Raw genomic sequence first — 55,663 nt, forward strand, 5'->3', positions numbered from 1 at the left:
CATCCAAGATGCCCACTCGGCACTCCTTCCAACGTGTTCATTTCAAGCCCGGCGGTAAATATCCCACAGTAGTTTGACGCCGAGTATTTGTCACATGCAGTTACATTTTCTCATATCACACTGCTCAATACACGAAGCGCTTAGTCAGCCCGGAAATATGAGGGTAAGGAAAATGTCGATTGGCGTTAGAGGGCTAATTGTGTTTATACTATAGATCGTGCTTACAGCCGATGCTGTAAAAACATGTCACTCGCGCGAGTGGCGGAATTGGTAGACGCGCTGGCTTCAGGTGCCAGTGTCTTCACGGACGTGGGGGTTCAAGTCCCCCCTCGCGCACCGAGTAGAAACAGCCTCTGAACGGAAGAAATTCTGGTCAGAGGCTGTTTTATTTTATTGGTCCAGCATATTCATGACGAGCGTGATCATCAATTTCTTTTCTTCAGGCTTGCTGATGGACAGTAATAGCGTCAGAGCGGCGAGTGCGCTATTTGATATGCGTAGCTGCCCCTGCGATCCACGTAGTAGCTCATTTTTGTTGAGGAAAGTCACGAAGAGGGCCGCAGCTGATCGTTTATTGCCATCTGCCATCGGATGATCCTTAATCACCAAATACAGCAGATTTGCTGCCTTTTCCTCGGCGCTCGGATAAAGGTCTTGACCAGCAAAGGTTTGATAGATGGTACTCACGATGCCTGCAAGAGCATCTCCGCGTTCTCTGCCGAAAAGAGTGTTCTCAGGAAATTGAGTAGCGAGCTCGTCGATAATCGAGCGAGCTTCCTCATACGTAAGTTGCCACCTGGGGGCGGTACCTTCGGGTGGAAGGAGAGTCTGTTCATCGTAACGTTGAAGCAGTCGTAACCCCGGCAAATAGTGCGAAAGTACTTCGGCAACGCCATTGAGGACATCATCCTCAGAACGCTGGAGGATCTCGACGACCGACCCCAGCTGCTCAAGGCGTCTGTGATTAATGGCGACACCTTGAACCAAGTATTCTTTGATCCGTTTAGTGGCCCAAATGCGGAACTTCGTGGCGGTAGCAGATCTAACCCGGTAACCAACCGAAATGATCATGTCCAGGTTGTAGTGCGGGATCGAACGCCGGACCGTTCGGGACCCTTCCTGGCGAACCTGTAAGAAATCCTGACAGGTTGCTACCTCTTGCAATTCCCCTTCTCTGTATACGTTTCGGATGTGCTGAACGATATTTTCACGCGTGGTGCTAAAGAGTCCGGCGAGTTGCTGTTGGGTCAGCCATACAGTTTCGCCTTGCAACCGAACATCGACTTGTGCCAGGCCGTCTTCCGAGGTGTAGAACAGTATCTCACTGTCTGAAGTACCTGTTGTTGTCATCGTTGTGCTCGCTTTCTCGCGCTTGTTGGCCCAGTCTAACGACGGGTACCTCGGCCGAGATCACAGCCAGGTGCGAATGTGGATTACTTCATGAATCACGACGGACGAAGGCTGCCATTACGGTGTTTTACGGCGCAGGGTCAGGGACGCAAGTATTAGCGCAGCAAGTGCAAATGCGGCGACGATCGACAACGGTACGAAAAGATCAGCGCCTGCATCACCTGAGGTGACCGCATTAATCGCATCGATCGCATGACTTAGCGGTAGCCAGTCCGAAATGGCTTCGAGCACATCTGGCATATCCTCACGTGGCATGAATAGGCCACCCAGAATGATCTGCGGGAAAACCAATAGTGGCATAAATTGCACGGCCTGGAACTCGGTGCGGGCAAAGGCACTGGCTAATAGACCAAGGGCTGTGCCCAAAATGGCATCAACGACGGCGACGAGGCCAAGCTGCCAGACCGGGCCCTCAACGGAGAGCCCGCACACGACCACCGCGAACGTCACGGTAATGACGGCTTGCAGTGTGGCCATGAGTCCGAAGGCCAAACCGTAGCCGATGATGAAGTCTGGTTTGTTCATCGTCGTCGTCATTAATCGTTCGAGTGTGCCCGAGCGACGTTCCCGAAGTGTGGTGATTGAGGTGATGACAAACATCAAAATAAATGGGAACAGTGCCAGTAGTGGGCCGCCGTAGAGATCAAAGACTCCGGGTTGGGCGTCAAAGAGCCAGGCGAAGAGTCCGACCAGCAGGCTGGGTGCAACCAGCAGTAACACGATGGAACGTGGATCGTGGCTGAGCTGTTTGAGCACGCGCGCGGTGGTTGCCAGGGTGCGATTCGGACTCATGACGGCTCCTGCTGCGCGGCGTGTTTGCCATGAGGCTGATCTGATGGGCCCTCGGAACGCGTGATGAGTGCAAGAAATGCGGCATCGGGATTGTCTGTGCCGGTGTCTTCCAACAGACCGGTGGGGGTGGTGTCGGCGATGATTGATCCGTTGCGCAGCAGCAGCAGACGGTCACAGCGCGATGCTTCATCCATGACGTGGCTGGTGACCAAGACGGTGATGCCGCTCTCGGCGAGGCTACGAAACAACATCCAGAGTTCTTGACGCAGTGTTGGGTCGAGCCCGACAGTGGGTTCATCAAGCACGATGAGCTCGGGTTCGCCGAGTAGGGTCACCGCAAGGGAGACTCGACTGCGCTGTCCGCCGCTGAGATGCACCACTAAACTGCGCATATGCGAACTCAGCCCGACCTCTTGTGCCACCCGCTCGGTTTCCTCACGGTCGGCACCGACAATCCGGGCGAAGTATTCGAGATTCTGTCGCACCGTGAGATCGTCATACACGGATGCGGCCTGGGTGTCGTAGGAGACTAGACGTCGCAGTGCACGAGTGCCCGCCGGTTGTCCGAGAACCTCGACGGTGCCGCCTTGAATCTTTTGCACCCCGACGACGGCGCGCATCAACGTGGTTTTGCCGCAGCCAGAGGGCCCGAGTAATCCGGTGATCTGGCCACGAGGGATTTCTAGATTCAGGCCGTCGAAAACCACCGTGCGACCGCGTTTGATTCGAAGGTTGCGGATCGTGACCGCAGATGATGCATGAACCGACGAAGAGTCGGCCAACTTTGGTGGCATAGGATAATCATTCCACGCCCAACTCACATGCTCAATACCTTCAAATTTCGTGCGCACGATGCAATGAAAGTCGTTGTATGTCCCACGCTACGAAAAAAAGACGTTATGGCAATACTCGTCGTGGAGACATCTCAGGTCGAATCATGACAGAGCGTAGGGCGCACAATCCAGGCAAACGAAACTATAATGTGTACACAGAGAGTACATATTTAAGCAGGACGGGGTGGTCATGACCAAGAATGTTGGAGTGCGTGAGTTTCGTCAGGATCTTGCTGATTACATAGACGGAGACGAGCCTGTGACGGTTACCCGACATGGTCATCCAGTGGGTGTGTTCATTCCAACTCGTGGTGACCGAGCGGAAATTATTACAGCCTATGAAACGGCGACTAAGAGGCTGCATAAACTTATGGCTGAGTCTGGAGTCGGTGAAGACGAGATAATCGAAGAGTTCGACGCCGTTCGGAAAGGCAACGTCAGGTCGCAGCCAGAGGCGTCCTAAGCCTGATGATGGCTTCACGAATTTTCCTCGAGTGCCCGATCTGGACTGTTGATCAGGATTTCTTCGGCGTCGGCATAGCAACGTGGACGAGTCGGACTGTCGAACTCTATTTTCGTAGTTGAAATTTTGCAGCACAGGGATCCGTGGTTCGTTAAGTCCAGTTGCTGCGGATGAGTCGTTGAAACTGCTCTGAGCTATGGAGCCCATGCAATGGCACGGATGGGTGAACCATCAAGCCCTTGCAAGGAAAGAGGAAGAATGCTCATCTGCACCTGAAGGGGGAGTTTGGTGAGGTTGCGAAGGTTTTCAACGATGATGCCACCGCTGCCTAGCCAGAACTGGTGGACGGGGAAAGTGTCGGCCGCCTCGGCTGTGGGGTCGGGGCTCAGCGTGTCCACACCTAGAACTCGGGCGCCCCGCTGCCAGAGGAGTTCCGCCAGACCTACTTCTATATAGGGGTGGCGTTCTCGCTGCGGTGTATGAAAATACTGGTCCCAGCCGGTCACGATACACACAATATTTGGCAGCTGATTCGGGATCTGGGCCAGGTTGTCGCGGCCGATGGGTTGTTCGGCTGCTGCTTCGTGGCGCAGCTGGAGGACCGTGGCGGAACCGTGGAGAAGTGCGACATCTAATTGGTCAACAGTTTGCCCGTTTGGGATGCTGTGTGAGGGTGCATCTAAATGCGTCCCGGTGTGGGTGCCAAAGTGCAGTCCGGTGACTTCTGCACCATCGGCCGGGATAGTCAGCGCTGAGTCGAACTCAACCTGTGGATCTCCCGGATAGATCGGCATGCCCGGATAGATGGGGTGGCTGAGATCAAACATCGTCATTGTGGTGACTCCCAAATGAGCGAGGCTGCGGATCGTAAGGCGGCAACAAAGGCAGTCTCATGATCGGTGGCGTTGTCATAGGAGCCGGTAAGGCCTGCTAATTCCAAACTGACGAGACCGTGAATATAGGCCCACAGTCGATAGGCTCGCATATTCGCTTCGGAGGTTTCCAGCTGTGCGGCACGTTGCACAGCGGTCACGAGCATGCCAAATGTTTCATCAACGTGTTCGGTCGTGTCAGAACCGTAGACGTCGTTGAACATCACTCGATAATAATGCGGATTGTCCAGTGCGTTGGTTCGATAGGCTTTTCCCAGCTCCAACAGATCCGCTGCGGGGTCATCGGTGTGGGCTACGGATTGTAGATGCTCGGCAAATCGCGTAAAGCCTTCGATAACGACGGCTTCGATGAGGGCTTCGCGACTACCAAAGAGTGCATAGATGGCGGCGGTGGTGGTGCCAGCTGCTGTGGCAACTTTGCGCATCGATAGTGCCTCGGCGCCTTGCTGGGCGATGATCTCTGAAGAAACCTCAAGCAGTCGTCGTCGAACCGTTTCGTCGTGGATTCGTGGTCTAGCCATTTTCTGAGTCTATAGTATTGCGCGACGTTTTATTACAGTGTTATATTACACTGTAAGGAAACGTTACCCCGAGGGTGTCTGCAATGTTTGAACTCTCTGATCCAGCTCGTATCACCGCTGGCTTCGTGTTATTAGCAGCTATTACCGTGACCACCGGCGGCTACCTGCTGACCCGGATCTCGCAGGGAAAAATGGAAGCCACGGGCTTCCAGAAATCGTTTTACCGTGCGGGCCATGCCCATGCGGGTGTGCTCATTATTCTTGGACTGGTGTGCCTCATACTCACGGAAGCCTCGTCGCTGACCGGTGGTTGGCTCTGGCTGAGCCGAACCGGCGTGCTGATTTCCGCCATCTTGATGCCAGCGGGATTTTTCTTCTCGGCCATGGGCAAAGGACGAACACAACCCAGTGCGTGGATCACCTTACTGTGGATCGGCGCGGTATTTCTGATCTCGGGACTAGCAGCCTGTGGGATCGGGTTGCTCGTCAGCTAGGTTTAGATTCCAGCGAGATGACCACATAAGTCTCTGGTTCCTAGGGCTGGCCTGTTCAGGCAGCTAGGCTGCAGACAATGATTCTGCTGCCTTCAAGCAGCTTGGGCTATCGAAAGGAAACCGTCGACGTTGTCTGTACCGCTGAGCATTCTCGATCTTGTCTCCATCTCTGAAGGATCCACCGCCCGCGATGCGATTACTGCCTCGATGGCTTCGGCCAAACTCGCCGATGATCTCGGGTATCGACGTCTGTGGTTCGCAGAACACCACAACACTCCAAACCTAGCGGCCAGCTCCACCGCACTGCTGATTTCTCAGGCTGCAGCGGTCACTGAAAAGATTCGGGTCGGCTCCGGTGGCGTGATGTTGCCAAATCACGCACCGCTGATGGTTGCTGAACAATATGGCACCTTGGCGAATATGCACGGGGATCGCATTGACTTGGGACTGGGCAGAGCCCCCGGCACCGATATGATGACGGCGCAGGCCTTGAGTCGATCATCTGCTGAGCCCCAGGCATTTGCGCAGAATATTTATGACATGCAAGGGTGGTTTGGCGAAAACGGCACCGCGTATAGCGTGCCCATTGTCTCGGCAGTTTCAACAAATACCAATGTGCCCATCTGGGTCCTGGGATCAACCGTCAATGGTGCGTCAATTGCAGGACAATTAGGCCTACCGTTCTCGATTGCATCGCATTTTGCTCCCGATCAAATTGACCAAGCTATCCAGGTGTACCGCGAAGCATTTACTACCGAATCAGCCACAGCCCAGATTGAGGAACCATATGTCATGGCGGGCATCAATGTGATGGTCGCCGATACCGAGGAACAAGCCGAGCGCGAGTTCACTGTGGTCCAGCAAATGTTCCAGGATATCCACACCGGACAACGCCGACGGCTACAGCCACCGGTGGAGCCTCATCAGCTCACCGGCGTCGGCGCGGCGGAGCATTCAATGCTGCGTATTAAGGCTGTTGGCTCACCTCAGACGGTGAAAACTCAGCTTGATGACTTCGTGGCACGAACCGGGGCGGATGAGCTCATCACGGTCACTTACGCCTATGACCCAGCGGTCCGTGACCGGTCCTATGAATTATTGGCAGACGTCTGGTTCTAATCGCAGCTCGATGAACTAGAGTCTTGGGCAATCCAAGGTGAGCATGATGGCTGAGGCAGACGAATTTCTTGAATCCATATGGCAGTCGATGACCGATGCGGCGACACTGCCGGGTCACGGGTTGTCGCTGATGAATGTCGCGACCATCGGTCGCAATGGTGGGCCCCGGGCGCGATCCGTCATTTTGCGTGACTTTGCGCGCTCGCCGGAACGCCTTTGCTTTGCCACACACGCTTTATCAGAGAAAGTGGCAGAAATTCGAGCCAATTCAGCAGTCGCAGCGACCTGCTACGACCGCAAGCGGTCATTACAACTGCGCTTCGAAGGCACAGCTACGATTATTGCGGATGATGCTGAGCGCTGGCGCGCTTGGCAACGCCTGGCACCCCACAGTCAGCAACAGTACGTTTCGCTGGCCACCCCAGGTGCGCCATTGACAACTCATGAGCCCCTTGAAGATGATGCATCGACTGCGTTTCAACGTTTCGCCTGGATCAGTCTCGAGTTGCGAAGTCTGGAGTGGCTAGCCCTCAGTACTGCACCGCATACTCGCTGGCAGTTCGAGCTGTTAAGCAGCGGCTGGAACGGTCAGCGCGTCATCCCATAGGCACCTATTGTTTGAGGGCTTTGACGATGCGTGTTAGGACAAAACCGCCGACACACGCCAGCGGGATGCTTACGGCCAGTAATGCAACAGTATTGGGTTCAAAACGGGTGGTGCCGTTGCGGGTAATGTAGGCGCCCACCGGTACGGACATACCGCCACCACCGCCGCCACTTCCGGTATCACCGGTCTTTTCGGGGTCGTTACTGTCAGCCTCTCCGCCACCGAAACCAAAATTGACGAGCGCGACCGGAATGGTCGTGGCACCGTCCACTTCGATGGGTGTTCCATAAGAATTCTTGACACCGATGTTGGAGAGTTTTTCGGCCAATTGCGCTGTAAGTGGTTCCATGGCTTCAGTTTAACGGTCCCAAACCCAAAAATGCAGGAGATCGGGAGATGGTTTGTGTGAAGCAAGCTCGGATCATGACGTCAAACAATACAGACTGTCTGGGTGGCCGTAACATTTACGGTATCCGTTCGGAGCACAACCAGGCGATGAGCTGGCAGAATCATTGCAGAATATGAAAATCGCTGCAATGACAACAGTGCGATGCATCACTCAGGCGATAGGGTTGGTGAAGTTGTAACCATGTAGAGACCACGTGACAAGGGCGTCATATGAAAGACACGCTACGCATCGCCGGGGTATACGTCGGCACCATTATCGGAGCAGGGTATGCCTCTGGCCAGGAAATCCTGCAGTTTTTCACCGGCTACGGCTGGTGGGGCATCCTGGGCACCGTCGTCACCATGATCCTCTACCCGGTGCTGGGCTACTACCTGGTGGTGCTGGGCAAGCGGGTCAAGGCCTGGTCGCATAAAAGCGTGATTTACCACATCTGCGGGAAGTATCTGGGCGTCGTCGTCGATATTCTGCTGGCCTTTTTCCTCTTTGGCGTGGGCGTGATCATGATCGCCGGTTCCGGATCGCTGTTCCAACAGCAATTCGGGATTCCACCTGTTGCCGGATATGCACTCATGACGGCGTTGGTGATTGCCGCACTGTTGCTGAGTTTGCGCCGGGTGTTAGACATCATCAGTATTTTGGCACCGTTGGCCTTCGTGTTGATCATCGCGCTCGCAGCCTATGCCGCCGTAACTGCGGATACTTCGGGGGTGGATTTGGAGGCCGTGGCGGCCACACAGCAGGAATTGGCCTCCCCTCACTGGTTGCTGTCGGCATTTTTGCACGTGTCCTTTAACGTCGCGATTACGGTGAGCATCCTGGCGATCATAGGGGCCACCGAGCGGAACTATAAGGCAGCCAAACGCGGGGCGGTCCTGGGTGGTATTCTGCTGGGCCTCATCGCACTGGTGATCAATTTGGCCCTGTACCTGAATGTTGATGAACTCGTTGGCACCGATATGCCGATGCTGATCATCGCCACCGAATTACACCCCTTCATTGGGGTCGCGATGTCGCTGGTGCTGTTGGCCATGATCTTCAATACCGCAGTCCCGACGTTATATAGCTTTACCGCGCGGTTTTTCACCGTTGAGACCCGCAGCTTCCGCATTGCCGCGGTCCTCGTTGGTCTTGCAGCCTTTGGCCTTGGGTTCGTTGGGTTTACCACGCTGGTGGGCACGGTATATCCGCTGTTGGGCTACCTGGGATTCGTGATCTTTATTTCTATGGCGGTCAACCTAATCCGGACTCGACGAAAACCGGTGGAAGCCGAGCAATTTGTGTTTACCGACTAGCGGTTGTTCTGTGCAGGCCCCTGCCGCTGACAAGGCGGGTGGGGTAGTCTCGGTGATACAACACTGACGTGACGGAAAGGACATTCCGATGGTCGCAGTTGTTGAAACCCGCGCCCTGACGAAACTCTACGGTCGACATTTGGCGGTCCAAGATATCGACTTGCAGGTGCACCGCGGATCGGTCTTCGGTTTGATCGGACCCAACGGGGCTGGCAAAACCACGGTATTGCGCATGCTGGTGGATATTATTCGTCCTAGCGCCGGCGAATTGACGGTCCTGGGGGATTCGCCCCGCCGGGCGGGCGCTGGCATGCGGCGTCGCATCGGGTATCTGCCAGGCGATGTGAACCTCACCGCCCGGCTCTCCGGGCGCACATTTTTACACCACATTGCCCAGCTCAGTGGCACGGTTGCCGAACGCAAAATTGACCAGCTCGCCGAGCGACTCGAACTGGACATGACCCGTCCGGTCCGGGATCTGTCCAAGGGCAATAAACAAAAACTGGGCCTCATCCAGGCATTCATGCACGAACCCGAGCTGCTCATCTTGGATGAGCCGACCAGCGGTCTGGACCCGCTGATGCACGCGAATTCTTGGCCATGGTGCGTGAAGCCTCCAGTGCGGGCCAAACGGTTGTGCTCAGCTCGCATATCTTGAGCGAAATCCAACACGCCGCCGACGACGTTGCAGTGCTTGCCCAGGGCAGAGTGGTCGCCCACGGCGATGTCGCGTCACTGCGGCTGACCAGTGTGGCCCGGCTGGGCGCGGTGATCGCCGACGTCGATGCGGTCACACTGCACACACGCATGCACGCACTGGAGCAGCTGGAAGATCTTCATATCCAATCCACCGGAGACGAACACGTCCATCGGTTGACCGCAACCATTCGCGGCGACATTGATCCGGTGGTCAAAGCGCTTGCCGCATTCCGGGTTCGAGACTTGACCGTGGAAGAGCCCGATCTTGAAGAGTCCATCATCGATCTCTATTCTCGAACGGAGCAGGTCCAATGACGCATGCCACTCCACAAGCGAGTAGAACAACAACCTTTGGCCGGGTGTTCCTTCGTCTGGTCTTTGATGGCTGGCGAGGCATGCTCGGTTGGATCATCGGCATTGCCGCCGTGCTGGGACTGTACCTGCCGCTCTACCCCTCAATCGCTTCGCCGCAGATGACCGAACTGCTCAATAATCTGCCGACCGAACTCGTTGAGGTGCTTGGCTATGACGATATTGTCACCGGGGCAGGATATACCCAGGCCACGTTCTTTGGGCTGCTGGGCTATGTGCTCATGGTCATTGCCACAACAGCCTGGGGTGCAGCCTTCATTGCCGGCACCGAAGAAACCGGTCGGCTTGAACTCACACTGGCCCATGCGGTCGGGCGGGTGCAATACGCCGTGGAAAGTATCGCAGCACTATTAGCAAAAATCTTGGTCCTGGCGCTTGTGGTTTATGTGATGATCTGGGCGCTGAATGAACCATCTGAGCTCAACTTATCGGCGGTCAACCTGCTGGCCGGAACAATCGCCTGGGCAAGTTTGGGGCTACTATCCGGCACCGCCGCGTTAGCCATCGGTGCGCTGAGCGGCCGCAGAATGTGGGCGATTGCAGCCGGTGCCGGCATTGCGGTGATCAGTTACGTGTTCGACGCCGTAGGCAACACCAATAAAGACCTCCAGTGGCTCTACAATCTCTCGCCTTATCACTGGGCCTACGGCAATAGTCCACTGGCCGAAGGCTTCGACTGGCCCGGATTTGCTCTCGTGTGGGCACTATGTGCCATATTCATCGGGCTCACCATCGCTGGTCTGGCCCGGCGTGACATCCTGGGCTGATCCTGCGGGATAGTCAGGACGACGGCGGCCATGGTAGCAACCAGTGATGCGCTCATGATGACGCCGATCAGTCCCGGCATTCGGGACATGACAGTGAAAAAGCTTGTGGGCCCGTGATGATCACGGGCCCACAAGCCGGTGTGTTGATCCGGTTGTTCAGGCGGAAGGTCGGTCAATACTGAACAACCGAAGACTTATTGCACTTCAGACCATCATGGATGGCGCGTTGACTGAACTAGGCGTTTGCGACAACTGACTGCTGGGCGCGAACGCTCTGCATGGCGGCGCCCCAGACGATGAGCTGGTCAAACATTGGCCCAACTGAAGCAGCCTGGAGTTCGGTTGGTTTGAAAGTCGAGAAGTTTTCGAAGTCGGTGAACAGCGAGAACATGCCCTGTTTCTGGACGTGAGCGATCTGGAGTTCCGACAGAATACCGCGTAGGTGCTCAACAGCGCGAACACCGAAAGCCGATCCATAGCCGACAATGCCAGCGGCCTTGTTATTGAGCTCAGGGTTCAAGTACGACAGAGCATTTGCCAGGGCTGGAGTTACCGAGTGGTTGTATTCACCGGTCACGAAAACGTAGCCATCAAATTCGGCCATTTTGGCGGACCAAGCCTTGGAGTGTTCCTTGGTGTTTTATCCTGGGAAGGATTCGTCAAATACGGGCAGATTGTAATCAGCGACGTCGACCAATTCGTATTCTGCGTCGCCACGCTGTGCAGCGTAGTCGACCAACCAGTCGGCGACACCGCGGTTGATGCGGCCTGGGCGGGTGGAACCGGTAACGATAGCGATTTTCAGCACGGATATCTCCTGGGATCAAAACTCATGTAGTTCAAATTTGAATTATTTGACTTCTTGAGTATGCCATCCTGAGAAACTTGACGCAAATTTCGTTGCCCTGTGGGTGAAATTGCTAGGGTGGTTGTGGCTACACTCCCAGCTGACTACTTGTTATAAGGACCCTATGGCCCGGCCAAATTCAATAGAAGTCTTTCGCACCTTCCTCAAACTTGGTCTGACCTCCTTTGGTGGGCCGGTAGCTCACCTGGGGTATTTTCGTAATGAACTCGTGATCCGTCGCAAGTGGCTAACCGAAGAGCATTACGGCCAGCTGGTCGCGCTGTGTCAGTTTCTGCCCGGTCCTGCATCGAGTCAGGTAGGTTTCGCGCTGGGGCTGCTGCGAGGCGGATACCGGGGTGGCTTAGCCGCATGGGTCGCATTCACTGTGCCCTCGGCCCTGCTGTTGATTTTATTTGCCATCGGTGCAGTGAATCTGGACGGCGCTGTTGGCCAAGGCCTGATGGTCGGGCTGAAAGCCGTAGCGGTTGCTGTTGTCGCCCACGCAGTGTGGGGTATGGCCAAAGCTCTCACACCGGATGTCCGTAGGATCGTTATCGGACTCGCTGCCGTGGGACTTGCACTGTTCTTGCCAGGAAATTTGGGGCAAATCGTCGCCATCGTAGTCGGTCTAGTCCTGGGCATGCTGTGGTGCCGCAACATTTTGGGCTCCAGCCTGCCACCGTTGACCGTGGCGATTTCCAAGCGCGTAGGGATAATCTGTGCTGCGTTATTTGTCGTGCTCCTGGTCGGGTTACCCGTCCTGACGGCCATACTGGAAAACCCGTGGGTGAGTTTGACCGATGCGTTTTATCGCGCCGGAGCACTAGTTTTCGGCGGGGGACACGTGGTGCTACCGCTATTGCAAGGCGAGCCTGCGGTGGTGGAAGCGGTGACTCAAGATCAATTCCTGGCTGGTTATGGTGCCGCTCAAGCCGTCCCCGGACCATTATTTACCTTTGCCGCCTACTTAGGATTTGAGATGGGCACTGGATCGGCTCCCTGGCTCAGCGCTACAGTCGCACTGGTCGCAATTTTCCTGCCCGGCATCCTGTTGTTACTGGCGGTTCTACCGTTTTGGGGCCAACTCCAACAGAACAGTCTGGTCCGGGCTGGCGTGGCCGGTGCAAATGCTGCCGTGGTGGGCATCCTTGCTGCAGCACTGATCCATCCAATCATCACATCAGGCATCACTGGTATCGCACCATTGATCATTGCGGTCGGGTGTTTTGTGCTCCTGATGTTTGCAAAACTGCCCGCCTGGGCCGTGGTCCTGATTGGTGGGCTGGGTGGTGTGCTCGCTGCTGTGTCGGACATTGGGATGGGTTGGGGATAAGCCGAAGATTCGGCGCTGGGATGCTCGAATCGTTGATTCGGGGGTCTATGGCGTAGACTGCCAACAGCCAGCTGATCGGGAACTTCCCCATCGGTGCCGGCCAGTACCGCGTTGAGTGGCCTTTGTATAGTCGCTCCGCCTGTGCCAGGGCCGGGTCTTCCATTTACCCGGACGGATTCATTTTTCGTGACTTCTCTTGATTACGCCGCCAAAACTGGCGGTTCATCCACTATGCCTTCTTCTGCAATTGATAGTTCAGAAAACGGCTTTACCCAACTTGGTGTTCCTACCGAACTCGCCGCCGCCCTTGCGGCACAAGACATTACCTCTCCTACCCCAATTCAAGCCGCAACGCTGCCAGATTCACTGGCCGGTCGCGACGTGTTGGGCCGCGGGCGCACCGGATCGGGCAAATCGATTGCCTTCATGCTGCCCACTACCGCCCGGCTGAATAACGGCGGAACTGCAACGGCTCGACGTCCGCGCTCACTTGTGCTGGCACCGACCCGAGAGCTAGCGCTGCAACTTGCCGAAACCTTCGAACCGCTGGGCGCTGCAAGCGGCCTCAAATCCGCCACCGTATTCGGTGGCGTAGGACAAAACCCACAGGTCAGGGCATTACGCCGCGGCGTTGATGTGTTGGTCGCCTGCCCGGGGCGCCTGCTTGATCTGATCGGTCAAGGCCACGCCGATCTATCAGAGATCGAAGTACTCGTCATCGACGAAGCCGATCACATGGCGGATATGGGCTTTTTGCCGCTGGTCCGACGTATCCTGGATCAGGTGCCGGCCAGAGCTCAGAAGATGCTGTTCTCCGCCACGCTTGATGCCGGTGTCAACGGCCTGGTGAAGCGCTACCTGAAAAACCCGGTCGCGCATGAAGCGGATTCTGCGGTGTCACCGGTGGCCAAAATGGATCACCACGTCATCACGGTTGATTCGGATGAACGGCTTCGCACCCTGGCCAACCTGTGTGCAGCCGAAGGCCGCACCATCGTCTTTACCCGCACCAAACACGGCGCCAAACGCACGGCCAAACAACTGCGCCAACGCGGCGTGACCGCGCTGGAACTGCACGGCAACCTGTCGCAAAATGCGCGAACCCGCAACCTGCAGGCCTTCCATGACGGTGCTGCCGGAACCCTGGTGGCCACCGATATTGCGGCTCGTGGCATCCACGTTGACGACGTTGCTCTGGTGGTCCACGCTGATCCACCGGCTGAGCACAAAGCGTATTTGCATCGCTCTGGCCGAACTGCCCGCGCTGGCCAAGCTGGCACGGTCATCACTTTGGCGCTGCCAGATCTCACCGGGGAAGTCCACAAGCTGATGCGCGCGGCAAAGATTTCCCCGACCCTACACGATGATGGGGCTACCCGCGATCTGCTCGACGAATTAGTCCCCGGACCACGCCAATTCTTGGAACCCGTCGAGCTTGCTCGTCAACTGGATCTCGCCGTTCCCGCTGCACAACCTGCGCAACGCAACGGACGACCACGTCGTAGCCCTGACCGTGAAGACACCCCTCGTGGTGGCGGCGGCCAGCGCTCCCGGAATCGCCGCGGCCGTTCACACGGCGATCAGAAGCCTTCGGGCCAACGAGCCACGTCCGGGCGTCGTCGTGGCAATCGCCGTCGGACCGACGGGCCAGCAGCTCACTAACGCCTCGACGCAAATGCGCCAGTCAGGTGGAAGATTCTTTCCACTGACTGGCGCATTTTTGTTATGCCGTGGCTTTTACTGTTGCGGTCCCGACGGGTAGCCGCCCGGCTGCGCACCGTAGCCACCATAGGGTGGGGTGCCGGGTTGTTGGCCATAGGGTGGCTGCTGCGGTTGCTGGTACCCGAATTGCTGTGGTGCTGGCTGAGTCGGGGGAGTCCCGGGCGTCTGGGCCTGATGCGCATCAGAAGTTTTTGGCGCGGTATAGATCATGATCCCGGCCAACAGGACCAGTGACATAAACAGCATCCAGATCACCGAGAAACTGGTGTGTTGCAGTGTGAAGAACCCCAGCAGTGCGGTGGTGCGGCCGATCATCATGAACGCAGCACCGAAACTGACCGCGATAAAGAAGAACCGCATCCAGGCAGAAGGTTTGAGCAACTGCAGGATGGACAAGGTGACGGTCGCCAGGAATAGCAGCAGGATCATCCACCCACCCGAGGCCAAATGCGAGCTCGAGGGGACACCGAAACCGCCCACACTCGGGCCAAAGAAAAAGCCAAACAACGTCATGAACGCGGCGCCACCGGTAACGAATAGGCCCCAAGTGCGTGCGCTGTTCAAGTTAATCGGGGTGTGCTGCCGTGGTCGCGGCTGGAACGCCTGACCATAAGCCTGACCGTACGGTGGCTGTTGACCATATGGCTGCTGTCCGTAACCATAAGGCGGTTGCTGTTGCTGGTAGCCGTAGGGCTGCTGACCGAAGCCACCTGGTGGTGCCTGGTGTTGCTGCTGGGATTGGGAATGCTGGGACGCAGATGACGACGTCGCCCCTGGCCAACCCCAGATCGGTTCACCGTGCTGCGCTTGGCCGGAGGCAGCGTCTTGCTGTGCGGCATCCGGCATCGGCATGGTTGCTGCAGACTCTTCGGCATCGGAGGACGTGGCATCAGCGGCGTGAGCTTGAGCAGTTGGATCCGGCATGGCCCACGGCTGGTGGGGTTGGTCAGACTCTTCTGGAGTCGCGGCGTCCTCGGCCTGATCGGTCGCGGCAGGATCGTCACTGCGCGGGTGATCGGCAATCGTCTCGGTGACATCGACTTCGGCCTCATCATTGACCGGATCCGGTTCCGGGCCGTCAGCTTCGCCGTCGGCGGGTTCCAGTGTTGAGGTCTGAGCCTCGGCAGCCTCCGCGGGCTCAAAAACTTTCGTCGCATCGTCGTCGGCAGCAGGCTCTTGCGTCTGAGCGGTCACGGCTTGTGCAGCGGTCTGTTCTGCCTGACGATCCCGAATCCACCCGGCGAGCCCCGGATACACGTTGGGGTGAGCCAGAATGTCATCCCAAGATTCGGGGTGACTCTGCGCGAGTTCTTGGAGTCGGTGCGGGGAAATGGCCGGATCGGTCAGATCGACCGGATCCTGAGGGGAGTGCGTCATCTGCGGTGTCCTTTGATGCTCATCAAGACGTGCCTGAGTTCTATTGTGACGGTGTCGCAGCGCTCCAGGTGGCGTGGAAACCTGAGACGTTGACACCGCATGAAGAGTCTAGCTGAGCCAAATAACGCGTCATACTGTAAGTAGTCACACAGTTTAGGATAGATTTTGATTCGCAACCGTGCGCGTATAACAGTTGCATATATTTGGGCGGCGTCGCGGGGTGAAACCCGCCGCCGTATTGTATGAGTAGAACATATGGCTGACGAAAACACACCACAGCATCCGGACCCATCGCATCACAACGATGACGAGGCCTCCACACACCAACAAACCAACGAGCAGACCCAGGCGTTACCGTCACTTGCCGACGACGCCGAGGGGACTGCAGCGCGCCGTGACGACGCCGACACCGATGGTGCAACCTGGCAGGCTGATTCCGCAGCAACCGATCCGGCTGACGACGAGCAGACGCAAGACGACGACGTCGCAGCCGGCGATGAACTCGCCGAGCATGCGGCGAGTGATGATGAGGCCACTGATGAGGTGGGGCAACAACCGGCCGAAGATGCTCAGCCGGCCCGGAGCGTGACCGAAGAGGTCGATCCCGAAACGCGCATGCTGCAACAGATTGCCGCTCTCAAAGCTGACGACGCGCCCACCGATGAGGCCGAAGCAGCGGCTGCTGCTGAGACTGCAGGCGACCAGGACTCGGGTGAGGAAGCCGCAGTGCAGGAAACTTCTGTGGATGACACGCAGGACGATGCCGTGCCACACACCACGGTGGTCTATGATGCTCCGCTGAGTGCTGAGTCAGCCGATCAGCCAGACCAGACCCAGGCGATGCCGCCGATCTCGGTGGCGGCAACAAGCGGTTCAACCGCTGGGCCCAACGAGCCTGCTCCGACCGGGCGTACGAAGAAACGCCGCTGGCCGTGGTTGCTGGTTGGCCTGGTGGTCCTATTGGGCGGCGGCTACGTGGCTGCTGCATTTGCCACCCAGGATTCCCTACCCGCGACCTTGACGGTCGAAGGTGTTGATGTGTCTGGACTGTCGGTCGAAGAGGCCGCGCCGAGGTTAGAAGAGGCCTTTGCTCAGCGCGCCCAGCGCGAGATTTTGGTGACCGTTGCAGACCAGGAAGCAACGCTGATTCCTGCGGAATCCGGCTACAGCTACGACGTCGATGCGACCCTGAATGACCTCACGGATCTGACATTCAACCCGGTGGATCTGTGGGCACGGATGTTTGGCGAGGCCCACGTGTCGGCCCAGAAATCTGTGGATGAGGAAACTTCATCCGAGACAATTGCCGGGCTAGCCGAACAATTGAGCTTTGATCCAACGGCGGGCTCGGTGGTCTATGAGGGCGCCGAACTGGAGTACACCGAGCCGATTCATGGTTTCACCGTGGACGACGAAGCCCTGACCGAACTGGTGGCTGAAGAATGGTTGGGCGAAGCAACCGAACTGACCGCACCAGGTGAGGCTGAGGCCCCTGCGGTCTCGGCCGAGCAGTGGGAACAATTTGTTGCCGACACCGCCCAACCGCTGGTGGAGGGCAACTATTCGGTCACCGCCGATGATGCGACCACCGAGCTGACCCCTGCCCAATTGGGATCCGCTGCCGAAGTGCGCGTTGAAGGTGCCGCCGAACAAACCGCCGCCACCGACCAGGCCGAGGACGAGACCTCCCAAGAGCCCGAATCGACCGAATCCGAGGATGACCAAGGCGTGCGCCCGGTCTTGATCTTGGATGGCGAAGCCCTTACTGACGCGCTGGCCGAGAATAACTCCGAGTTTGCCTCCACGAACGAGGACGCCACCGTGCGGCTGACCGGCAGTGCGGGCTCGGCCCGTCCAGAAGTTGTGCCCGGCTCCACCGGGCGCGGCGTCGACAATGAACAAGTCGTGGATGAGATCCTGGCGGATCTGCGCGGGGAGCAAACCCGTGCCATTACCGTGGAGCTGCACGAGGTCGAACCCGAAGTCACCACCGAAGATGCCGAAGCCTGGGACGTCAACCATATCGAGGCCGAATACGCCACCCCGTACCCGCCACAGGATGGCCCTCGGACCGCCAACCTGCGGGTCGGCGCAGACCGCGTCAACGGCACCGTCGTCATGCCCGGCGAAGAATTCAACCTCGATGCCATCCTGGCCCCGATCACCGCGGCCAATGGCTACCACTCATCCGGTGTTGTCGAATCCGGGGTGACCACCAATGCGATTGGTGGCGGACTGTCTCAGATCGCCACCATGTCCTATAACGCCGGGTTCTTGGGTGGCATGGAAATTATCGAACACAAACCCCACTCCCGCTGGTTTGACCGCTACCCGCAAGGCCGCGAATCCACGTACTGGGAAGGCCAAATCAATGTTCGGTGGAAAAATGACACCGACGCACCCGTGATTGTGGAAATGTGGCTGGCCAATAACCAAGTCCACACCCGACTGTGGGGCTCGAACTACTACGACGTCTCAACCACCACCTCAGACCCGTATAACTACACAGCATCCCCAACTATTCGCAATAACGACTCCGAATGCATCGCCGAAAGTGGCGGCCGCCAAGGCTTCACCGTTGATGTTCACCGCACCAAGACCCCGGCCGGTGGCTCACCGATCGAAGAATCCTGGCGTTGGGCCTACTCTGGCTGGCCAACCGTTATTTGTGAGTAACACTTCACGCCCGCGGCGTCTGCGCGCCGTGACCTATGCGGTGATACTGTGCTGTGCGCTGGGGGTGCTGGCCGCAACCCCGGTGCTGGCGACCTCCACGATTCTGCGCACCGAATTGGGCATCCTGCTCACCGGTGCCACCGCTCGCGACGCCACGGTTGCCGAATCCCCGGAATTCACCGCCGAAGTCATCACTGGCTTACGCCTGGACCCTGCCTGGATCCAGGACGCCGCCCAGGCCACCGGCATCTCCGAACGCGCACTGGCTGCCTATACCGCCGCAACCCTGACCATCCAGCACGAACACCCCGAATGCAACATCGGGTGGAATACCCTGGCAGCCATCGGCTATGTCGAAACCCGCCACGGCACCATCTACGGATCAGCACTGGATGACGACGGCGTGGCCGTGCCTGCCATTACCGGCCCGGCACTGGACGGCGGACAGTTCAAGGGCATTCCCGATAGTGACAACGGCGCACTGGACGGCGACACCACCTGGGACCGGGCGGTTGGACCAATGCAATTCATTCCGCAAAGCTGGGAAATCTACGGCCGCGACGGCAACGGCGATGGCATTGCCGACCCACAAAATATTGATGATGCGGCACTTAGCGCCGCCGCACTGCTGTGCGCCAGAGGCGGAGATCTGACCAACACGACCAACTGGATCCGTGCCGTGCACGCCTATAACCAAAGCATTGAGTACAACCACAAGGTCGTTGATGTGGCCAACCACTATGCTCACGCTGCCCAATGAAGCTTTCAGACCGGTCGTTGAAGATGAAGAGCGCAATTTCCTGCTGCAAGGGTTGAGGGGATTCTTCACGGGTGGTGCTGGTGTTGCCGCGCCGAAACATTCGAATCTGTAAAAGAGAATGGACAGATGGACGCTGGAGATACTGTGAGCCACGGAGGAGTGCTTTCGAGGCGACGGAAAATTTTTGAGAGTGTGGTGGTGTTGGTTTTTGCCGTCCTGCTTGTGGCAATGATGTACGTGTTTCTGCAGCCGTGGTTGGACACGAAAGGTCAGCAGTGGGTGCAGTGCGACGTGGTCGATGTTCTCGACATGTCACAGCGAAACAGTGTCGCGTTGTGGGGTGGAGCGTCCACCGGTTCCGTCATCGGTGGTGGTGTGGATACTCTGCAACAAATCGTCCTAGATCCAGAATAGTGAGTACGGAATGTCTAATTGGCGAACAACGAGTCGATCGAGCCTGATCTTAGCCATTATAGTTTTCGGGCTTTTTTCTTGCTCGCGTTTGTAGGCCCGGTATTTATCTCTGAACCTGACCACGTAGGCTGGATCGTTCTAGTAAGCGTAGCGGCGTTTGTGATATTTTTCGGACTCGCAAATTTACACCTGCGGCCGAAGTACTATGTGTCCGGTTGGATAATACTTATCGTATTCGTCTTGGGGTATGTGGTGTTATTTTTTCTGCGTGGCAGTGACATCCGTCCCGATTCGCATTGGTTCTTCATTAGCCCACTGGGTTATATTTTCGCAGCACTCGTTATTAAGCCGCCCGACAAGATGGAGCAGAAGGCATCTTTGCGCAGCCTGTCGGGTGGTTACGAGTTGCAGTGCTGGTCCTCGAAATCTCAAATCTCGCCACCAACGGGGGACTTTCGTGAACTGGTTCGACGCCTTGACGGTGTGAAATTGACTCTCGTGCGCGTGACACGGAAGACCCACTGCTTGGAGATCGCTGGCGGCGCGGAAGGGCGCTGTGTTTTATATTATTCGGCTGATTTTCGTGATGACAATACTTGGTTTGTCTACACCGGTACAGTGAGTGAAACCGAGCCTGGAGATAAGGAGCAGCTGATGTTTCTAGGAGACATCAAAGGTTATATTCGAGAGAACCTCTGGTGCTACGCAGATGAGGCACAGCAGGTAGTAGAAGACTTCTTGAGGCACGGGTCTATCGACACCGGCACTAATTCTCGATGGATAAACAGGGGCCCTATGGCTGGCGGGTTACGTCCGAGCTTGCCTGTCATAACATCTGATACCTGAAATCTACAACAGAGATGTACTTTCACCAGACGTGCTCAGAGTGAACGCGAACAACGAAGATCCTCAGCTTTTTCACAGGCCAGAATCCTCGTCACGCTTGGGCTGTCGACAAATGGTACGGAAGAGCCCCGAATGCCCAAGACGTTCGCCCAGTCGAATGACCCAAACCTCAGTTTGGGCTACTGCTATGGGTACGATACCTGGAACTCCCAGAACTCTAGAACCTGCTGGACGCGCGACTGGCGAATTAACCCGGGGCGGAGTTGCGATGGAGTTAGGGAACGATCATGCTGTGGACGCAAGATCAGCTTCGGTACATGAAGCATTTGAGTCCGATGATTCCCACCCCGAGGATCATGCTCAGATTGCAGGGAAGAGATTTTCCCAAGGCGCTAGCGCTCCCACGTTAGGACTTCGTACAAAGTAACAAGGACCAGAGGCGCCTTGTAGCGTCATCTGATGCGAGTGGACAAACAACGCACCCCAAATGTTGAGGTAAATTCTTACCGAGCTTGGTTGTGTTTTTTGTAACGGTTCCAATTCTTTTGACATCACCGTTCAAGGATGGTTGGAACAGTCCTTGGAAGTGGTGTGTGGTATTCGAGACAAAAGATTGCGGACGAATCAGATATGTTGATGGTGTTACCACCGAAATTGTGGATTTCTGGTGGGAAGACATGATGCACCGTTGATGCCTACCAGGATAAGCTCCCAGTGATCATCACCTGAGACGGATACAGTCTTTCGTGGTGATACGGATGATCCATGGAGCGGTATGAAATCGTTAAGCCCTCGAACCGACTTGCACAATTTGCGTGTCCTGTTCGGCAAACTTAGGACGTAGAAACCGGGGTCACCCACACCGCATCCACCGCGCCCGGTCCTAGCGTCAGGTGGGCATCGGGGGCCACAAGAGTCACCGTGTCAGAAAAGGGTGCGCCCTCGGCCAGCTCGACCACGGTTCCGTGTGCCACCCCGTGCGAAGCAAAATACTGCAGCAGCTCGGGATCATCGTCGGCAATTCGTTCGACCACCGCAGGCACACCCAAGCCCAGTTCGGTCAGCGAAATAGCGGTCAACTCGACAATGCTGCCATCGGCCGACGGAATCGGATCCCCGTGCGGATCCCGCTGTGGAAAGCCCAGGTACGCGTCAATCTTGTCGATCATAAAATCCGATACCGCGTGCTCTAGAACCTCGGCTTCATCATGGACCAGATCCCACGTGTACCCCAGCGCCTGGACCAAAAACGTTTCAATCAACCGGTGACGACGCACCATATCCACCGCGTGCGCTCGGCCAACCTCGGTCAGCGTGATGGCACTATACGGTGCATGATCAATCAACCCGGCCTCGCGCAGCCGCCGCAGCGCATCTGAGGTTGTCGACAAGGTGACACCAACTCGTTGAGCAATACTGGTGGCCGTGATCGGCTCATCGGACCACTCACCGGCCAACCAAATGGCCTTGAGGTAATCCTGTGTGGAATCAGAGAGCTGGTTGATCGTCATAAATGTTAACGTACCAAGATCGTTGAGTTTCCGCTGAAAGTAACCGTTTTTTGCGTCATAAGCATCTCCGGTTGACGACAAACGCTTCCCCTAGGTAGACAAAGTATTTCAAATCTGGAATACTTTTCTTCTGGAACATGTTGTAATCAATACGTGGTGCTAAATCGAAAACATGAACCAGCGCCGCGATCAACGTTATGGAGGAATACACACATGACTACTTTGACCCCAGGCAAATGGACCCTCGATGCTTCCCACTCAGAAGCAATGTTTAGCGTTCGTCACGCAGGTATCTCCCGCGTTCGCGGTACGTTCGAAGATTTCAACGGCTCCGCAACGCTGACCGAAAACCTCAACGGCTCGGTCATCAACGCTGAAGTCCAGGCCGCATCGGTCAACACCCGTAACGAAGGCCGCGACGAGCACCTGCGCTCGGCTGACTTCTTCGACGCCGAGAACCACCCGGTCCTGAAGTTTGAATCCCTCGAAGTGACCGACTTTGACGGCGAAGACTTCAAGCTGCACGGTAACCTGACCGTTCGCGGTGTCACCAAAGAAGTAGAATTCAAAGGCGAATTCGGTGGCCAGACCGTCGACGCATTCGGTGCAACCCGCGCAGGTTTCGAAGCCGAAACCGAAATCTCCCGTGAAGAATTCGGTCTGACCTGGAACGCTGCTCTTGAAGCCGGTGGCTTCCTGGTTTCCGATAAGGTCCGCATCACCCTGGACGTTTCCTTCACCAAAGACGAAGAGTAAAACTTCACGAGCCGTTTAGGCTCGCACGCCGTTCGGTGATCCATTGCGGATCGCCGGACGGCGTTTTTGCGTTAAAGTGAACATCATGACCGATCAGGCTGTCGAAACACTGTTTTTATCCACCATCCCCGGCGCCACGCCATCCAAGTGGGTTCACCGCTTCAAAGCTCGTGGCTCCGAAGTCACGTTGGTGACCCAGGACGAACACTCTCAAACCCTGTTTCTACAGCCCCACGATCCGCCGCGCTATCTGCCGCAGCTGGGTTATTTGCGTTGGCGAGCCGATCAGACCTGGCAGGAATTCGTTGCCGCCCACGGCTTGGATCCCGAAGACCTCCACCTCGTGCGACTCTACGATGAGTCACCCGTGATCATGGTGTCAAAGGATCACCTGCTGGCCGCCTGGACCGAGGACGACGGCGACGTCGGCACCGATGATCTAGAAGGTGAAACCTTCTGGAATCCAGCAGACTACGCCTCCGAGCCGGTACCCGATCCGCTCGATACACCCGAAGAGGTCGCTGCGGGGGAGCGGATGGCCATTCAATTGGTGGCCACCGGCTCGGGCTACACACTGCTGCCAGCCTCAGTAGCGCGCATGTTCGGTCAAAAAGACGTCGTCGTCCTGCCAACGAATATCCACCCCGGCTGGGAAGTCGGCCTGACCTGGCGGAAAGAAGCCGACTCCGACATGATCCAAGACTTCATCGGGGTCACCAAGGGGCGCCGCCCTCGCTCCAGCAGGTAACTGACCGGAGGTCGCCTAAGTGTTCGGCATTCCTGCGATAATGGTATCGATATCGATGAGCTCCGCCGAATCATCCCGTGCCCGGATCCCGGCGATGCCCGCCCTGTCACTCGGCACCAGCTCAATCGCACCACCCGGCCACGAATAGACCACCCCGTTTGAAACTTGGCTGTCGTGGGCTTGGCCCTGCAAAATAGTTCCGAATAACGTATGCGACCGTGGCATATCGGTCGTCTGCAGCACAGTGGGCCCAAGATGTTTCGTCTCACCAGCCTGAGTATCCCAGATGCTCGTCCACCAGTCCCGATTCTTGGCATTAGCAATATGCGGCATCGCAAGGGCATCCCGCCGCGTGGTGGCAAGCAGTTCTCGAGCCGACGGATACGGCCGATCAGAACCGGCCAGCTGAATGATCGTGCGATGTGTGGCATCTGGTCGAATGAAGGCTTCGTGCCAGGCAGCATGTTCGTAGTCTTCATCCACGACGCCGAAGCCCTGCTCGCATACCGCAGCGACCGCACTGGGCACATCGGAGACCAAAAACGTTATGTGGTGGGGGCTTTGGCCACGCTTGTCTAGAAATTGGGTTAGAAAGCCCTCTTCGGTGGGGTCGAGGAACTCGAGGTTGGTGCCATGCTCAGCAGAACCGACATACATCGTGAGGTAGCGAAACGCCTCAAGCGCTTCTCCCAAAATAGGTGTCGCACCGAATTGGCGTCGAAGATTCACCCCACAAGCCAGGGCATCCCGGACCGCAAAGGCTGTGTGGTCAAAATTGGCCTGCAGGTTGTGAGCTTCGCTTGCCATGTGTTTCTCCTTGGAATACGACAGTCTAGAGCAAGTGGTCGGTGCTGTTGAGTTCGGCGACCACGTGATCACCGTTGATATCGTCGTCGTGCAAGACGGTGAGGGAACCGGGTGAGGCCTGAAACTTCACCCGGTCGGCGGCTTCAAATGGGATACCAATCCAGGAGGCGATCACGTAGGTCAGTGAGCCACCGTGGGTCACGACGATCGTGGTGTCGGCAGGATCGTGGTAGATATCCGTCATGGCTGCATAAACCCGTTGCGCCCAGACCGCACGTGATTCCATACCCGGACCAGATACGAAATGCATCCGGTCACCGGTTCGGGGCACGGGATTATACGGGTGGGCCCCGACCGGCTGACCCTCGGCTGCTCCATGATGTTGTTCGCGCAGCCGCTCATCAAGCGTGACGGGGAGATCGAAGATTTCTGTGATCGCATCGGCGGTCTGCCGGGCCCTGATCAGATCAGAACTGACCAAACGTACCGAGGACTCGGGGCGTGCAGCTAATCGACGAGAGAGTTCAACGGCGATCTGTTGGGCGTGGCGCAACCCGCGATCCGTCAGCACCGAATCGTACCAGTCACCGACTAGACCCTCGGTGTGATGAGTGGCTTGCGGATGGGTGACCACATAGATCGTCGTCATGGCGCATCAGCCGATCTGCCCCGGTCTGATGGCCGCCGGTTCCGCGTTTTCATCATCGATCGGTTGGGTATCACGCCAACGGGCAATGGCCCACATGATGTGATAAATCCCCAGCACGGCGATGGTGCCCAGAGCGATGCCGCCAAATTGCATGCCACCAACCTCAATGATTGGGTCGGCGATGGCGATGATCAGACCGGCACCGGCGGCCATGAGGTTGATGGTGTTGGAGAAATCGACCTTATTATTGACCCAGATGCGGGCACCCATGATGCCGATCATGCCGTAGAGAATGATCCCGGCTCCGGCGGCCACACCCATGGGAATGGTGGCAATCAGTGCCCCGAATTTCGGGAAGAACGCCAGACATATCGCGACCATGCCGGCGACCCAGTAGGCGGCGGTTGAATAAATACGCGATGAGGCCATGACCCCGATGTTCTCGGCATAGGTTGTGGTGCCCACACCACCGCCGGCGCCCGAGAGCATGGTGGCAACGCCGTCGGCAATGATGGCTCGACCATTATGCGGGTCAAGATCGGTGCGGGTCATCAGCCCCACGGTTCGGACGTGGCCGATGTTTTCTGCGATCAGAACGAAGACGACCGGCAGGAATAAAAACATCACGTCGATGTGGAATTCTGGGGTGTGGAAGGCGGGCAGGCCAATCCAGGCGGCATCGGTGACCGGGGCGAAATCAATTTCATCCTGGACCAGGGCCAGCAGGTAGCCGACGATGATGCCGATCAGAATGGATAGCCGCCCGAGGAAACCGCGGAACAGGACTGCGGCGATGATCACGGCCGCCGTGGTCCCAAAGGTGGTGAGTGGTACTTCTTGCATGCCGTTGGTGGTGGCCCCGGCAAGGTTCAGCCCAATCAGCGCCAGGATGGTACCCATCACGGCCGGTGGCATGACCGCGTGGATCCAACCGGTCCCGGCCTTGTGGACAATGAACCCGATAATGACCAGGGCCGCGCCGGTGACCAGAATGCCACCCGATGCTGCGGCCATGGAGTGCATTGAGGTGGCTGCGGTGAGCGGGGCGATGAAAGCGAACGAGGAGCCCAAGTAGCTGGGCACCTTGCCCCTGGTGATGAGCAGAAATAGCAGGGTCCCGATGCCGGAGAAGAACAATGCTGCCGTCGGCGGGAAACCGGTCAGCGCCGGGACCAATACGGTTGCCCCAAACATGGCCATCACGTGCTGTAAACCAATGCCGATGGTTTGCGGGGCGGCCATGCGCTCATCGGGTTTGACAACCTCGCCGGGAGTAATGGTTTTGCCATCGCCGTGGATGTCCCAGGTCAACCCTAAGCGTTTACGAAATGATGCTGCCACGGCGGGCTCCTCTATGCGCGGTATTCGTTGCGAGCAAGACTTTACCAATTAACACAGCCGTGGGCACCAATTCGCGCTAACATTCTTGGGTAAGGAAAGGACATCTGCATGCCAGAGCATTTGGCGCCCCACGGTGCCGAAGTGGAGCGCGACAGCATCGGCCACCCGCTGGTGCGGCCCCAACTGATTGCCACGGATTTGGACGGGACGATCATCCCGTATTCTCAAACCCACACCGGCTACGTTTCGCCGCGCACTCTCGAGGCATTTGCGGCAGCCATTGAATCCGGTATCCACGTGGCGTTTGTGACCGGGCGTCCAATGCGCTGGATGGCGGCGTTGACCCCACTGCTGGGGTCGATGGGTCCGGCCATCGTGTCCAACGGGGCGGTGATTTACGATATGAACACCGACACCGTGTTAGAGGCCCACCCGATGGACCAGCACCTCGTGGCCGATGTGACCAATGAACTGCGCGGACTGTTTTCGGGCGCGATTTTTGGTGCCGAAACCCTGACCGGGTTGATCATGGAACCCGAGTTCATCCCTGCTGCTTCGCGAGCCGCAGCCCGTCAGGTTGATCTGTCACGCCAGGCTACCGCCGAACCCACCTCGAGGGTGGCCGTGGAATCCTCGCGCTGGATTGAAGCCAAGCGCATCACCGATCGGCTGGCCGAACACCCCGAAGTCGTCAAACTCATGGTCAAGGTCAACGGCCACGACCCAGATGACCTGCTGCTGGCGGTGCGCTCGCATTTCGGCACGCTGGTGCAGGTCACCCACTCGGTCCCCGGGGTGGCCCTATTAGAAATTTCACGCGGCGACATTCACAAGGCCTCCACCCTGGCCGACTATGCCGCCAGCCTGGGCATTCATGCCAATGACGTCGTGGCTTTCGGAGATCAACGAAACGACGAACAAATGCTGCGCTGGGCCGGCACCGGCTACGCGGTGGCATCCGGAAATCCGGCGCTCTTCGTAGAAGCCAACGTCGTCGCACCGGCCTGTGATGACGACGGCGTAGCAGAAATGATCGAACACTTACTCACCCTGCCCGAATAACCTAAAGCCTGTTACCTCGCCGAGCCCAGGTCTTAGAACATCTCGGCGCACCGGCGCGGTCCACCGGTTTCGAAAAAGCGTTTCAGCTTGGCCTGTTCCTGGTCCGTCAGGGCCTGGGGCAACACACACGTGGTCACATGTTCCGGGGGGACATGGCGCAGCGATTTGGCCAAATCGGTAATCCGGGCCGTATCCAACTGCGCATCGGCGTCCACAAACGGCGTCAGTGTTGAAGCCAGCGTCTTGAGTTGGCCTGCGTCCTGGATACTGAGGGTCTCTTGCACTACGGACTGCCAGACGTCGTCGGCATCCAGTGCTGTCGGATCCGTCAACACTGCGGCGGCGGCCCCCGGAGCGGTCTCCAACTGGGTAAGGAACTCCAAATCCCAGCGCATCACGTGCTCCATGCGCGCCCCGGTGAGTGCCTCAACCTCGCTGACCGTGCCCGGGATGTCCTGAATATCCGTGACCTGGGCGAAACTGCGCGGAAAATTGACAATATCCACCCGACGACGCCCATCGGCTAAATGGAAAACTGACAGGGTCTGATGCTGGTCGGCGGCCTCACCAAAGACCAGAAAGTTCACCGGACCGCGTGGCGCATCCGAGCCCTCTGGCCGCTGCGTTTCGGTGGGAAAAGGGTTGGCGATGACCCCAAGGGGTTGGAAGCTGGCCCGCAGCGTGGAGTACGCAAACCATGCGCCACCGGCAAAAAGTGCCAGCACAATACCCCACACAATGAACTTAGTGCGTCGCGAAGCTGCAGCCATGCCCCGAAGTCTAGTCCAGCAATTCAGCATGGCACCAATATCTAAGCTTTGAAGTATCGTACGGTTATAGACATGACCACAGGCGCCCACCACACGTTATCCGCCCGGATGGCCGAACTCAGAGCCTTCGCCGCGACCCGGGCCACTCATTCGCGCTCCTTTCGTATGGACCAGCTCAAAGCACTACGCGAAGTCTTCGAAGACTATTCGACAGACATTCAGGACGCCCTGTGGCAAGACATTGGCAAATCCTCGGCCCAAACGAACCAAAGCGAGTTCATTCCGGTCAAAGACGAAATTTCCTATGCCATGTTGCACCTGACCGACTGGATGGAACCCCAGCCCCGGTCCATCCCATACGGTTTACGCCCCGGCAAAGCCATGGTCAAACCCCGCCCGCTGGGCGTGGTGGGCATTATTGGCAACTGGACCCACCCGTTTTACAGCCTGCTGGCACCCCTGGTGGGTGCCGTGGCCGCGGGCAACTGCATGGTGCTCAAACCCTCCATGCACACCCCGCGCACCGCCAAACTCTTAGGCAGTATCCTGCCGGAATACCTCAACCCGCGCTCAATCGTGACCGTCACCGGGGGAGCAGACGCCCTGGAAGAACTCGTCGCGCAACCCCTGGATCACCTGTTTTTTACCGGCTCGGAAAGTCTGGGCCGCCGCGTGTACCAGCGGGCCGCCCAACAGCTTACCCCGGTCACGCTACAGCTGGGCGGCAAATCCCCGGTCATCGTCGTCGACGGCGCCGACTGGAAAACCATCGGACGGCGCATCGCCTACGGCAAATTCACCAACGCCGGCCAGAGCCTGGTCAGTCCCGACTACCTGATCGCCGTTGGGTACGACGTCGCAGCCAAAGTCCAACAGGGCGTCATCGATGCAATCCAAGAGTTCTACGGTCCCACCCCGGACACGGCCAAACAGTTCGGCCGGATCATTACCCCGCAACACACCCAACGCCTGGTCGATCTGATTCGCGCCACCACCAAAGGAGCGGTCGGTGCCACCCCGGCTCGGCTCGTGCACGGTGGCAAATACAATATCGAATCCGCCTTCCTGGCCCCAACCATCCTGGCTGAGGTCGACCCGAATTCGGCGATCATGCAGGAACAAATCCTGGGACCGATCTTGCCCATCCTGGTGGTCGACACCTATGACGAGGCCGTTGAATTCGCCAACTCCAAACCCACCGCTCCGGCCGCCTACCTCTTTTCTGAACGACGGCGCATCCGCAAAGACTTCATGCACCGCATTAACGCCGGGGCCGCCGTCATGAATGCGACCATTATTCAAGCTGTCCTGCCCTCACTGCCGCATAACTACACCGGAGCAGCCGGCTTCGGGACCTGGGGTGGCTATGAAAGCTTCCGGTTATTCTCGCAATATCGCACGCACTTCTATAAGCCGACCCGACTCGACACCCTCCAAGCCGCTTACCCGCCCGATCCGACCTATGGGCAACGAATGATTGACCGGTTGAAGTAAAAACAACCATTGTGAGACCGGGTGACGACGGTGGTAGAAAACTCGGATCTCACATTTCGGTTGGCTGACGCGTTTACTCAGTGATGAAGATGCAATATCCATTCGAACAGGCCGTTACACGGCACGGGGCGACCGTGCTGCGGGTCTGCCGCGCCGTCCTCGGTTGGGGCGCGGACGCCGACGATGCATGGTCCGAGACGTTCCTGGCCGCGCTGAAGGCATGGCCGGAATTGGACGCGGACACCAACGTTGAAGCATGGCTGGTGCGCGTGGCTCACCGCAAGGCAATTGACATTACGCGCAAGCGGGCCCGGCAGGCGATCCCCACCGACGTCGTCCCCGAACAGACTTCGTCCTTGGGCAACCCAGGGACCGATGAGTACCAGATATGGGAGGCAGTGGCCGCGCTGCCACAGCGGCAACGGCTCGCGGTGGCCTACCACTACCTCGGTGGCCTGCCGCACACCGAGACCGCCGATCTCATTGGTGGCAGTGCCGAGGCGGTGCGACGAGCCGCAGCCGACGGCATCAAGAGCTTGAGACAGACCTATCACGCAGCCGAGCACACGAAAGGAGCACCCCGATGAGTGACAACACACCAACCAACATGAGTCATCCGGCCCAATATGGCACGACGGCCGAGCACGCCGCTCTGTTTCCGATCGAAACCGGTGCGCTGGAGGATCTGCACGCGCACCTGGCCGCACTGGCCGGGCAACGCAGGCTCCTTGACGTCGCCTACCGCACGATTGACACGCCGGTCGGCACCCTCCTGCTGGCAGCCACCGAAACCGGGCTGGTGCGGGTGGCATTTGAACGCGAAGACTTCGACACCGTGCTCGCCTCGCTGGCAACCAAGATCAGCCCCCGAGTGCTGGAGGCACCCGGCCGGTTGGACGCGGTGGCCGCGGAGCTGGACGAGTACTTCGCCGGGACACGGCACGCCTTCGACGTCCCATTGGACTACGCACTGTCCGCGGGATTCCGGCAAATAGTGCAGCGCTACCTACCTAACATCGCCTACGGCCACACCCAGTCCTATAAGGAGGTGGCCGAACTGGTCGGCAACCCCAAGGCTGTCCGCGCGGTTGGCACCGCGTGTGCGACCAACCCGTTGCCGGTGGTGGTGCCCTGCCATCGGGTACTGCGTAGTGACGGCGGCTTGGGCGGCTACCTAGGCGGCCTGGACGCCAAGACGACCCTGCTGGAATTGGAAAAGGCAGCATGACCGCCAGGAGGAGCCGATGAACACCCTGTTCGGAGACGACGTGCTCCACCGCCCCACCCCACAGCTGCCCGACGGCGCACACTACGTGCCGCACTGGCTCACGCTGGAACAGCAGCGCTGGCTCGTCGCCCGCTTCCACGAATTCCCCGATTGGATGGTGCGCCTGGGCCGCAGTGCCCTGGTGGCTGCAACGGGCGATCCCAGCGCAGGCGATGATTACACACCCGATGCCGCCCTGGTCAATTACTACGACGACGCCGCCCGCATGGGTATGCACCAGGACAAGGACGAACACTCCACAGCCCCGGTGATCTCATTGTCGATCGGTGACACCTGCTTATTCCGGTTCGGCAACACCCAGACCCGCAATAAGCCCTATCAGGACATTGCGCTCGCCTCAGGCGACCTCTTCGTCTTCGGCGGCCCATCGCGGATGGCATATCACGGCATCCCGAAGATCTATCCCGGTACCGCGCCACAAGGGTGCGGACTGGAGGCCGGGCGGATCAATATCACCATGCGCGTCACCGGTCTCAACGGCTGAGCAGACCGATGAATCGCCCTTGCGTATCCACACGAGCGAAAGAAGCAGCCCTTGAGCACACCCTCCACCGCAGGACCCACCGGTATGTCGCAAGACCCGGGCGTCGTCGTCGGCGATGATGGCCTGGCCCGCCCGGCGTGGGCGAGTGTCGACCCGATGCTGCGCGCTTATTACGACACCGAATGGGGCATGCCCGTGCGTGACGAACAGGGCATGTATGAGCGCATCAGCCTGGAAGCCTTCCAAGCAGGATTGTCGTGGGCAACGATCCTACGCAAACGCCCCGCCTTCCGTGTGGCATTCGAGGGCTTCGACCCTGAACGGGTCGCACGCTACGGAGATTCTGAGATCGAACGACTCGTCAACGATGCCGGGATCGTGCGCAACCGTGCCAAGATTCAGGCGGCAATCACCAACGCAAACGCGACCATTCGCCTACGCGATAAGGGCGGCCTGGCGGAGTTCGTTTGGTCATTCCAGCCTGCCACGACACCGGTGCCGCACACTGTCGCCGAGATTCCCACACAATCCCCGGAATCGCTGGCACTGGCCAAAGCACTGCGCAAGGAAGGGTTCACTTTCGTTGGCCCCACCACGATGTACGCGCTGATGGAAGCTATTGGGATCATCGACACCCACCTGGTCGGATCACACCGCCGCGGCTCCTCGGGCGTCTGGCCAGCATGAAGAGTACCGCGCAGATCAGGGTGGACGCCAACGGCCCCTTCGACTCCGACGCCGCCCTTGCAACGCTGACCGCACACACGATCCCGGGCCTGCACCGACTCAACCCCGACGAGGCAGCACTGACCCGCAGGCTCACCATCCACGGCGACCCACATGCAGTTACCGTCCGACTCGACCCCGGCGGTGCCACCGTGTTCACGACGACGTCAGATCAGACCGTTCACGAGGAAATCACCACCCGGGTGCGCCATTGGTTCGACCTCGACACCGACCTCACGCCCATCAACGCGCACCTCGGCTCACACCCGGTTTTTACCGAACAAGTCCGGTTGCGACCCGGGGTTAGGATCACGCGCTTCCAGGCCCCATTTGAGGCCGTCATGCTCACCGTGCTGGGACAACAGGTTTCGCTGGCCGCCGCACGACGATTTGCAGCGCGGCTCGTGGCCGCCTACGGCACCGACCTTGCCGAGGCCGGCGAGGTTGACGGGCTCGGCTTATTTCCCACACTGTCCCGGCTCGCGGCCGTGCCCGTCGAAGATTTGCGTGCCGCCATTGGACTCACCGGCAGCCGGGCTCGCACCGTACACGAGGTCGCCGTGCTCTTCACCGAGACAGACGGTGATCTGCTGCCGGAGCGGTCGCGGTTGCATGCCGTCCATGGGATCGGCCCGTGGACGCTGGACTACCTCGCGATCCGCGCCGGCACCGACCCGGACGCATTCCCCGCAACCGACGCCGTGCTGCGCCGTATGCTCGCAGCCGCCGACCTCGACACAGCCTCAACCGCGAACTGGAACCCGTATCGCAGTTACGCAGCAACACGACTCTGGGCACAACTACTCTGAAACACGTTTCGCCACCAAACGAAGCTGTGAATCCAGGTAGGGAACCCACTCGTTCGGGGTCTGTCTAGAACTGTACCCAGTCGGTTAATTGACGCGCATTTTGTCTCCATGGCGGAGTAGCGCCTCGAAGTTATCCACAATTTTGATAGAAGCCGAAGTGCTGAGTCGACATCCACCCTAGGTTAGATACCAGTCCTAGACGATGCCGACCCGAAAGAAGCTTTGATGACTACCCCAAAGAATACACTCTCCGTCATGCAAATCGCCTCCGCAGCCTTCGGCCTGGCCCTGGCGCTGAGCGGGTGTTCCTCAAGTGAGGCAGATGAGATACGCAGCGAACCATCGCCGAGTATCGAATCCGCCGAGACCAAAGAATATGTTGCTGCCTCAGCTGAGGGACCGGCACAAAACGTGCCCAAACCGGTGCTGCCGGAGGCGGTGAACGACAACAGCGCAAACGGTGCCCGCGCCACCGTCGAATATTTCTGGCAGGCCGTGGACTACGGGCGTTTGACCGGCGACACTGCACCGATCGAACAAGTAACCCACTACGTATGTGAAGCCTGTAACCAGCTGATTTATAAATGGGAACAGATCTATGCCGACGACGCCTGGGCGGTGTTAGATGGCGAAACCAGCATCCAGATTGGTGAGGTCCAACAGAACTTCGACGATGCTAACGACGAAGAGTGGACCGCCGTCCTATTCAAAATGCAGGAACCTGCCAGCCAGTTCTACGAAGATGGCGTGCTCAACGAAGATGCGAGCATCGAGGGCGGAGAATCGGCCGGCTGGTGGGTGGAGATGGTCTACGACGAAGACGACGGCCAGTGGGTCATCGACTGGTTAGACCTCGATTCGACATTCGATGAATAACCGCTGGGCGGCTACCCAAGCTAGCGGGTAGGTAGCCGGTCGCGATTATAAGAAATGTCGGTGTATCCGTGCGGTTGGGGTGTACCATCTTCGCCCAGAGATACGAACACGATTTTGTCGATGCTCAGGATCACCTTGCGGGTAATCATATTGCGGACCACGGCGCGCATGGTCATCGAAGTCCGACCGAAATGTATGGCCTTGAGACCCATTTCGATCATGTCACCTTGCACAGCGGAGGCCACGAAGTTGATTTCCGACATCATTTTGGTCACCGCACGATGGTTGCCCATCTGCAGGATCGCATAGATCGCGGCTTCTTCGTCAACCCAGCGCAGCAGCGCACCGCCGAACAGGGTGCCATTGGCATTAAGATCTTCCGGCTTGACCCATTTACGGGTGTGGAAGTTCATGCCGTCATCGAGAACACTAAACTGTTGGGTTTGGGGATGAATCGCTGAATCACTCATATGCCAAACTGTAGTTTCAGCCACAGCATATGGCGATAACCCCGCTCACAGTTTGCGCTGTCAGATGCAGTATTATTCTGAAGGCTTGTTCCCCGCCACGAGTGCCTCAAGACGAGCACCCAGGCGCAGCAATTGCCCCTCGGTTCCCGCACGCCCAACCGCCTGAATAGACCACGACATACCGTTGTCATCGTCCTTGATCGGAATCGAGATGGCCGGCAGCCCCATCACGTTGATCATCGAGGTATATGGCGTGAACTTGCACTGGTATTCGTAGTCGTCTTGGGCTTCCATCGCCGAAAATGTTCCGACCGGCGGTGGGGTAAACGCCAACACCGGGGTCAGCACGACGTCATAGGCGGAGAACTGACGACGTGTATCGGCAGCCCAGTCCGACAATTCAGCAACTGCGGCCTCATATTGTTCTTGGGTGCGCTCGCGGGCCTGTTTCAAGAAGTCCCTGGCCAGGGCTTCCATCCGCTCCTCGGCGCCCTCGGGCATTGGGATGCGCGTCAGGCCTTGAGTCCAGACCGTTTGGAAATTCTTGTGGTAGCCGCCACGGTAGGAAAAGCTCATTTCCTCAACCGATAAGCCCTCTTTACTCAGCAGCGTCACCGCAAGGGTCAATGCTTGGACCGCCGACTGCGACAACGTGATATCAAGATCCGGCTGGAACGGGGAAGCCGTCGTGTACCCGATCGAGAGGTCACCGGCTGACTCGCGGCCCTGCTGGGCTGCGGTCAGATACCGGCCGTTGGACTGGGTCGGATCCACCAGGGCATCCATCAGCAGCGCGGCGTCTTCGACCGTGCGAGCCAGCGGACCGGTAACCGACAGGTTTTTGACGTCGTCGTTGTGTTCATCGGTTGGGATGGTGCCCCGGCCAGGCTTGAGCCCAACGATGCCGGTGGCGGCAGCAGGAATTCGGATCGACCCGCCACCATCGGTACCCGGGGCAACCGGCAGCAGGCCTGCGGCAACTGCGGCAGCAGCCCCACCGGAAGAACCACCCGCGGTCAGTTCCGGATTTCGTGGGTTGCGAGCCGGCTCGGAGATCACATTATCTGAGTGACACGACAGCGCGAACTCAGGCAGTGTGGTCTTACCGACCTGCACCACGCCGGCGGTGTTCATGTTCAACGAGACGGGTTCGTCTTCAAGCTGCGGCTCGGTATCGGCAAACAGCCTGGAGCCAAACGTGGTGACCATCCCGGCCACATTGACCGTGTCTTTAAAAGCTAGGGGCAGGCCGTGCAGTGGTCCGACCACACCGGTGGCCGCATAGGCCTCGTCCAACTCATCTGCACGAGCCAGCGCGGCGTCGTCATGCACCGCCATAAAGGCACCCAGATCGGTGCGCTGGTGGATCACGGAAAGATAATATTCGGTGACTTGACGGGCAGTATAGGTACCGGCGGCAATCGCATCTCGCAGCTGGCGTGCGGAAAGCGAACCGAAAGCGTGATGTTCAGTCATGGATTCAACTGTATACGCCAACGGTTAGAATCGTGCGGCTTTTACTGGCAGCCGAGCGTTTTTCTGGTTTACCATAGGCCCCATGAGCGACTTTGAAACCCTCACCGTAGACCAAGTGCCCGACGACGCCAACATCCTAGATGTGCGCGATCCGTATGAATTCGACGCCGGCCACATCCCGGGCGCGATTAATATCCCGCTGGACCAACTGCCCCTGCGCATCGAAGAACTTGACCCCGATACCGACTATTACGTCATCTGCCGCACCGGGGGCCGCTCCGCGAGAGCCACCCCGTACATGGAAATGCACGGATACTCGGCCGTCAACGTTGCCGGTGGGTGCGGCGCCTGGCTGGAAGCCGACAAACCGCTGGTGTCGGAAACCGGGGCAGAACCGATCGTGCGCTAAAACCACGCACGGTGTTTCCGGGTGGCTAAGATAGGCAGTTATGAAGTCGTTTGCGTATCTTGGCCCCGAGGGCACATTCACCGAAGCCGCCCTGAACCGGGTGCCCGAAGCCGACGGGGCCCAGCAAGTCCCACTTGGCTCGGTCATTACCGCGTTGAATCAGGTACGCAGCGGCGAGGTGGACGCCGCCGTCGTCCCGATTGAAAATTCGGTTGAAGGCGGGGTTACCGCAACCCTTGATGCGATCGCTTCGGGCGATGAACTGCACATCATCCGCGAAGTGCTCGTGCCCATTTCGTTCATGCTGGTCGGTCGCCCCGACGGGCCGCGAGAACTCACCGAGCTACACAGCGTTGCCACCCACACCCACGCCTGGGCGCAAGTGCGCATCTGGGCCGAGGCCAATATTCCCAATGCCGCCTACGTGCAAGCCGCCTCCACGGCAGCCGGGGCACACGGACTGCTGGACCACACGACAACCTATGACGCCGCAGTATGTGCCCCGCACCTGGCCAAGAAACTGGACCTGCCAATTCTGGCCGAGGGCATTGAAGACACCGCAGGCGCGGTGACCCGATTTGTAGTCGTGGCCCGGGCCGGACACCTGCCCCAACCCACCGGATCCGACAAGACCACAATGGTGGTCCCACTGCCCGAAGACCGCCCCGGCGCGCTGGTCCAAATTATGAACCAATTCTCCACGCGCGGGGTCAACCTGTCCCGCATTGAATCTCGCCCCACCGGCGAATACTTGGGCAAATACTTCTTCTCGATCGACCTTGAAGGCCACCTGGCCGATGAACGGGTTTCTGCCGCACTGGCCGCCCTGTACCGGATGTTCCCAGGCGTGCGATTCTTGGGCTCCTATCCACGCGCCGAACACGTGCCCTATGTGATTCCGGAATACACCACCGACGAGGCCTACCAACGGGGCCGGGCCTGGGTGCGCAGCATCCTCGACCGGTCAAATACAGGTAACCATTGATCAGTTGCCGGTCGGTGGCGCGGGCACACGCACTTGCAATGACCGCGGAATAGTCTCGGCTACGATTTGTCTGGTTTTGGGGATCGGATCCCCATCAATTTGAGCCACCAGCGGTTCGTCAAAGATCAGCTTGCATCTCCGGGTGGGAAACGTCGTCACTCGAGCGGCTTTTTGTTTGGGCACAAGCGTTGCTGCAGCCACCTGAATCCAGTCCACCAGATTGCGCGGATCTAACAAGGCGACATCCAAAAGTCCGTCGTCGATAACAGCTTCGGGCACCATATTGATGCCACCGGTCAGGATCCCACAATTGGCAATCATCGCCGACCGAACCCGGTACCGTTTGGCTTCATGGTCTTGCGGAACCACGGTCACCGTGTGCCGTTTGCCGCGCAGCTTACGAACCCCGGCCTCGGTATAGGCCAGCCATCCGGCTGCTGCCTTAAGCCGATCCGACGTCGAATGCATGATCTCGGCGTCAAATCCGGCTCCGGCAATCACCGTGGACACCAAATTATCCTGGGTGCCATCCTCGTAGACCATGTCCAACGAGACAACATCGATCGGGCGTACCTGGCCGTTAAAAGCTATATAGACACATTCCTGAACATCATTAAACGGCAAATCCAGGTTCCGGGCCAATAAATTGCCGGTCCCCGTAGGGATAATCGCCATCTGCACGTCCGTGTTGACCAGAACCTTCGCAGCGGCTCGAACCGTGCCGTCACCGCCGGCAATCAACACCAGCTGGGCGCCGGCGTCCACGGCCTGTTGCACAGCTGACAACCCGGAATCCTCCAGCGTTGTTTCATAAAATTTTGGCTCCTGTAACCCAAATAGCCCGCACGCTTGGACAACCAAAGGCAGCACCTGATCTGAGGCCGCCTTTGACGGGTTATACACCAGCGCGACCCGATTCGGCACGCCCAAAGTCGAAGCCACCTGGGGTAACTCATAAGCGTGGGACAGCTGCCCTGACAGATCCCGGTTCACCGTCTCAGCCCGCTTGGCCCGGTCCAGGGCCTTCCGCCACGCCACCAGGGCCACGATTGTGCCAATGACGGCGCACACGGCCACCACAAGTAGCACAATGGTTAACGGAGTCATGTCAACCAGTGTAGGTTACGGCCGGCTCGGGTAGGCTAAAGCATGTGATTGACGTAAAGCATCTTGCCGAAAACCCTGAACTGTATCGTGCCTCGCAGCGAGCTCGTGAAGCCGACGAATCGCTGGTGGATCAGATCATCGCCGCCGACGCCGACCGCCGCGCCGCACTGCAGACTTTTGAGAACCTGCGTGCCGAGCAGAAGGTTCTATCGAAAAAGATTGGCCCGGCCAAAGGCGAGGAAAAACAAGCCCTGCTGGACCAGGCCAAAGAGCTTGCCGCCAACGTCAAAGCTGCCGAGGCAGATGCTGACGCCAAGAACCAGCTGGTCGAAGACCTCAACAACGTGTTCCCCAACCTCATTGTCGAGGGCATCCCGTCGGGTGGCGAGGAGAACTTCGAGGTACTCAAGACCGTAGGTGAGCTGCCCGAATTTGATTTCGAACCCCGCGATCACCTTGAGCTCGGCGAGATGCTGGGCGCCATTGACATGGAACGCGGGGCCAAAGTCTCCGGTTCGCGCTTCTACTTCCTCCAAGGGGTGGGCGCCCAACTTGAAATGGCACTCACCCAGATGGGCATGGCCCAAGCCGTAGAGGCCGGGTTCACGCCGATCATCACACCAACCCTGGTGCGCCCAGAAACCATGAACGGCACCGGATTCAACGTCGAACACGACGACGAAATCTATCGCATCGAAAAAGACGACCTGTATCTGGTGGGTACCTCCGAGGTCGCCCTAGCCGGCTACTATGCCGATGAAATTCTAGACCTGTCCGATGGACCGGTTCGCTTCGCCGGCTACTCAACCTGCTACCGTCGCGAAGCCGGCTCGGCAGGTAAAGACACCCGAGGCATTATTCGTGTCCACCAGTTCAATAAACTGGAAATGTTCATCTACACCACCCCAGAAGAAGCCGAAGCCGAACACGAGCGCCTGCTGGCCTGGGAAGAAGAAATGCTCGCCAAGATCGAGGTCCCATACCGGGTCATCGACACCGCCGCCGGTGACCTCGGCCCGTCGGCTGCCCGCAAATTTGACTGCGAAGCATGGGTCCCAACCCAAGACGCCTACCGCGAGCTGACCTCGACCTCAAACTGCACAACGTTCCAGGCACGGCGTCATAATGTCCGCCAGCGCATGTTTAACGACGACGGCGCCAAGGCCGGGACCCGCATTGCCGCAACCCTCAATGGCACCCTGGCCACCACCCGCTGGTTAGTCGCGATCCTGGAAAACCATCAGAATAAAGACGGTTCCGTGAACGTGCCAACAGCCCTGCAGCCATACATGGGCGGCAAGACCGTGCTGGAGCCCATCGCCTAACGTTCCTGGTGGACAGCAAGCCATCAATCTCACCGCACAGCCCAATTCCCCAGATATCGGGAATTGGGCTGTTTGGTACCCGAACGACTCAACGGTCGCGCAAACTTGCCATATTTACCGTCAAGTTCAGCCAAATTCGCCATTGGTTCATCACAGCGTTGCCCAACATGGTTGACTAGAGTGCATGAACAAAAAGATGGTCTGTTTAGACGTAGACGGCACGATCGTGGACTTCGATGGCCACATGTATCCAGAAGTGCGTGCCGAAATTATCAATGTCATGGAAGCTGGCCACCACGTGCTGATCGCCACCGGCCGGGCTTTTCACGCCACCTTGCCGATCATACGAGACATCGGCCTGCACTGCGGGTACTCGGTGTGTTCCAATGGTGGGGTCTCGCTGCGCCTCGACTCCGAACTCGAAGAAGGCTACGAGATCGTTGCCCGCAGTACCTTCGACCCGTCGTCCGTTTTAGAAAAACTGCGCGACCGTGTCCCAACCGCCAGGTTCGCCATTGAGGACGACGAGGGAAATTACCTGTCAACCGAACGCTTCCAAGACTTTAGCTTCGGCGTCCAAGCAACCGGTGTGACATTCGAAGAACTGCAAGAAACCACTGCCGTTCGCCTCGTCGTCTTCTCCCAAGGCGCCTCAACCCGCGAATTCGCCTCGGCTATCGAGTCGCTGGGCTTGCAAGGTATCACGTACTCCGTTGGCTATAACGCCTGGCTTGATGTGGCCGGTGCCGGCGTGTCAAAGGCTTCGGGGCTTGAAGCACTGCGCCAGATCCTGCATGTTGACCCAGCCGATACTGTTGCCATCGGCGACGGTTTCAACGACGTGGAAATGCTGGAGTGGGCCGGCCGCGGTGTCGCCATGGGACAGGCGCCCATGGAAGTTAAACAGGTTGCCGACGAAATTACCGGCACGGTCCATGACGGTGGACTGGCCACGGCGCTACGCACCCTGCACTAAGGCGCAGAACGGACCGGCACGCGGCGAGCCGTTTGGTCGCCGTCATTGATGCTACATTCCGCTATTGGATTGGATATTGACGGCGGCTTCGGCCTGTTCTAAGAGCAAAATGACTGCGCTGCGTACTTCATGTTCGGTGTTATACAAAGACCGTTTGATGGCTTGCGACACGGCCTGCACGGTCATCCCTAATTCTTGGGCTACACGACGCTGTTGGCCGCGAATACCGGGATCGAGTCGGTCCAACACCGCCCATTCCGCCGCCGAACGACGCGACACCACATGACCAAGTAATTGCAACACACTTTGGGCATGTTGACCCAACTGGGTTTGCTCGACACCTCGCGGAGGCTTGGCCGCCTCGATGCGCAATGACACCAGCTGACCTTGTTTTGCCGCAAGTGAGACAGCCAAGTCTGCGGCTCGAACGCCCGAGCCCACAAGCTCGTCGTCCTGCTCGGTTGCAGAACCCACTCCGATGCCCACATTCCACGTGCCCAGTCGCATTGCATATAAGGCGATTTCGACCGCAGGAGACGCAGTGGAAAACACCTGGCGATAAGTCAGAGGATCCGAGGAGCGCGAAGCGGGCAGCTCGCCCCCAAGCCGTTGTTTCAGGTCTTGGTGGAAATCTGACACGCGTTGTTCACCGGGGTCCACGGAACGCTGGGTCATGGTCACAACAAACATGGTTCCATCTTGGCACGTCGTATAGGCCTTATGCGACACAACTCAAGTGAATGTGGGTGAGATGGGGTAAAAAAGTTGGTTGTGGAAAACGACGAAACGCCGCGGGAACGGATTCCCACGGCGTTTGACGTGTTTTGAGCCACACGAAATTTTTTGAATTATCTAGTGGCGAAATTGCTCAAAAACCATCCGTTTTCAACAGCTGGCAGCAGATTTTGGGCTGCTTTAGCCCTTGAAACGATCGATAGAAGCTTGCAGTTCAGCTTCGGCGGCGGCACGGGCTTTCCACCCTTCGGCCTTGACCCATTTGCCTGGTTCGAGATCCTTATAGCGGGTAAAGAAGTGTTCGATTTCCTTGATCAGGTATTCATCGATATCTTCCAGTTCCTGAATGTGGGCATAGCGTGGATCATTTGGTACGCACAGGACCTTGTCGTCGCCACCGCCGTCGTCGGTCATAGAAAAGATCCCGATAGGGCGTGCTTCAACGACCACGCCAGGCAACAGATCAAAGCCAGGCAGGTAGACCAGCGCATCCAATGGGTCACCATCTTCACCCAGGGTGTTATCAAAGAACCCGTAGTGGGTTGGGTATTCCATGGAGGTAAAGAGAATACGATCCAGGTGCAAACGGCCGGTCTCTTCGTTAATTTCGTACTTGACGCGCGAACCGGCAGGGATCTCAATGGTGACGTCGTGCTGCATTATTTCTCCATCTGTTGGTGGTAAGACTTGCCGAACCGAATGACTTGGGGCAAGCGTATGCTTGATCTAAGGTTATTACGTCCGCGGGTGAATAACCCAAATGTGCTCAAAGGGTGCAAACATTAAACAGGCTAACGCGAAACCAGTTGTTCAGGTGAAACCATGATGGCATCGAAACCTTCCGGACGGCGTGCCAAAATCGCCGCCTCGGGTCGACGCCGCTGGTTGCCTTGGATCCTGGGCATCGTGCTGGGACTTGTGGCCGGGGGCGGGATGACCATGGCCTATGCCCCACCCAATGCCGACGTCATCCGGGTTCAGGCCGCCGACTGGTCTCACCATATGCGCGACCTCATCACCCCGGGAGCAAGCCCGGCGCCTACGAAAACCTGGGTTGGCGATCCCAAAATTTATGCGGCTGCCCCGGTCGCGCTGCCACCTGAAAATACCACCGACCATGAACATGTGGACGACGACGTCGACGAACTGATCAACGTGAACGCGCCAATCCCAGATACCGGTCAGCTCACCGCCGCCCTGGACGACGCTCGTGCCAGCCTGGACTTGAACCATCGAATGCTGGTGGTCGATGCCGCAACCGGCACCACCTTGTACGACGTCGGGGGTCAAGATGCCATCGTGCCGGCATCAACCCTGAAATTATTTACCGCCATCAGTGCTCTGCATCACCTGGATGCCAGCCATCGGTTTACTACTTCGGCCAGCTATGATCCGGCCCAAGGTGTCACCCTGATTGGTGGGGGAGACGGACTGCTATCCAACGGTGAAAGTACCGGTGAAACCGTTGGATATGCGGGCCTTGCAGACCTGGCCAATAAGACCTGGGAAGCCATCCAACAAGACGTTGCCCAAAGTGGTGTCATCGACGTCCGGGTTGACGTCTCACGCTACGCACAGCCATATACGCACCCATCGTGGACCGAAGGTCTCATGACCGGCGGCTGGGTTTCACCCGTCTATCCGCTCAACACCTGGGGCGGATTCGTTACCGACCCACAACTGGCCAGTGATGCAGTGGAAGACGGCGCCGCCTATGCCACGGCTGCCTTTGCCCAGCGTCTGACCGAAGCGGCCGCACAAGCCGGCTACGACGTCGAATTTTCCAATGCCGGACGCACAACCCAACGAACCGAAGCAGAACCGGTGGCCGGCGTGCAGTCTGCAACCCTGGGCGAACAGCTGCAATTTGCCATGAAACAGTCCAATAACATGCTGTTTGAAATGTTCGGGCGCGAAGCCGCACTGACGGCTGGAGCAACCCCGGATTTCACCGGTTCCACCGCCACCACTATCACCACCCTGCAAGAGCTCGGTCTCGACGTCGAACACCTGCACTTTGTTGATAACAGCGGGCTGTCACCCAACAGCCGGGCTACGCTTCATGCCACCGTGCAACTGTTTGACCTGATGCTGACCAATGAACAATTCCGCCCAATATTCCACACCCTCACGATCGCCGGCTTTGACGGAACCATGCGAAACCGCATGACCCAAGCACCATATTCGGGCGTGGTACGCTCCAAAACCGGCACACTGGAAGTCGCAAGCTCTAACGCCGGACTCACCGTGACCGCCGATGGCCGTGCCCTCTGGTTTGCTATTAACACCAGCGGAGCCGACGGCGATTACGCGGCAGCCAGAGGAGAACAAGACCACCTTGCCGAGGTATTAACCGACTGTGGATGCAGTAAGTGAGCAACGACGTCGTTGATCCAGTAGGGTTCAACGTGAAGGGACACAGCCATGCAAATCTTTAGCCAACAGGTGGCAGCATCCACCGGACGCAACCTCGTGCCGCCCGGTCCGCGAGTTCCCGCCACCGACGCCATCATTGAAACAGAAGGCCTACGCGCCGCAGCCTACGCCGCAGCGGAGCATGTCGCGACGCTGAGTAAATTATCCGCAATTGAGCACTGGGCAACCCAGCCAGTTGACGACGACGTTGAAGTTCTGGTGGTGGATCGACCCGGTTGGATCACCGCGAACTCGCACTCACTGCAGGTCATGCTCGAACCTGCATTCGATCGACTCAGTCAAGTCAGTGAGAGCCTCATGAAGAGTCTGGGCTCAGATGTCACCGCGGGTTTCTCCGGCGCCCAAGTGGGTGCGGTGTTAGCGTTTTTGTCCACCAAGATTCTGGGCCAGTTCGAACCCTACGCGGCTCAAGCTTCCGGGGGCGATGCCAAACCTCGACTCATGCTTGTAGCCCCCAACGTGATGATGATCCGGGATGAGCTCAAACTTGATCCTGAAGACTTCCGATTTTGGGTGAGTCTGCACGAGCTGACCCACGTGGCACAATTTGCGCAGGCTCCCTGGCTGGCACAACACATTTTGGACATCGCCACAGATTTTCTGCTGACAAATATCTTGCCGGAATCTGAAAACCAGCTCACTGCCGAGCAGAAGGCCGCGAAGACGAAAAAACTCGAGTCCCAGATCACCGGGGTCATGTCGCTGCTTGAAGGCCACGCCAATGTCATCATGGACGGCGTTGATCGTAAACTTGTGCCCAGCGTGCGGGTGATCCGCAAGCGCTTTGACGAACGCTCGGCCAATCACAATTGGCTGGCGCAATTATTGCGCAAACTCTTTGGACTCGATGCCAAAGCAAAACAGTATAAGCAAGGTCAAGCCTTCGTTGCTGCAGTGATCGACCGTGTGGGTATCGAACGCTTCAACGTCGTATGGGATGCACCCGAGAATCTTCCGTCGATGGATGAGCTGACCGACGCGGATGCTTGGGTTGCCCGAGTCTTCAACTAGGTCACACTGTGAGTGCCTCACCACAAGTTGATCCGCCGATGAGTGGGCCGGATGTTTGGCCACCCAGCGCCGGGTGGCCTGCAGCTGTGCATACCGGTGTCAAAGCCCTAAAAGCTATGGTGCACAGTTGGTCTGTCCCGGATCGTCAGCCCGTGCTGATCGCCGTATCTGGGGGCGCCGATTCCATGGCCATGGCCGTGCTGGCGGCTGAAACGCAACGCATCACAGGGATCAGCTTCGGCGCACTCATTTTTGATCACCGCTTGCAGGCCATCACCGAACACGTCGCTGTCCAGGCTGCTCGTGGTTGTAGAGCAATGGGTTTACGGCCCGTGTTGGTTCAAGACCTGACCGTTGCCGCCGGGCGTGACGGTCTTGAGGCCGCAGCTCGACAAGCTCGGTACGAAGCGTTTGTTCAGTGCGCTCATCACGTGCAAGCCGCTGGAGTACTCACCGCGCATACCGCGAATGATCAAGCCGAACAGGTGCTTTTAGGTCTCGCCCGCGGTTCGGGCTTGCGATCAATCGCAGGCATTCGCACACAACGCACTCATGAATTGCCAGGCTACCCGCCCGTACGGATTGGCCGGCCGTTGCTGGAGCTTACCCGTGAAGATACCGAACAGATTTGTGCTTGGGCGGGAATCCGGTATTTCGAAGATCCGATGAACTTGGACGAATCGATCGCCAGGATTCGGGTGAGGAACCATTTGCTGCCAACGCTGATGGATGCCACCACCGGCTTGGGGCCGGGCGTGTTTTCCGGGTTGGTCACCACCGCAACCTTGGCTGCTGATGACGCCGATGTCTTAGAAGATATTGCCCAGAATACGTATCGCGAATTAGTGGTTGAAGAACCTCAGCAACTGAGCTTCCCCTTGAAAGCGTTGCAACGGTTACAACCGGCTATTTTGCGGCGTGTTGTTGCTATTGCAGTACAACATTTTGGGGCACCACAGCCCAGCTTTGAGCGTTTAGCCGCGATTGAAGAACTCATTTCGCCGCCGGTTGGCCGGGCGTCATCGGCTGGGCCGATCCAATTGGAAGGTCATGTGAGCCTTTACCGGAAAAAAGCCGGTGAAGAATATGCAAAACTATTAGTCATCCCCTCATACCCGAGGGACTAACCTGACCTCACGAGGAGTGATCATGAAGGCCGAAGACGTTGCAGGCGATTTAGAGTCCGTACTACTGACTCGCGAAGAAATTGATGACATTGTCCAAGACCTGGCAGTGCAAATCGATCGCGATTACGAAGGCAAAGACATTCTGCTTGTTGGCGTACTCAAAGGTGCGTTGATGATCATGGCTGACTTGTCTCGTGCCCTGCGCTCGAAAGTCACCATTGATTTCATGGCCGTCTCCTCCTACGGGTCCGGAACCAAATCGTCAGGCGTTGTCCGAATTCTGAAAGACCTTGAAGAAGATCTCATGGGTCGCCACGTGCTCATCGTTGAAGACATTGTCGATTCCGGTCTGACTTTGTCATGGCTGAAGACGAACTTAGAGTCGCGCGGTCCTGCCTCAGTGGAGATTGTCACGCTATTCCGTAAGCCTGAGGCCCTGGCGGTTGATATCGACGTGCGATACATCGGCAAGGATATCCCGAATAAATTCGTCGTCGGTTACGGTCTGGACTTCGACCAGAAATATCGCAACCTTGATGTGCTGGCTACGTTGGCTCCCCACGTCTACGAGTAACACCTAGGCTGATCTCCCGGTGATGCCACTAGATGACACCACCGGGATACACGCTTCGGGGAGTAGCTCAGCCTCGATGTACATAGTTGCGAACCCAGGTCGCTTCTGGCGTCGTGGGGTTCATAAGAAATTCCGGAAACTGGTCGTCGTTGAGCCGAACCAGCACCTCGGACTGATGGATGACCATGTGATGGAAACGGCAGAGCATTACCGCGTTGTCCAATGACGTGGGACCACCGTTCTCCCAGTGTTGAATATGATGCACTTCGCAGTACATATGCGGCATATTGCAACCGGGGTATGCGCATCCACCGTCACGCAGAACCACCCCGCGATGAAGGTGGATGGGAAATGAACGTTGGCTCCTGCCGACATCTAATGGTTCGCTTTTGGAATTGAGGACCGCAGGAATGATGGACGCATTGCAGGCCGTCATGCGTAACTGTGCCCAGTCGAGATCCATCGCATCATAGTCGTACAATTCTGGAAACGGTTTTCTTCCCTCAATCAGTGCAGCGATTTCGCGCTGGACGTTCACATCATCCGAACCGAAATCCAAATATTTACCAGCTAAATCGGCAAATTGCAGACCAACGGTCACTTCCGGCACCACGTTCACCAAGCGTCCAAGTCCCGGAATGATCACGCCTGAAGGTGCGATATCTTCCGGATGGACGTTTTTATGCTCCGAGTTGGATGGCATCTGGTCAACGGTGTTGGCATGTTGGTTGATCTGGTCTTGGGCATTTCCTGCCGGCAAACTGGTCAGCACGATCCCGGTTTCGAGAATGTCCAGCAGAAAATGTGACCACCGTTGGGCCGGTGTGCGATTGTCATACAGCATGGGAATCTCGTATTCCTCATCTGCTGCGGTGATGCGTTCCGACCCGGATTTCCTGGATCCGTCGGGGTTCAGCTGCTCGTCATCATTGATTCGTGAGATCTCTTTGCGCAGGTTATTGACTTGTCTTCGTAATCGTTCTAAAACGTTGCGATATTGCCATTTTGTGAGCACCCAATCAAGCCGAATATGATTATCACCCAGTAGTGAGACATACCGTAGGCCTTCCTCATACTGACGCTGTTTGGGAGTCAACCGGGTCCCGGGTTTTGTGAACTGTCGGTTGGTGCACCGCTTGACTCGGTCGGCGAATTTTCGAACTTCATCCGGCCCGGCATGCAAGGCTTTTGCTAACAGTTCGCCCTCTTTGGTGGCGACTAAACGATCCGCTTGTTCATCGGTGGCACCTGCACGTTTCGACGCGGCACGAATCGACCGGAGTCGGTCGACGATGTAATTGGCAGAGGCTGGATCGATCTTGCCAGCGGCCATGGCGCGCTGGATTTTGGGTGCCCGCATTTTGGAGGCCCCTGGTTTTGTGGGATTTGCGGTGGCAATACGCAACCGACGTTCCACTTCTTTGTTATCGATGCCGATGAGTCGAGCAATGAAATCTTTTGCATCCTTGAACGGACGCTTACCCTTGTGTGCCAGGGTCGCACTGCGGGCCTCGATGCTTTCGAACCAGCCTTCTAACAGAAATGCTAGGCGGCACTGGAAGTTATAAAACCGACGATGATTTTCCTCGGCGATCCGGCTGACATCTGCCAAAGATAGGGCAGCGCCCTCGTTGGTGATGGCATCGCTGAGCTGCTCATCGGTGGTGACATCGAATCGTTTGATGATCGCCGATTGCAAAGCTAAAAGCTCACCGGAGTCCATGGCATCAAGGGCCGTGCCATAGAGCTCTTCAACGCGTTGCATATTGGCATCGTGGAGTTCAAAAAGCCGCTGCGACGCTAACGGCTCGGTCGCACGCGAAGCAGCGACGTCGTCGTTGGAAATATCCGGCTGGATTGGGACGGGCATACTCATGTGCACACCTCCTTTCGTAAAAAACTGTGTGACCCATAGTCTGGCCGAGTTCGACAGTGCATGGGACCGCACCTGAGTCAATTGTGGATAACTTTGGTCGGGATGTGGGGTGATACGCAGAGGTGGTCCTTCCACCGATTGCGAAAGGAAATGAGACGTATGCAATTCATAGGGGTGAAAGGGGTAGCTTTAGAAGGGTGAAAGCCAAGAACATCTTTAAAGGACCGGTCATTTGGATCGTCCTTGCAGTATTAGCGTTACTGCTCGTCGTGCCGGTGCTGTCGGGCTCGTCGTCGAGCCGTGTCGACACCTCGGTGGGCATCCAGTTATTGGAAGACAACAAGGCTAACCAAGCCCTGTTGGACGATAATGACCACCGAGTTGAGCTCACGCTGCAAGAGGACTTTGTCCACGAGGACCGCAATCTGGGCACCCAGGTGCACTTCTTCTACTCGAAAGACCGCGCCGAAACCGTGGTCAACGAGATTGCCGCGGCCGATCTGGACGAATTTACCGACCAGCCGGTGACCTCAAACTGGTTGCTGTCGATGCTGGGCTTCTTGATCCCGTTCATCATCATTGCCCTGTTGTTCTGGTTCTTGCTGTCCCGCATGCAGGGTGGCGGCAGCCAGATGATGAAGTTTGGCAAATCCCAGGCAAAACTGATGTCCAAGGACAACCCGCAGGTCACGTTTAAAGATGTTGCCGGTGCCGAAGAAGCTGTTGAAGAGCTTCAGGAAATCAAAGAGTTTTTGACCGAGCCCGATAAGTTCAAGGCCGTGGGCGCCAAGATCCCAACCGGCGTGCTGCTGTACGGTCCACCCGGAACCGGTAAAACCCTCATCGCCCGAGCGCTCGCCGGCGAAGCAGGCGTGCCGTTCTATACGATTTCGGGTTCCGACTTTGTGGAAATGTTTGTTGGTGTCGGTGCCTCTCGTGTGCGCGACCTCTTCAATGAGGCCAAAAAGAACGCGCCAGCCATTATTTTCGTCGACGAAATTGATGCGGTGGGTCGTCACCGTGGCGCCGGAGTTGGCGGCGGTAATGACGAACGCGAACAAACGTTGAACCAGTTGCTGGTGGAGATGGATGGCTTTGATGAAAATGCCAACGTCATTCTGATCGCGGCAACCAACCGTCCCGATGTGTTGGACCCAGCCTTGCTGCGTCCGGGCCGTTTTGACCGGCAGGTGCCGGTGGAAGCGCCGTCACTGGAGGGGCGCCTGCAGATTTTGAAGGTCCACTCGCAGGGCAAACCATTAGTCGAAGACATTGACTTATACGGCCTGGCCCAGCGCACCCCCGGTTTTTCGGGTGCGGATCTGGCCAATGTGCTCAACGAAGCGGCACTGTTGACGGCGCGCTCGAATGCGCACCTGATTGATAACCGTGCGATTGATGAAGCGGTTGACCGGGTCATGGCTGGCCCGCAGAAACGTACCCGCTTGATGAACGATCACGAACGCAAAGTCACCGCGTATCACGAAGGTGGCCACGCGCTGGTTGCTGCCGGGTTGAACCACTCGGCACCGGTCACCAAAGTGACGATTCTGCCGCGCGGTCGGGCCCTGGGTTACACGATGGTGGTCCCCGAAGAAGATAAATACTCGGTAACTCGCAACGAATTGCTTGACCAGTTGGCTTATGCGCTGGGTGGTCGCGTGGCCGAAGAGATCGTCTTCCACGACCCATCCACCGGCGCCTCGAACGACATTAACAAAGCGACCGATACGGCCAAGAAGATGGTCACCGAATACGGCATGTCCGCACGAGTCGGGACCGTGAAACTTGGTTCCGGCGACGACGAACCATTCCTTGGCGGGCGTGGCATGGGCGGCGGCCGAGACTACTCGGATGAGCTGGCCTACGTCGTCGATGAGGAAGTGCGTGGTCTGTTGGATAACGCGCACGCTGAGGCCTACTGGGTGCTCAACGAAAACCGCGACATCCTGGACACGCTCGCCGCGCGCCTGCTGGAACACGAGACGCTGAACCGTTTTGAACTGGCTGAATTATTTGCTGATGTGCGCAAGTATAAGCCGCGCGATACCTGGCTATTCCATGAGGACCGTCCGGTCTCGGATATCCCACCGGTGGATATGCCGGCCGGGACGGCGACCGATAACATGTCACATCCGGAGGCTGTCCAGCAGGCTGGTCAGTCGCAGAATAGTCATCAGGCACACACCGAGGGTGTTGTCCCGTATGATGACGGCGCAGAATCTTCTCACGGTGACCAGGAGTAACTGAACATGATGGACCAACCTCGAATCGAAGCTGCGGTTCGTGAAATTTTGCTCGCCGTGGGTGAGGACCCTGATCGCGAAGGGCTGGTAGAAACCCCGGCACGAGTCGCCAGGGCCTATGGTGAGTTCTTTGCCGGCCTGCACCGCGACCCGGCCGAAATCTTGGGCACCACGTTTGATATTTCGCACGACGAAATGGTGTTAGTCAAAGACATTGAGTTCTACTCGATGTGTGAACACCACCTGGTGCCGTTCCACGGCCACGCCCACATTGGCTACATTCCCTCGGTCGAGGGCAAGGTCACCGGACTGTCGAAACTGGCACGTCTGGTGGACCTGTATGCACGCCGTCCACAGGTCCAAGAACGCCTGACCACACAAATTGTGGAAGCCCTGGTCGAGCACTTGAACCCCCAGGGTGCCATCGTGGTGCTGAGTGCTGAGCACATGTGCATGTCGATGCGCGGTGTGCAAAAGCCGCACGCCAAGACGGTCACCTCGGCGGTGCGCGGACAACTGCGCGAACCCTCAACCCGCAACGAAGCGATGAGCCTGATCATGAACGCCGGTGTACACTAAGCCCGGTGCCACAACCTTGAAGCACAGATAACCAAACAGGAAGGATTCCCATGTCTATTGGAGCTGTCCCAGGAACCGGTCCGGCCACGGGCCCACTGTCGGTGGTGCGCAAAGCTCACCGCAAAACCTTTGCGGATTTGCCAACCGACCGCACCCTGGTCATGGGGATCCTCAACGTCACGGATAATTCATTTTCTGACGGCGGCGAGAACTTCAACACGGCCAAGGCGATTGATCATGGGCTGCGCATGCACTATGCCGGCGCAGACATTATCGACGTCGGAGGGGAATCCACGGCCCCGGGCACCCAAGAGGTCTCCGCGGACGAAGAACAACGCCGCATCATCCCGGTTGTCGAAGCGCTGATTAAAGCCGGCGTCTACGTGTCCGTTGATACCCGCCACACCGACACCGCACGTGCCGCGCTGGAACTGGGCGAGGTAATGATCAACGACGTCTCAGGGCTGAACTACGAACCCGACATGCCCAAACTCATTGCCGAAACCGGTGCCCGCTACATTGTGATGCACAACCGTGGCAACTCCAAGACCATGGACGGCCTGGCCCAATACGAGGATCTGGTGGGCGAGGTCGTGGCTGAAACCCAACAGATCATTAACGCATTCCTGGCGGCCGGTGTCACCAAAGAACAGCTCATTGTTGATCCGGGCCTGGGCTTTTCCAAAGCAGGCGACCAGAACTGGCAGCTGCTGAATAATCTGGACGAATTCCAGGGCCTGGGCTACCCGGTGCTCATTGGTGCCTCCCGCAAACGCTTTATCGGCTCGATGCTGGCCACCAACGCAGATAAACCGGTTGAACCCCGCCAGCGCGACCACGCCACCGCGGCCATCACCACCCAGGTTGCCGAAGCTGGCGTCTGGGGTGTGCGCGTGCACTCGGTGATCCCGAACCTGGACGCCGTCAAAACTGTGGCAACCCGCCAGGCGGCAGGCTAAATCATGGCGACCATCAGCCTGACCGGGTTGCGTGCCCGCGGCTACCACGGAGTGCTGACCTCCGAGCGCGTCTCGGGCCAAGTGTTCCTGGTGGACTTGAACTTGGATGTTGACATCGCCCAGGCCGCAGAAACCGACGACGTGGCAGCCACCGTCAATTACGCCGAAGTTGCTGCCGTCGTCGAAGCCCTGATGACCGGCACACCGGTAAACCTGATCGAAACACTGGCGGTACGCATTGCCGACGCCGTCCTGGCGGACTTTGCACGCGTGCGTGCGGTCACCGTGACCGTCAATAAACCGCAGGCCCCGATCCCCTCGGATTTCCAAAACGTTGCGGTCACCGTTACCCAGCAGCGCGACGCCTAGGAAACCCATGTCTGATCTGCCACCCCACCTGCTGACTGCCCCGGCACACCCGGTGCCGGCCGTGATTGCGCTGGGATCAAACCTGGGCGATTCACAACAGATCCTCGCCGACGCCGTGGCCGCCTTTGACAGCCACGAACATATTCGTGTCACGGCCGTGTCTCCGCTGGCACAAACCGCACCCGTGGGGGGAGTGGAGCAACCCGATTTCCTCAATCAGGTGCTGCTGATCGATACCACGCTGGCACCCTGGGCGCTGTTGCAGTTTGGTCATGCATTGGAACAGGCCGCCGCCCGCGTACGCGATATTCGCTGGGGCCCGCGCACCCTGGATGTCGATGTGATCGCCTATGACGACGTCGTCTCCGACCACCCAGACCTCATCTTGCCGCACCCTCGAGCCCACGAACGGGCCTTTGTACTCACCCCGTGGTCCTGGGCGGATCCCAATGCCGTTCTGGCAGGCACCCCGGTTGCTGCATTGGCCGCGGCCGCCGACGACGCAGCAACCGTAATACAATTTGAGCCAGGACCACCCCGAGCCCCAGGACGCGACTCAGGAGGACACAACGTATGACATCAATGCGTGTCAGCCGAGTCTTCCTCGTGATCCTCATTGCCATAGCCCTCGGGTGGCTCGGCGCGTTGTACTCGGCCGAATCGGGTTGGCCCACACCGTCGCTGGGCTACCCCTCGATCATTACCCTTGCAGCGGCCATTGTGCTGGAACTGATCCTGGGCATCCGCGTGCTACGGGACCGCGAACGGCCGGTTGCTGATCGCATGAACCCGCTGGCCGCGGCTCGCACCCTTGTGCTAGCCCAAGCTGGCACCTATGCTGGGGCAGCAATCGGTGGCTGGCACGTGGGCATCCTGGTGCATCGGCTACCGCAAGCCGGGTTTGGGCCCGCCGTCGTCACTGAATCCATAGCCCAAGTAATGACGGCGTTGATCCTGGTGATCGTAGGTTTTATTGTGGAACAATGGTGCAGGATCCCGCCGGAGGACCCCGATGGCAATGGGAATCACAACCGTAGGCCCCCAAATGCATCGGGCGCCCAACCCACGGTGCGACGGGCCGAACCCGTTGAAAAACCCGAACCATAGTTTCCGTTTCCCAACAGATTGCCGGCATGTATCACGAATCGTTGCCCTACCGCAGGGTCTCCCCAAAATTGATAGTGCTGCGCCAAATCTATAATGCGCTGAGCTTCGGCATCCCGATCATCGCCGTCATCATTGGTTTCAGCATTCTGCACGCCAACACAGAATTTTTCACCCGGTTCACACTGGCCACACTGCTCTATCTGGTCCCCGTGGCCCTGCTGATCACCGGGGTGGTATTCGTATTCATCATTCCCCGCCAGGTGAAAGCCCTGGGCTACCTGGAAAATCGTGACGATTTGTTGTTGCGCCGCGGGATCTTATTCCGCCACCAGGTTGCTGTCCCGTACGGGCGCATCCAGTACGTGGACATTCGCCAGGGCCCCTTACAACGCGCGTACGGGCTGACCCAAATTGTCATCACCACCGCCGGCGGCGGCACCGCGGCGACCTTCGAAGGCCTGCCCCTGGAAGAAGCCGAACGCCTGCGCGACGATCTAACCCAGCGCGGCTACCAGCGCCTGGCAGAATTGGGAGCGTCATGACCCACCAACACCCTGGCGCACCCGATGAACATCTCGACGACGTCGAACACAACTGGCGCCGCGTCCACCCGATCTCGCCGTTTATCCGGTCTTGGTCTGCGCTGCTGATCTTCGTGTATATCATCATGAACTTCTCGGTCCAGGAGCTCCAAGGTGTCATCGAGGCCTTCAGCCTGTCCGTGGTCCAGTCGCTGCTGATCCTGCTGGGCGTCGTCGTGGCCATTCTGGTTGTTGCAGCCGGCCTGTACGCGATTTCCTGGCGGTTCTACCAATTCCGGATCACCACCGACGCCGTCCAATTGCATTCCGGAGTCATTTTCCGCAGACGCCGCTACATGCGCCTGGACCGGCTGCAAGCCGTAGACATCGTGCGCCCATTTTTCGCCCGAATCTTTGGGCTATCGAAATTGTCGCTGCATGCCGCCGATGGTGCCGAAACCACGCTGACCCTGGAATATCTGCGCGAAGCCGAGGCCGAAAACCTGCGCCACGAAATTCTCTACCTGGCCTCTGGCGCCCAAGACGACCCGCAATTAGACCCCAGTCCCGACCCGGCTGAACCCAGCGCCGTCAACGTTCAGCCACCCGACTACCCCTACGCCGACTATCTGAGCCAGTACGTTGAGCACAATCCCCACGGTGTTGAAGAGCGCGTCGCCAACCCGCACACCGCGCGCACCGGGCAAGCCCCAGGGCAAGTAGACTCGCGCGAACTGCTGACCATCCCGTTTGGGCGGGTTATTGGTGCCGCACTGCTCACCGGGGCGGCCACCGGGGTGTGGACGGCGGTATTCGGCGGTGCTACCACCGGGTTTTTCATCTGGTTGGGTTCACGCAACGATGCCGAACCAATGGCCATTCCACTGGGCGTGCTGATCCTCCTGATCTTCCTTGGGGTTACACTATTCACCACCGCAATCACCGCATTCAGCCAGGTCAACACCAACTTCAACTTCACCGCCAAAACTTCCAATTCGGGGGTGCGCGTCACCTCGGGCATGTTATCGACGTCGTCGCACACCATCCCGCCCGGACGCATCCAGGCCATTCAAATCAGCCAGCCGCTGGTCTACCGTTACTTCGGCTGGTACCGCATCCACGTATCGGTCGCCGGCTACGGGCTCACCGACACCTCAACCACCGTGCTGCCCGTAGGTACCTTTGACGACGTGATCATCATGCTGTCCGTGCTCGCCCCAGACCCCGGGGTGGAATACGCCAATGACATGATCTATACGGCGTTGAAATTTACCGCCGACGACGACGGCTTCACCCGCGTGCCCTCCCGCGCCCGCATGTGGCAGCCGATTGCCGGGCGTCGTCACGGCTACACCACCACACCCACCTTGTTACTGATTCGGTTTGGCCGAGTGCGACGCAACCTGGC

60 protein-coding genes, 1 tRNA gene and 1 pseudogene (2 of these 62 running past the window's edge) are annotated in these 55,663 nt (G+C 58.0%); 42 read left to right on the forward strand and 20 right to left on the reverse strand.

Annotation, left to right across the window (positions count from 1 at the left end; genetic code table 11):
- On the reverse strand, positions 1-16 hold the 5' portion of the coding sequence (locus A6F49_RS08650) for an FhaA domain-containing protein (protein WP_043058105.1). It extends 779 nt beyond the left edge of the window; the window shows 16 of its 795 coding nt (coding positions 1-16); its start codon is at positions 14-16; its stop codon lies off the left edge, out of view.
- A 236-nt stretch (positions 17-252) separates the two neighbouring features.
- Here A6F49_RS08650 and A6F49_RS08655 point away from each other — a divergent pair.
- Positions 253-336: transfer RNA gene (locus A6F49_RS08655), tRNA-Leu, on the forward strand.
- Positions 337-390: 54 nt separating this feature from the next.
- Here the strand turns inward: A6F49_RS08655 and rhuM are convergent.
- From rhuM to A6F49_RS08670, 3 genes are all read right to left on the reverse strand, one after another.
- On the reverse strand, positions 391-1,350 hold the full coding sequence (gene rhuM / locus A6F49_RS08660; RefSeq protein ID WP_043058106.1) for a virulence protein RhuM/Fic/DOC family protein: 960 nt from the start codon (positions 1,348-1,350) through the stop codon (positions 391-393).
- Between the two features lie 117 nt (positions 1,351-1,467).
- Positions 1,468-2,202: an ABC transporter permease gene (locus A6F49_RS08665; protein WP_043058107.1), complete on the reverse strand. Its 735-nt coding sequence runs from the start codon at positions 2,200-2,202 to the stop codon at positions 1,468-1,470.
- Positions 2,199-2,996 (reverse strand): ABC transporter ATP-binding protein, encoded by a 798-nt coding sequence (locus A6F49_RS08670; RefSeq protein WP_043058108.1) that lies wholly within the window; start codon positions 2,994-2,996, stop codon positions 2,199-2,201. Before A6F49_RS08670 ends, A6F49_RS08665 begins: the two co-directional genes overlap by 4 nt.
- Before the next feature lie 229 nt (positions 2,997-3,225).
- On the opposite strand from A6F49_RS08670, the gene A6F49_RS08675 reads away from it, so the two are divergent.
- Both A6F49_RS08675 and A6F49_RS18870 read left to right on the forward strand, forming a co-directional pair.
- Entirely contained in the window at positions 3,226-3,498 is a 273-nt protein-coding gene (locus tag A6F49_RS08675) for a type II toxin-antitoxin system Phd/YefM family antitoxin (RefSeq protein ID WP_043058109.1), read from the forward strand.
- An 8-nt stretch (positions 3,499-3,506) separates the two neighbouring features.
- A complete protein-coding gene (locus tag A6F49_RS18870) occupies positions 3,507-3,620 on the forward strand; it encodes a PIN domain-containing protein (protein WP_407643836.1) in 114 nt (37 codons plus the stop codon).
- A gap of 72 nt (positions 3,621-3,692) precedes the next feature.
- On the opposite strand, the gene A6F49_RS08680 is transcribed toward A6F49_RS18870, so the two are convergent.
- Positions 3,693-4,331 (reverse strand): cyclase family protein, encoded by a 639-nt coding sequence (locus A6F49_RS08680; RefSeq protein WP_043058110.1) that lies wholly within the window; start codon positions 4,329-4,331, stop codon positions 3,693-3,695.
- Positions 4,328-4,912, reverse strand: coding sequence for a TetR/AcrR family transcriptional regulator (locus A6F49_RS08685; RefSeq protein WP_043058111.1), 585 nt, complete (start codon positions 4,910-4,912; stop codon positions 4,328-4,330). The genes A6F49_RS08680 and A6F49_RS08685 overlap by 4 nt, the downstream gene beginning before the upstream one ends.
- A gap of 83 nt (positions 4,913-4,995) precedes the next feature.
- Between A6F49_RS08685 and A6F49_RS08690 the strand changes: the two genes are divergently transcribed.
- From A6F49_RS08690 to A6F49_RS08700, 3 genes are all read left to right on the forward strand, one after another.
- The gene (locus tag A6F49_RS08690; protein ID WP_043058112.1) at positions 4,996-5,406 is read left to right on the forward strand and encodes a membrane protein; all 411 of its coding nucleotides are present in this window, start codon (positions 4,996-4,998) and stop codon (positions 5,404-5,406) included.
- Positions 5,407-5,535: 129 nt separating this feature from the next.
- Positions 5,536-6,525 carry an LLM class flavin-dependent oxidoreductase gene (locus A6F49_RS08695; RefSeq protein WP_043058113.1) on the forward strand — a complete coding sequence of 330 codons (990 nt, stop codon included), beginning with the start codon at positions 5,536-5,538 and terminating at the stop codon, positions 6,523-6,525.
- A 43-nt stretch (positions 6,526-6,568) separates the two neighbouring features.
- Complete coding sequence (locus A6F49_RS08700) at positions 6,569-7,132, forward strand: pyridoxamine 5'-phosphate oxidase family protein (RefSeq protein WP_082911692.1); 564 nt, start codon at positions 6,569-6,571, stop codon at positions 7,130-7,132.
- A gap of 4 nt (positions 7,133-7,136) precedes the next feature.
- Here the strand turns inward: A6F49_RS08700 and A6F49_RS08705 are convergent, their stop codons facing one another.
- Positions 7,137-7,481 carry a spore germination protein GerW family protein gene (locus A6F49_RS08705; RefSeq protein WP_043058114.1) on the reverse strand — a complete coding sequence of 115 codons (345 nt, stop codon included), beginning with the start codon at positions 7,479-7,481 and terminating at the stop codon, positions 7,137-7,139.
- A gap of 269 nt (positions 7,482-7,750) precedes the next feature.
- Between A6F49_RS08705 and A6F49_RS08710 the strand changes: the two genes are divergently transcribed.
- The 4 genes from A6F49_RS08710 to A6F49_RS08720 all read left to right on the forward strand — a co-directional run bounded on the left by A6F49_RS08710 (position 7,751) and on the right by A6F49_RS08720 (position 10,671).
- Positions 7,751-8,833, forward strand: coding sequence for a YkvI family membrane protein (locus tag A6F49_RS08710; RefSeq protein WP_043058115.1), 1,083 nt, complete (start codon positions 7,751-7,753; stop codon positions 8,831-8,833).
- Positions 8,834-8,921: 88 nt separating this feature from the next.
- Positions 8,922-9,491, forward strand: a complete 570-nt coding sequence (locus A6F49_RS18435) for an ABC transporter ATP-binding protein (protein ID WP_235604927.1) — start codon at positions 8,922-8,924, stop codon at positions 9,489-9,491.
- Positions 9,488-9,847 carry an ATP-binding cassette domain-containing protein gene (locus A6F49_RS18440; protein ID WP_235604929.1) on the forward strand — a complete coding sequence of 120 codons (360 nt, stop codon included), beginning with the start codon at positions 9,488-9,490 and terminating at the stop codon, positions 9,845-9,847. Before A6F49_RS18435 ends, A6F49_RS18440 begins: the two co-directional genes overlap by 4 nt.
- Positions 9,844-10,671 (forward strand): ABC transporter permease subunit, encoded by an 828-nt coding sequence (locus A6F49_RS08720; protein ID WP_043058116.1) that lies wholly within the window; start codon positions 9,844-9,846, stop codon positions 10,669-10,671. The genes A6F49_RS18440 and A6F49_RS08720 overlap by 4 nt, the downstream gene beginning before the upstream one ends.
- Positions 10,672-10,906: 235 nt before the next feature.
- Here A6F49_RS08720 and A6F49_RS08725 read toward each other — a convergent pair.
- A pseudogene (locus tag A6F49_RS08725) lies at positions 10,907-11,479 on the reverse strand (NADPH-dependent FMN reductase).
- Positions 11,480-11,642: 163 nt separating this feature from the next.
- Between A6F49_RS08725 and chrA the strand changes: the two are divergent.
- Positions 11,643-12,851 (forward strand): chromate efflux transporter, encoded by a 1,209-nt coding sequence (gene chrA, locus A6F49_RS08730; protein ID WP_043058117.1) that lies wholly within the window; start codon positions 11,643-11,645, stop codon positions 12,849-12,851.
- Between the two features lie 186 nt (positions 12,852-13,037).
- Positions 13,038-14,513: a DEAD/DEAH box helicase gene (locus A6F49_RS08735; protein WP_052504895.1), complete on the forward strand. Its 1,476-nt coding sequence runs from the start codon at positions 13,038-13,040 to the stop codon at positions 14,511-14,513.
- A 75-nt stretch (positions 14,514-14,588) separates the two neighbouring features.
- On the opposite strand, the gene A6F49_RS08740 is transcribed toward A6F49_RS08735, so the two are convergent.
- Entirely contained in the window at positions 14,589-15,950 is a 1,362-nt protein-coding gene (locus A6F49_RS08740; RefSeq protein WP_043058118.1) for a variant leucine-rich repeat-containing protein, read from the reverse strand.
- 255 nt (positions 15,951-16,205) lie between these two features.
- Here A6F49_RS08740 and A6F49_RS08745 point away from each other — a divergent pair, with 255 nt between their 5' ends.
- The 4 genes from A6F49_RS08745 (at position 16,206) to A6F49_RS08760 (ending at position 20,646) form a co-directional block, all read left to right on the forward strand.
- Positions 16,206-18,626: a VanW family protein gene (locus A6F49_RS08745; protein WP_052504896.1), complete on the forward strand. Its 2,421-nt coding sequence runs from the start codon at positions 16,206-16,208 to the stop codon at positions 18,624-18,626.
- Positions 18,619-19,386: a lytic transglycosylase domain-containing protein gene (locus A6F49_RS08750; RefSeq protein ID WP_235604932.1), complete on the forward strand. Its 768-nt coding sequence runs from the start codon at positions 18,619-18,621 to the stop codon at positions 19,384-19,386. Before A6F49_RS08745 ends, A6F49_RS08750 begins: the two co-directional genes overlap by 8 nt.
- Before the next feature lie 198 nt (positions 19,387-19,584).
- A complete protein-coding gene (locus A6F49_RS08755) occupies positions 19,585-19,800 on the forward strand; it encodes a hypothetical protein (protein ID WP_150119436.1) in 216 nt (71 codons plus the stop codon).
- Positions 19,801-19,818: 18 nt separating this feature from the next.
- Complete coding sequence (locus A6F49_RS08760; RefSeq protein ID WP_043058120.1) at positions 19,819-20,646, forward strand: hypothetical protein; 828 nt, start codon at positions 19,819-19,821, stop codon at positions 20,644-20,646.
- An 833-nt stretch (positions 20,647-21,479) separates the two neighbouring features.
- Here A6F49_RS08760 and A6F49_RS08765 read toward each other — a convergent pair.
- Entirely contained in the window at positions 21,480-22,157 is a 678-nt protein-coding gene (locus tag A6F49_RS08765; RefSeq protein ID WP_043058226.1) for a metal-dependent transcriptional regulator, read from the reverse strand.
- Positions 22,158-22,370: 213 nt separating this feature from the next.
- On the opposite strand from A6F49_RS08765, the gene A6F49_RS08770 reads away from it, so the two are divergent.
- Both A6F49_RS08770 and A6F49_RS08775 read left to right on the forward strand, forming a co-directional pair.
- A complete protein-coding gene (locus tag A6F49_RS08770) occupies positions 22,371-22,913 on the forward strand; it encodes a YceI family protein (protein ID WP_043058121.1) in 543 nt (180 codons plus the stop codon).
- An 85-nt stretch (positions 22,914-22,998) separates the two neighbouring features.
- A complete protein-coding gene (locus tag A6F49_RS08775) occupies positions 22,999-23,661 on the forward strand; it encodes a LysR family transcriptional regulator substrate-binding protein (RefSeq protein ID WP_052504898.1) in 663 nt (220 codons plus the stop codon).
- A gap of 15 nt (positions 23,662-23,676) precedes the next feature.
- Here A6F49_RS08775 and A6F49_RS08780 read toward each other — a convergent pair whose 3' ends face one another.
- From A6F49_RS08780 to A6F49_RS08790, 3 genes are read right to left on the reverse strand one after another with little or no spacing between them, the layout of a single operon-like run.
- The gene (locus tag A6F49_RS08780) at positions 23,677-24,468 is read right to left on the reverse strand and encodes a VOC family protein (RefSeq protein WP_052504899.1); all 792 of its coding nucleotides are present in this window, start codon (positions 24,466-24,468) and stop codon (positions 23,677-23,679) included.
- A 25-nt stretch (positions 24,469-24,493) separates the two neighbouring features.
- Positions 24,494-25,117, reverse strand: a complete 624-nt coding sequence (locus tag A6F49_RS08785; RefSeq protein ID WP_043058123.1) for a histidine phosphatase family protein — start codon at positions 25,115-25,117, stop codon at positions 24,494-24,496.
- Between the two features lie 6 nt (positions 25,118-25,123).
- Positions 25,124-26,458, reverse strand: coding sequence for a uracil-xanthine permease family protein (locus A6F49_RS08790; RefSeq protein ID WP_043058124.1), 1,335 nt, complete (start codon positions 26,456-26,458; stop codon positions 25,124-25,126).
- Positions 26,459-26,566: 108 nt separating this feature from the next.
- On the opposite strand from A6F49_RS08790, the gene A6F49_RS08795 reads away from it, so the two are divergent.
- Positions 26,567-27,520, forward strand: a complete 954-nt coding sequence (locus tag A6F49_RS08795; RefSeq protein WP_052504900.1) for an HAD family hydrolase — start codon at positions 26,567-26,569, stop codon at positions 27,518-27,520.
- Positions 27,521-27,552: 32 nt separating this feature from the next.
- Here A6F49_RS08795 and A6F49_RS08800 read toward each other — a convergent pair whose 3' ends face one another.
- Positions 27,553-28,290, reverse strand: coding sequence for a hypothetical protein (locus tag A6F49_RS08800; protein ID WP_043058125.1), 738 nt, complete (start codon positions 28,288-28,290; stop codon positions 27,553-27,555).
- Between the two features lie 72 nt (positions 28,291-28,362).
- Here A6F49_RS08800 and A6F49_RS08805 point away from each other — a divergent pair, with 72 nt between their 5' ends.
- The 7 genes from A6F49_RS08805 (at position 28,363) to A6F49_RS08835 (ending at position 33,967) form a co-directional block, all read left to right on the forward strand.
- Positions 28,363-29,784, forward strand: a complete 1,422-nt coding sequence (locus A6F49_RS08805) for an aldehyde dehydrogenase family protein (RefSeq protein WP_052504901.1) — start codon at positions 28,363-28,365, stop codon at positions 29,782-29,784.
- 89 nt (positions 29,785-29,873) lie between these two features.
- A complete protein-coding gene (locus tag A6F49_RS08810) occupies positions 29,874-30,371 on the forward strand; it encodes an RNA polymerase sigma factor (protein ID WP_043058127.1) in 498 nt (165 codons plus the stop codon).
- Entirely contained in the window at positions 30,368-31,012 is a 645-nt protein-coding gene (locus tag A6F49_RS08815) for a methylated-DNA--[protein]-cysteine S-methyltransferase (protein ID WP_082911693.1), read from the forward strand. The genes A6F49_RS08810 and A6F49_RS08815 overlap by 4 nt, the downstream gene beginning before the upstream one ends.
- Before the next feature lie 16 nt (positions 31,013-31,028).
- Positions 31,029-31,556 carry an alpha-ketoglutarate-dependent dioxygenase AlkB family protein gene (locus A6F49_RS08820; protein WP_043058128.1) on the forward strand — a complete coding sequence of 176 codons (528 nt, stop codon included), beginning with the start codon at positions 31,029-31,031 and terminating at the stop codon, positions 31,554-31,556.
- An 84-nt stretch (positions 31,557-31,640) separates the two neighbouring features.
- Positions 31,641-32,243 carry a DNA-3-methyladenine glycosylase I gene (locus A6F49_RS08825; protein ID WP_043058129.1) on the forward strand — a complete coding sequence of 201 codons (603 nt, stop codon included), beginning with the start codon at positions 31,641-31,643 and terminating at the stop codon, positions 32,241-32,243.
- Positions 32,240-33,091 (forward strand): DNA-3-methyladenine glycosylase family protein, encoded by an 852-nt coding sequence (locus A6F49_RS08830; RefSeq protein WP_052504902.1) that lies wholly within the window; start codon positions 32,240-32,242, stop codon positions 33,089-33,091. The genes A6F49_RS08825 and A6F49_RS08830 overlap by 4 nt, the downstream gene beginning before the upstream one ends.
- Before the next feature lie 255 nt (positions 33,092-33,346).
- A complete protein-coding gene (locus A6F49_RS08835) occupies positions 33,347-33,967 on the forward strand; it encodes a DUF6318 family protein (protein WP_150119437.1) in 621 nt (206 codons plus the stop codon).
- A 20-nt stretch (positions 33,968-33,987) separates the two neighbouring features.
- Here A6F49_RS08835 and A6F49_RS08840 read toward each other — a convergent pair whose 3' ends face one another.
- Both A6F49_RS08840 and A6F49_RS08845 read right to left on the reverse strand, forming a co-directional pair.
- Entirely contained in the window at positions 33,988-34,437 is a 450-nt protein-coding gene (locus A6F49_RS08840; RefSeq protein ID WP_082911694.1) for an acyl-CoA thioesterase, read from the reverse strand.
- A 72-nt stretch (positions 34,438-34,509) separates the two neighbouring features.
- Positions 34,510-35,913 carry an amidase gene (locus A6F49_RS08845; protein ID WP_043058131.1) on the reverse strand — a complete coding sequence of 468 codons (1,404 nt, stop codon included), beginning with the start codon at positions 35,911-35,913 and terminating at the stop codon, positions 34,510-34,512.
- Between the two features lie 82 nt (positions 35,914-35,995).
- On the opposite strand from A6F49_RS08845, the gene A6F49_RS08850 reads away from it, so the two are divergent.
- Positions 35,996-36,322, forward strand: a complete 327-nt coding sequence (locus A6F49_RS08850; protein WP_043058132.1) for a rhodanese-like domain-containing protein — start codon at positions 35,996-35,998, stop codon at positions 36,320-36,322.
- Positions 36,323-36,362: 40 nt separating this feature from the next.
- A complete protein-coding gene (pheA, locus tag A6F49_RS08855) occupies positions 36,363-37,307 on the forward strand; it encodes a prephenate dehydratase (RefSeq protein ID WP_043058133.1) in 945 nt (314 codons plus the stop codon).
- On the opposite strand, the gene A6F49_RS08860 is transcribed toward pheA, so the two are convergent.
- A complete protein-coding gene (locus tag A6F49_RS08860) occupies positions 37,308-38,414 on the reverse strand; it encodes a diacylglycerol/lipid kinase family protein (protein ID WP_052504903.1) in 1,107 nt (368 codons plus the stop codon).
- A gap of 44 nt (positions 38,415-38,458) precedes the next feature.
- On the opposite strand from A6F49_RS08860, the gene serS reads away from it, so the two are divergent.
- Positions 38,459-39,739 (forward strand): serine--tRNA ligase, encoded by a 1,281-nt coding sequence (gene serS, locus A6F49_RS08865; protein WP_043058134.1) that lies wholly within the window; start codon positions 38,459-38,461, stop codon positions 39,737-39,739.
- 184 nt (positions 39,740-39,923) lie between these two features.
- Positions 39,924-40,715, forward strand: a complete 792-nt coding sequence (locus A6F49_RS08870; protein ID WP_043058135.1) for an HAD family hydrolase — start codon at positions 39,924-39,926, stop codon at positions 40,713-40,715.
- A 51-nt stretch (positions 40,716-40,766) separates the two neighbouring features.
- On the opposite strand, the gene A6F49_RS08875 is transcribed toward A6F49_RS08870, so the two are convergent.
- Positions 40,767-41,405 (reverse strand): hypothetical protein, encoded by a 639-nt coding sequence (locus A6F49_RS08875; protein ID WP_052504904.1) that lies wholly within the window; start codon positions 41,403-41,405, stop codon positions 40,767-40,769.
- Between the two features lie 225 nt (positions 41,406-41,630).
- Complete coding sequence (locus tag A6F49_RS08880) at positions 41,631-42,110, reverse strand: inorganic diphosphatase (protein WP_043058136.1); 480 nt, start codon at positions 42,108-42,110, stop codon at positions 41,631-41,633.
- A gap of 162 nt (positions 42,111-42,272) precedes the next feature.
- On the opposite strand from A6F49_RS08880, the gene A6F49_RS08885 reads away from it, so the two are divergent.
- Genes A6F49_RS08885 through hpt form a run of 4 tightly spaced genes read left to right on the forward strand, consistent with a single transcriptional unit; the run spans position 42,273 to position 46,598 of the window.
- Entirely contained in the window at positions 42,273-43,826 is a 1,554-nt protein-coding gene (locus tag A6F49_RS08885; RefSeq protein ID WP_043058137.1) for a D-alanyl-D-alanine carboxypeptidase/D-alanyl-D-alanine-endopeptidase, read from the forward strand.
- 48 nt (positions 43,827-43,874) lie between these two features.
- Positions 43,875-44,897 carry a zinc-dependent metalloprotease gene (locus A6F49_RS08890; protein ID WP_043058138.1) on the forward strand — a complete coding sequence of 341 codons (1,023 nt, stop codon included), beginning with the start codon at positions 43,875-43,877 and terminating at the stop codon, positions 44,895-44,897.
- An 8-nt stretch (positions 44,898-44,905) separates the two neighbouring features.
- On the forward strand, positions 44,906-46,024 hold the full coding sequence (gene tilS / locus A6F49_RS08895) for a tRNA lysidine(34) synthetase TilS (protein ID WP_052504905.1): 1,119 nt from the start codon (positions 44,906-44,908) through the stop codon (positions 46,022-46,024).
- A 22-nt stretch (positions 46,025-46,046) separates the two neighbouring features.
- Positions 46,047-46,598, forward strand: a complete 552-nt coding sequence (gene hpt, locus A6F49_RS08900; RefSeq protein ID WP_043058139.1) for a hypoxanthine phosphoribosyltransferase — start codon at positions 46,047-46,049, stop codon at positions 46,596-46,598.
- A gap of 67 nt (positions 46,599-46,665) precedes the next feature.
- On the opposite strand, the gene A6F49_RS08905 is transcribed toward hpt, so the two are convergent.
- The gene (locus A6F49_RS08905) at positions 46,666-48,474 is read right to left on the reverse strand and encodes an HNH endonuclease signature motif containing protein (RefSeq protein ID WP_043058140.1); all 1,809 of its coding nucleotides are present in this window, start codon (positions 48,472-48,474) and stop codon (positions 46,666-46,668) included.
- 197 nt (positions 48,475-48,671) lie between these two features.
- Here A6F49_RS08905 and ftsH point away from each other — a divergent pair, with 197 nt between their 5' ends.
- The 8 genes in view from ftsH to A6F49_RS08945 are tightly spaced (at most 50 nt apart) and all read left to right on the forward strand, a layout consistent with a single transcriptional unit that may run on beyond the window.
- A complete protein-coding gene (gene ftsH / locus A6F49_RS08910) occupies positions 48,672-50,720 on the forward strand; it encodes an ATP-dependent zinc metalloprotease FtsH (RefSeq protein WP_043058141.1) in 2,049 nt (682 codons plus the stop codon).
- Between the two features lie 6 nt (positions 50,721-50,726).
- A complete protein-coding gene (gene folE / locus A6F49_RS08915) occupies positions 50,727-51,299 on the forward strand; it encodes a GTP cyclohydrolase I FolE (protein ID WP_043058142.1) in 573 nt (190 codons plus the stop codon).
- A gap of 50 nt (positions 51,300-51,349) precedes the next feature.
- Positions 51,350-52,258: a dihydropteroate synthase gene (folP, locus tag A6F49_RS08920; protein WP_043058143.1), complete on the forward strand. Its 909-nt coding sequence runs from the start codon at positions 51,350-51,352 to the stop codon at positions 52,256-52,258.
- A gap of 3 nt (positions 52,259-52,261) precedes the next feature.
- Entirely contained in the window at positions 52,262-52,627 is a 366-nt protein-coding gene (gene folB, locus A6F49_RS08925; RefSeq protein WP_043058144.1) for a dihydroneopterin aldolase, read from the forward strand.
- 7 nt (positions 52,628-52,634) lie between these two features.
- Positions 52,635-53,204: a 2-amino-4-hydroxy-6-hydroxymethyldihydropteridine diphosphokinase gene (gene folK, locus A6F49_RS08930; protein WP_043058145.1), complete on the forward strand. Its 570-nt coding sequence runs from the start codon at positions 52,635-52,637 to the stop codon at positions 53,202-53,204.
- Positions 53,201-53,734, forward strand: coding sequence for a DUF3180 domain-containing protein (locus A6F49_RS08935; RefSeq protein WP_052504906.1), 534 nt, complete (start codon positions 53,201-53,203; stop codon positions 53,732-53,734). Before folK ends, A6F49_RS08935 begins: the two co-directional genes overlap by 4 nt.
- Before the next feature lie 26 nt (positions 53,735-53,760).
- Positions 53,761-54,276, forward strand: coding sequence for a PH domain-containing protein (locus A6F49_RS08940; RefSeq protein WP_043058146.1), 516 nt, complete (start codon positions 53,761-53,763; stop codon positions 54,274-54,276).
- Positions 54,273-55,663: the 5' portion of a PH domain-containing protein gene (locus tag A6F49_RS08945; protein WP_043058147.1), read on the forward strand. The gene runs 283 nt beyond the window's last position; 1,391 of the gene's 1,674 nt are visible here — the first part of the coding sequence; its start codon is at positions 54,273-54,275; its stop codon lies beyond the right edge, outside the window. The genes A6F49_RS08940 and A6F49_RS08945 overlap by 4 nt, the downstream gene beginning before the upstream one ends.

This window comes from Enteractinococcus helveticum (assembly GCF_001657475.1).
Classification (GTDB): domain Bacteria; phylum Actinomycetota; class Actinomycetes; order Actinomycetales; family Micrococcaceae; genus Yaniella; species Yaniella helvetica.

What these genes read in the sequence shown, in the direction of transcription:
- rhuM (WP_043058106.1), bottom strand. Translation starts at nt 1,350, where the DNA reads ATGACAACAACAGGTACTTCAGACAGTGAGATACTGTTCTACACCTCG.
- A6F49_RS08665 (WP_043058107.1), bottom strand. Translation starts at nt 2,202, where the DNA reads ATGAGTCCGAATCGCACCCTGGCAACCACCGCGCGCGTGCTCAAACAG.
- A6F49_RS08670 (WP_043058108.1), bottom strand. Translation starts at nt 2,996, where the DNA reads ATGCCACCAAAGTTGGCCGACTCTTCGTCGGTTCATGCATCATCTGCG.
- A6F49_RS08675 (WP_043058109.1), top strand. Translation starts at nt 3,226, where the DNA reads ATGACCAAGAATGTTGGAGTGCGTGAGTTTCGTCAGGATCTTGCTGAT.
- A6F49_RS18870 (WP_407643836.1), top strand. Translation starts at nt 3,507, where the DNA reads ATGGCTTCACGAATTTTCCTCGAGTGCCCGATCTGGACTGTTGATCAG.
- A6F49_RS08680 (WP_043058110.1), bottom strand. Translation starts at nt 4,331, where the DNA reads ATGACGATGTTTGATCTCAGCCACCCCATCTATCCGGGCATGCCGATC.
- A6F49_RS08685 (WP_043058111.1), bottom strand. Translation starts at nt 4,912, where the DNA reads ATGGCTAGACCACGAATCCACGACGAAACGGTTCGACGACGACTGCTT.
- A6F49_RS08690 (WP_043058112.1), top strand. Translation starts at nt 4,996, where the DNA reads ATGTTTGAACTCTCTGATCCAGCTCGTATCACCGCTGGCTTCGTGTTA.
- A6F49_RS08700 (WP_082911692.1), top strand. Translation starts at nt 6,569, where the DNA reads ATGATGGCTGAGGCAGACGAATTTCTTGAATCCATATGGCAGTCGATG.
- A6F49_RS08705 (WP_043058114.1), bottom strand. Translation starts at nt 7,481, where the DNA reads ATGGAACCACTTACAGCGCAATTGGCCGAAAAACTCTCCAACATCGGT.
- A6F49_RS08710 (WP_043058115.1), top strand. Translation starts at nt 7,751, where the DNA reads ATGAAAGACACGCTACGCATCGCCGGGGTATACGTCGGCACCATTATC.
- A6F49_RS18435 (WP_235604927.1), top strand. Translation starts at nt 8,922, where the DNA reads ATGGTCGCAGTTGTTGAAACCCGCGCCCTGACGAAACTCTACGGTCGA.
- A6F49_RS08720 (WP_043058116.1), top strand. Translation starts at nt 9,844, where the DNA reads ATGACGCATGCCACTCCACAAGCGAGTAGAACAACAACCTTTGGCCGG.
- chrA (WP_043058117.1), top strand. Translation starts at nt 11,643, where the DNA reads ATGGCCCGGCCAAATTCAATAGAAGTCTTTCGCACCTTCCTCAAACTT.
- A6F49_RS08740 (WP_043058118.1), bottom strand. Translation starts at nt 15,950, where the DNA reads ATGACGCACTCCCCTCAGGATCCGGTCGATCTGACCGATCCGGCCATT.
- A6F49_RS08745 (WP_052504896.1), top strand. Translation starts at nt 16,206, where the DNA reads ATGGCTGACGAAAACACACCACAGCATCCGGACCCATCGCATCACAAC.
- A6F49_RS08765 (WP_043058226.1), bottom strand. Translation starts at nt 22,157, where the DNA reads ATGACGATCAACCAGCTCTCTGATTCCACACAGGATTACCTCAAGGCC.
- A6F49_RS08770 (WP_043058121.1), top strand. Translation starts at nt 22,371, where the DNA reads ATGACTACTTTGACCCCAGGCAAATGGACCCTCGATGCTTCCCACTCA.
- A6F49_RS08775 (WP_052504898.1), top strand. Translation starts at nt 22,999, where the DNA reads ATGACCGATCAGGCTGTCGAAACACTGTTTTTATCCACCATCCCCGGC.
- A6F49_RS08780 (WP_052504899.1), bottom strand. Translation starts at nt 24,468, where the DNA reads ATGGCAAGCGAAGCTCACAACCTGCAGGCCAATTTTGACCACACAGCC.
- A6F49_RS08785 (WP_043058123.1), bottom strand. Translation starts at nt 25,117, where the DNA reads ATGACGACGATCTATGTGGTCACCCATCCGCAAGCCACTCATCACACC.
- A6F49_RS08795 (WP_052504900.1), top strand. Translation starts at nt 26,567, where the DNA reads ATGCCAGAGCATTTGGCGCCCCACGGTGCCGAAGTGGAGCGCGACAGC.
- A6F49_RS08800 (WP_043058125.1), bottom strand. Translation starts at nt 28,290, where the DNA reads ATGGCTGCAGCTTCGCGACGCACTAAGTTCATTGTGTGGGGTATTGTG.
- A6F49_RS08805 (WP_052504901.1), top strand. Translation starts at nt 28,363, where the DNA reads ATGACCACAGGCGCCCACCACACGTTATCCGCCCGGATGGCCGAACTC.
- A6F49_RS08810 (WP_043058127.1), top strand. Translation starts at nt 29,874, where the DNA reads ATGCAATATCCATTCGAACAGGCCGTTACACGGCACGGGGCGACCGTG.
- A6F49_RS08815 (WP_082911693.1), top strand. Translation starts at nt 30,368, where the DNA reads ATGAGTGACAACACACCAACCAACATGAGTCATCCGGCCCAATATGGC.
- A6F49_RS08820 (WP_043058128.1), top strand. Translation starts at nt 31,029, where the DNA reads ATGAACACCCTGTTCGGAGACGACGTGCTCCACCGCCCCACCCCACAG.
- A6F49_RS08825 (WP_043058129.1), top strand. Translation starts at nt 31,641, where the DNA reads ATGTCGCAAGACCCGGGCGTCGTCGTCGGCGATGATGGCCTGGCCCGC.
- A6F49_RS08830 (WP_052504902.1), top strand. Translation starts at nt 32,240, where the DNA reads ATGAAGAGTACCGCGCAGATCAGGGTGGACGCCAACGGCCCCTTCGAC.
- A6F49_RS08835 (WP_150119437.1), top strand. Translation starts at nt 33,347, where the DNA reads ATGCAAATCGCCTCCGCAGCCTTCGGCCTGGCCCTGGCGCTGAGCGGG.
- A6F49_RS08840 (WP_082911694.1), bottom strand. Translation starts at nt 34,437, where the DNA reads ATGAGTGATTCAGCGATTCATCCCCAAACCCAACAGTTTAGTGTTCTC.
- A6F49_RS08845 (WP_043058131.1), bottom strand. Translation starts at nt 35,913, where the DNA reads ATGACTGAACATCACGCTTTCGGTTCGCTTTCCGCACGCCAGCTGCGA.
- A6F49_RS08850 (WP_043058132.1), top strand. Translation starts at nt 35,996, where the DNA reads ATGAGCGACTTTGAAACCCTCACCGTAGACCAAGTGCCCGACGACGCC.
- pheA (WP_043058133.1), top strand. Translation starts at nt 36,363, where the DNA reads ATGAAGTCGTTTGCGTATCTTGGCCCCGAGGGCACATTCACCGAAGCC.
- A6F49_RS08860 (WP_052504903.1), bottom strand. Translation starts at nt 38,414, where the DNA reads ATGACTCCGTTAACCATTGTGCTACTTGTGGTGGCCGTGTGCGCCGTC.
- A6F49_RS08870 (WP_043058135.1), top strand. Translation starts at nt 39,924, where the DNA reads ATGAACAAAAAGATGGTCTGTTTAGACGTAGACGGCACGATCGTGGAC.
- A6F49_RS08875 (WP_052504904.1), bottom strand. Translation starts at nt 41,405, where the DNA reads ATGTTTGTTGTGACCATGACCCAGCGTTCCGTGGACCCCGGTGAACAA.
- A6F49_RS08880 (WP_043058136.1), bottom strand. Translation starts at nt 42,110, where the DNA reads ATGCAGCACGACGTCACCATTGAGATCCCTGCCGGTTCGCGCGTCAAG.
- A6F49_RS08885 (WP_043058137.1), top strand. Translation starts at nt 42,273, where the DNA reads ATGATGGCATCGAAACCTTCCGGACGGCGTGCCAAAATCGCCGCCTCG.
- A6F49_RS08890 (WP_043058138.1), top strand. Translation starts at nt 43,875, where the DNA reads ATGCAAATCTTTAGCCAACAGGTGGCAGCATCCACCGGACGCAACCTC.
- hpt (WP_043058139.1), top strand. Translation starts at nt 46,047, where the DNA reads ATGAAGGCCGAAGACGTTGCAGGCGATTTAGAGTCCGTACTACTGACT.
- A6F49_RS08905 (WP_043058140.1), bottom strand. Translation starts at nt 48,474, where the DNA reads ATGAGTATGCCCGTCCCAATCCAGCCGGATATTTCCAACGACGACGTC.
- folE (WP_043058142.1), top strand. Translation starts at nt 50,727, where the DNA reads ATGATGGACCAACCTCGAATCGAAGCTGCGGTTCGTGAAATTTTGCTC.
- folP (WP_043058143.1), top strand. Translation starts at nt 51,350, where the DNA reads ATGTCTATTGGAGCTGTCCCAGGAACCGGTCCGGCCACGGGCCCACTG.
- folB (WP_043058144.1), top strand. Translation starts at nt 52,262, where the DNA reads ATGGCGACCATCAGCCTGACCGGGTTGCGTGCCCGCGGCTACCACGGA.
- folK (WP_043058145.1), top strand. Translation starts at nt 52,635, where the DNA reads ATGTCTGATCTGCCACCCCACCTGCTGACTGCCCCGGCACACCCGGTG.
- A6F49_RS08935 (WP_052504906.1), top strand. Translation starts at nt 53,201, where the DNA reads ATGACATCAATGCGTGTCAGCCGAGTCTTCCTCGTGATCCTCATTGCC.
- A6F49_RS08940 (WP_043058146.1), top strand. Translation starts at nt 53,761, where the DNA reads ATGTATCACGAATCGTTGCCCTACCGCAGGGTCTCCCCAAAATTGATA.